The sequence below is a fragment of the Streptomyces sp. NPDC007901 genome (assembly GCF_042959465.1).
Classification (GTDB): domain Bacteria; phylum Actinomycetota; class Actinomycetes; order Streptomycetales; family Streptomycetaceae; genus Streptomyces.
In genome coordinates this window covers 166,651-221,231 of sequence record NZ_JBIBKW010000002.1, presented here as the reverse complement: position 1 = coordinate 221,231, position 54,581 = coordinate 166,651, and the positions used below count along the sequence as shown (strand labels likewise).

Here is a 54,581-nt window from a genome sequence, read left to right as displayed (position 1 = left end):
GCTGGTGCCCGGTGCGCTGCTCGGATGGGTGGTGTACGAGGGGGTCGGCAAGCCCGGTGGGAGTGGTGGGGGCGGGCAGGCGGGCGCCGCGACGCCTCGGTCGGCGGGGGTGACGCCCAGCGACGACGCGAAGGTGCCGAGCCCCAGCGCGGTGCCCTCGCTCAAGGGGAAGGTCGTCGTCATCGATCCGGGGCACAACCCGGGGAACTTCCAGCACACGTCCGAGATCAACCAGAAGGTGAACATCGGGACGAACTGGAAGGAGTGCGATACGACGGGCACGTCCACCAACGCCGGTTACAGCGAGGCCCGGTTCACGCTGGACGTCGCGCACCGGCTGCGGGCGCTGCTGGAGAAGCAGGGCGCCACGGTGAGGCTGACCCATGACGGGGACCGGCCCGCCTGGGGGCCGTGTGTGACCAAGCGCGCGGAGATCGGCAACGACGCGCACGCCGACGCGGCCATCTCCATCCACGCCGACGGAGCGCCCGAGGGCGACCGCGGGTTCCATGTCATCCTGCCCGCGTCCGTGCACTCCGGTGCCGCCGACACCCGCCCGATCGTGGCTTCCTCGCGCACCCTCGGGGAGCGCATCGAGAGCGACTTCGCGAAGGTCACCGGCAGCGCTCCGTCCAACTACGTAGGCAACGGCACCGGTCTCGACGTACGTAAGGATCTCGGCGGTCTCAATCTGTCAACGGTTCCCAAGGTGTTCATCGAGTGCGGCAACATGCGCGATAGCAAGGACGCGGCACTGCTGACGAGCGGGGCCTGGCGGCAGAAGGCGGCACAGGGAATTTCTGAGGGGATCGTGAGTTTCCTGCGGGGGTAGGCATCGGCGGACAGGTCCGGGCGGACACCCTGATCGTCCGGACGATAGTGTCCTTCCTGAGATTCCTACGATTTCCGCAATGCGATTCCTAGGATGTGGGGCACACCCCGCGACGCCTCCTCCGCCGACGAGACGACCTACGAAGGACCTGAAGTGAATATCCGCTCCCTCACTAGAGGCGACGGCGTGGTGATCGGAGCAGCGGTGTTGCTGTTCATCGCGTCGTTCCTCGACACGTTCGACACGTCTGGCAACGGTAACCCGAACGCCTGGGACAACCTCGGCCTGGTGATGAGCATGTACGTCGGCGGCATCGCCGGCGCGGTCCTGATCGTCCTCGCCCGCGCGCTGCCGCAGCCGCTCAAGTTCGTCGGGCTCGATCTGGGCCAGATCGGCGTCGGCCTCACCGTGTTCTCGCTGTGGACCGCGTTCTGGTCGACGATCGACCCGCTGGGCCCGTTCAGCGACAACTTCGCCGGCGTCAGCATCGGCGCCGGCTCCGGTCTGATCCTCGGCCTGATCGCCGCGCTGCTCCTGGCCGCGGCCGCGATCGCGACCCCGCTGGTCCCGGCGCTCCAGGCGGCCCTGATCCCGGCCCCCAAGCCGCAGGCCCCGCAGCCCTACGGCGCCCAGCCGCCCGGCGGCTACGGCTACCCGGGTGCCGCCGCCCCGCAGCCCGGCCAGCCGTACGGCGCCCAGCCGCAGCCCGGCCAGCCCTTCGGCCAGCAGCAGCCCCCGGCCGCCGCACAGCAGCCGCCGGCCCCCGAGTTCTCGCCGTTCTGGTTCGCCGTCCCGGTGGCGCGACCGCTGTTCGCGGAGGACGGCTCGACCGCGCCGATCGCCGAACTGGCGCCCGGCACCTGGTACTTGGCGGTCGAGCAGCGGGGGGTCGCCCTGGTGGCCCAGACGCAGGACGGCCGCCGTGGCGTCCTGCAGGACACCTCCGGAATCCAGCGCGGCTGAGCCGAACGCAGGAAGACCGACTACGGCCCCTTGCCCTTCCGGGTGAGGGGCCGTTGTCGTACAGTCCGTCCGGACTTCGGCCTGATCTACCGTCAGGAGGCTGGCATGCGGCTCGGGTTGGCACTCGGCTACTGGGGGCGCGGGCCCTCCGCGGACCATGTGCCGCTGGCGAAGGAGGCCGAGCGGCTCGGGTACCACTCGGTGTGGACGGCGGAGTCCTGGGGCTCGGACGCCTTCACCCCGCTCACCTGGATCGCCGCGCAGACGTCGACCATCCGGCTGGGTACGGCCGTCGCCCAGATGGCGGCCCGCTCGCCGACCACCACCGCGATGCACGCGCTGACCCTGGACCATCTGTCGGGGGGCCGGGTGATGCTGGGGCTGGGGCTGTCCGGGCCGCAGGTGGTGGAGGGCTGGTACGGCCGCCCGTTCCCGAAGTCGCCGCTGACCGCGACCCGGGAGTACGTGGACGTCGTACGGCAGGTGCTGCGGCGGGAGGGGCCGGTCGAGTCGGACGGGCGCTTCCACTCGCACCCCTACCGGGGGCCGGACGGGACCGGTCTCGGCAAGCCGCTGAAGCCGATCACCCATCCGCTCCGCCCCGACCTGCCGATCCTGCTCGGCGCCGAGGGGCCGAAGAACGTGGCGCAGACGGTCCGGATCGCCGACGGCTGGCTGCCGCTGTACTGGGCTCCGAGCCGGCCCGAGGTGTACGGCCCGGCGGTCGCCGAGCTGCCCGAAGGGTTCCTGGTCGCGCCCATGGCCCAGGTCAAGGTCTGCGACGACGTCGCCGCCGGACTGCTGCCCGTGAAGGCCATGCTCGGCTTCTACATCGGCGGGATGGGGCACGCGGCCCGCAATTTCCACGCCGACCTGATGGCGCGCATGGGGTACGAGGCGGAGGCACGGCGGATCCAGGAGCTGTTCCTGGCGGGGCGGCGGGAGGAGGCCGTGCTGGCGGTGCCCGACGCGTTCGCCGACGAGATCTCGCTGGTCGGGCCGCGCGAACGGATCGCCGAACGGCTGGAGCTGTGGCGCAAGGGCCCGGTGACCGACCTGCTGGCGCTGGCGCCGGATGCGCACACCCTGCGGGTGCTGGCCGAGCTCAACTCCTAGGCGGTCACGGGTCGTTCCGCGGAAGACGGCCAGCGGGTCCAGGGTCGGTTCGCGTGCCTCGCGGTTCCAGCTGCGGACCTTGCCCAGGCAGCGGGCCTGGAACTCGACGCCGTCCGAGTACTGCTCGTCCCGGAACTCCTCGCGGACCTCGGACACCGAGCAGACCATCCTGACGTGTGCGGGCTCGTCCGGGGCGGCCCCGTAGCCGGCCCGCAGCAGCAGGGCGCGGTCGCCGAGTCTGCGGGCGGTGAAGCGGCCGGTGACCCAGACGAACTCCGACATCACGTCGCTCAGCGCCACCCGCTCGCTGCGCCGTTCCCGCAGCCGCTCGCCGAGCGCCCGGTTGGGCACGAGCCGGTCGGTGAGCAGGTCGGCGTCCACGATCACGTCCTCCTTGCGCATGGTGTCCATGAGCAGCCGGATCACCGTGATGGGGGTGTTCTGTCTGACGTAGGTGGTGACGTTGTGACGACGTCCTGGTACGGCCGGGGCGCGCCCACCGGCAGCAGCAGCGACAGCGGGCCCGCGAGGGCCAGCGGGAGCGCCGGCAGCACGCGGCGGGGAAAGCGGCGCCGGGGTCTTCGGGCTATGCCGAGCCGGGGCTCGCCGGCGGTGAGGGGTCTGGAGTCGGACACCTGCACTCCTGCCTCACCGAGGGCAGGATTATCGGGGACCGTCTCGCACACACACCGCCGGAGGCATCAACTCCGGCCGAACACAGGACGAACGACACACCGGCGCCGAATCCGAACGGCCTTTCTCAGTGGGCGAGTTGAGCTAGTGGGTGAGCTGAGCGGTCGAGGGCACCTGGTTGGTGACCGTGGCGCCGGCGCTCTGCCCGGCCTCCTTGACCTGGTTGATGGTGTCGTCGAAGGAGTTCGCCGCGTTCCCGTCGCCCTTGCGGAGCTTGGACGGCAGGTCCTTCAGGGCGTCGATGCCGGCGGACAGCGGTGCGATCGCCTTGGCCAGCAGCGGATCGCCCTCGGCGTTCTTCTTGGCCGCCTTGAGCCGGTTGTAGGCGAAGGCGCCCGCGGTACCGGCCTTGATCAGCGCGAAGGTGCGGCCGTGGGCGCCCTTCTTGAACTTGCCGGCCTTCCACGGCTTCACGATCCACTGGTAGGTCGCGCCGGCCGCGAGGGACGCGTTGGCGACGAACCGCGTCTTGGCGAACTTCTGTTTCTCCGCGGACGTACTCGGGCTGGGCGTGTCGGCCACGGCGGCCGCCGCGGCGGCGTTGTCGATGGACTTGCTCCGGGTGCTGCCGGCGCAGGCGGTGACGCCGGCGACCAGGGCACAGCAGAGGGTCAGTGCGACGACGAGGCGCCGTATCGGTACGGGCACGGGGTCCTCCCGTGTGTCTCGGTGTCCTCCCCGAGCGGGTACTTCCTCCGGCAGCCTCACCCAGATGGCGGCACCGCGCCACTCGGGGGAACACGGTCAAGGTTTCAAGGACCGTTCAGCGGCAAGCCGCAGGGTATGTCCTCCGAACGCGGTGCCAATCAGGCCGGTAGGGTCGTCGCGGTCATAGCCGACGTCATGGCCCTCATCCTGGGCCTCTGGATCCTGATGTACCTGATGGACGCGAACCGGGCGAACAGCCTGGTCCAGTTCGTCCACAACGCGGCCGACTGGCTCGCCGGCTGGTCGCACGACCTCTTCACCTTCCACAAGGCCTGGGCACGCGTAGTCGCCGGCTACGGCCTGGCCGCCGTCGTCTACCTGTTCATCGGCCACGCAATCGCCAACCGAATGCACCGCCACTGAAAATCACCGGACGGTGAAGCGCCCCGCAAGGGGCGCGGAGCTGTGTCGATATGCGGCTGCGCCGCGTGGGCGCGAGCAACCACGACGAACCCGCACCCGCCCTACCACAGAACCCCCCACCCCGCTAGGCGCAGCAATCCACCTCAAGCCCGCCCGGCAGCTCCTCGCCCCCGAACACCGCACACGTCGCGTCATGCCCACCCAGCGCCGCGACGGCGAGCAACAACGACCCCGCCGTCCACGTGGTCAGCTCCCGCGGCCACACCGCGTCGTCCTCGAACACGTACCCCGTCCAGTACAGCCCCGACTCCGCGTCCCGCAGATGCTGGATGGACTGAAGGATCTCCAGCGCCCGGTCGGACTCCCCGACCGCCCACAGCGCCAGCGCCAGCTCCGCCGACTCCCCGCCCGTCACCCACGGATTGGGTACGACACACCGCACCCCGAACCCGGGCACGACGAACCGGTCCCAGTCCTTGGCGATCCGCTCCCCCGCCTCCGCACCCGTCAACGCCCCGCCCAGCACCGGGTAGTACCAGTCCATCGAGTACCGGTCCTTGTCCAGGAACCGCTCCGGGTGCCGCCGGATCGCGTGCCGCAGCGCGCCCACCGCCAACTCCCAGTCCGGCTGGGCCTCTTCGCGCTGCTCGGCGATGGCGAGCGCACAGCGCAACGCGTGGTGGACCGACGAACTCCCGGTCAGCAGCGCGTCGTCGGTGGGCGTGCCGTCGTCCTCGCGGCGCCAGCCGATCTCACCGCCCGGCTGCTGCAGCCTGAGCACCCACTCGACGGCCGCGTAGACGGCGGGCCACATCCGGTCGAGGAAGGTGTCGTCGCCGGTGGAGAGGTAGTGGTGCCAGACGCCGACGGCTATGTAGGCGACGAAGTTGGACTCGCGGGCCCGGTCGGTGACGTCGTCGTGGGCGCCGTCGGCGTAGGCCGCGTACCAGGAGCCGTCCTCGTTCTGGTGCCGGGCCAGCCAGGTGTACGCCCGCTCGGCGGCCTCGTGCTCCCCTGCCGCGTCCAGCGCCATCGCGGCCTCGGTGTGGTCCCAGGGGTCGAGGTGGTGCCCCCGGAACCACGGGATCGCGCCGTCCTCCCGCTGCACGGCGAGGATGCCGCGGACGGTCGCGGCAGCCTGCTCGGCGGTGAGGACCCCGGGCAGGACGAGGTGTTCTGTCCGGGGGGTGGTCACTTGGCGGCCACCTCGGTCTTCTCGGCCTTGTCGGCCTTGTCGGAGACCACGGGCAGGTGCGGCTTGGTCGCGTAGACGACGAAGCTCTTGCCCATCACCGGGTTCAGCGCCTGCTCGGCGACCCGCGTGGCCAGCGGCTTCTTCATGATGTCCCAGACCAGCAGCTTGTGGTACGCGCGGACCGGCAGCGCCTTGTCGTTGTCGACGCCGAACGCGCACTTCAGCCACCAGTACGGCGAGTGCAGCGCGTGCGCGTGGTGGGAGCCGTACGGCCGCAGACCGGCTTCCTTGATCTTCCCGACCAGTTCGTCGGCCTTGTAGATGCGGATGTGGCCGCCCTCGACCTCGTGGTAGGCGTCGGAGAGCGCCCAGCAGACCTTCTCGGGGCCGTAGCGCGGCACGGTGACCGCTATCCGCCCGCCGGGCCTGAGCACCCGCACCATCTCGGCGAGCACGCCCTTGTCGTCGGGGATGTGCTCCATCACCTCGGAGATGATGACGACGTCGAAGGACTCGTCGGGGAACGGCAGGGCGAGGGCGTCGCCCTCCATGGCGGTCGCGGTGGCGCCCGCCGGGGCCTCGCCGGCCTCCTTCATCGCCGCGAACCACTTGGCGACCTCGCGGATCTCGTCGGCGTTCTGGTCGAGGGCCACGACCTGGGCGCCGCGCCGGTAACACTCGAAGGCGTGCCGGCCTGCCCCGCAGCCGAGGTCCAGGACGCGGTCGCCCGGCGCGAGCGGGAACCGGGAGAAGTCGACGGTCAGCACGTGGCCCTGCTTTCGGGAGTGGAAGCGACGTCTGCGAGGGGGGTGGCCGCGGGGCGGCCCGGAGTCGTGGGCGCGGAACGCTCCCCGGTACGGCCGGCGATCGCCTCGCGGTAGCGGGCCACCGTGCCCTCCGCGGCGCGGGCCCAGGTGAAGTGCCGCAGCACCCGCTCACGGCCCGCACGGCCGAGCCGCGCCCGCAGCTCGGGGTCGCCCAGCAGCCGGCCGAGCCCGGCGGCCAGCGCGCCCGCGTCGCCCGGCGGTACGGCCAGGCAGGTCTCGCCGTCGCGCCCGGCGACCTCGGGGATCGCGCCGCCGGTGGTGGCGACCAGCGGGGTGCCGGTCGCCATGGCCTCGGCGGCGGGCAGCGAGAAGCCCTCGTAGAGCGACGGCACGCAGGCGACCTCGGCCGAACGGACCAGGTCGACGAGTTCGGCGTCCGAGATGCCCTTCACGAACTCGACGGCGCCGGCGAGGCCGTAGCGCTCCATGGCCTGGGCGACGGGTCCCTCGGTGGGCCGCTTGCCGACGACGACGAGGTGGGCGGCGGGGTACTCGGTCCGTACCTTGGCGAGCGCCTCGACGAGGAAGACCAGCCCCTTCAGGGGCACGTCCGCGCTGGAGGTGGTGACGATCCGGCCGGGCACCTGGGGCACGGCGGGATTCGGCGCGAAGAGATCGGTGTCGGCGCCGATGTGGACGACGTGGATGCGGTCCTCGCGCACGCCGAGGTGGTCGACGATCTCCTGGCGGGAGGTGCCGGAGACGGTGAGCACGGAGGGCAGCCGGCGGGCGACCCGCTTCTGCATCCGGGTGAAGGCGTACCAGCGCCGCACGGAGTACCGCCGCTGCCAGCCCTCGGCCGCGTCCAGCTCCAACTGCCGGTCGACGGTGATGGGGTGGTGGATGGTGGTGACGAGCGGTGCGCCGACGTCGCCCAACAGGCCGTAGCCGAGCGTCTGGTTGTCGTGGACGACGTCGAACTCCCCGGCGCGGGCGCGCAGATGGCGGCGGGCACGCAGGGAGAAGGTCAGCGGTTCGGGGAAGCCGCCGGTCCACATGGTCGCCACTTCGAGGGCGTCGACCCAGTCCCGGTACTCGCCGCGCCTGGGGGTCCGGAAGGGGTCCGGGGAGCGGTACAGGTCGAGGCTGGGCAGCTCGGTGAGGGTGAGCGAGGGACAGCCCTCGTCGAGGACGGGGTACGGCTGTGAGCCGATGACCTCGACCCGGTGGCCGAGGCGGGCCAGCTCGCGCGACAGGTGCCGTACGTAGACACCCTGGCCGCCGCAGAACGGGTTCCCTTTATAGGTGAGGAGCGCGATGTCGAGCGGTCGCTCGCCGTCGGCGGCGGGTTCCTCCTTGGTACCCGCCCGCCTGGCCTCAGCGGTCACTCCGGGCCCCCTTCTCCCTGCTCTTTCCCGCGAGATTACGCCGGGACGCTAATCTAGAACAAGTTTCAGACTTGATCGTTCAAGAGGCTCTGAATCTACCGGCAGGTAGGAGCGGAGTGAGCAGTGGATCAGGTGATTCGCGCCACGGCGCGAACCCCTGCCATGCTGTCTGATCACTCGCCCCAACGCTGCCCTCACCGACTGTCACGGACGGGACCCATGCCTGCGGAAGCCAAGGTGGACATCGGCGCCAGATCGGCCACCCCGCCGCTCACCGAGCGGCAGGAGGCCCGGCGCCGCCGGATCCTGCACGCGAGCGCCCAGCTGGCCAGCCGGGGCGGTTTCGACGCCGTGCAGATGCGCGAGGTGGCCGAGTCCTCCCAGGTGGCCCTGGGCACGCTCTACCGCTACTTCCCCTCCAAGGTGCACCTGCTGGTGGCGACCATGCAGGACCAGCTGGAGCACATGCACGGCACGCTGCGCAAGAAGCCCCCGGCGGGCGACACGGCCTCCGAGCGGGTCGCCGAGACCCTGATGCGGGCCTTCCGCGCCCTGCAGCGCGAGCCGCACCTGGCCGACGCGATGGTCCGGGCGCTCACCTTCGCCGACCGCAGCGTCTCCCCCGAGGTGGACCAGGTCTCCCGCCAGACGACGGTGATCATCCTGGACGCGATGGGCCTGACCGACCCCACCCCGGCCCAGCTCTCCGCCGTCCGCGTCATCGAGCACACCTGGCACTCGGCGCTGATCACCTGGCTCTCGGGCCGCGCCTCCATCGCCCAGGTGAAGATAGACATCGAGACGGTCTGCCGCCTGATCGACCTGACGGAGCCGGGCGAACGGCCGTAGGCCACCGGGCACGGAAAAACCTACGAGACGGGTTCCCTTCGCCGGCATGGTCCGGATCAGGTAATGGGGGTCGCCGTCAGGCCTTGCTACTGCCTTCCGGCCTCTCAGCCCGACCGTCGACGTCGGCACCGGCGGATGCTTCTGCATCTGCGTCACGCCAGAGTCGGCTACTCCGCTCGGACTCCCTCACTCGCCTCGTAGGCTGCTTTCAGGATAGAACGCGCAGGGCGGAAGACAACACCCCAATGGTGGATTTTCTGGACTTTTTCTGATAAGTGCCGCTTTGCCCTGATCGGCCCCGCTCCGGGCGGCTACCCCACCGCCTCCAGCCCGCTCCAGCTCCGCCCGACGGCCGTCTCCCCCGCCCACCGCTCCAGCAGCCGCCTGGCCTCCGCCTCCGGGGCCGCCAGGGACACCCGCTGAGCCCCGGCGTGGGCCTTGCGCAGCTGTTCGTGGGTGCCCTCGCTGCAGCAGGAGCAGAGCAGCTCCATGCTGCTCGCGGGCTCGGCGCCGAAGTCGTTCTCGACGAAGAGCCCGACCAGCGCCTCCAGGTCGGCGACCTCGCCGGCGCCGACCGTCACCTCCAGCGTCGGCAGCTCGGAGGCGCGCAGGAGCAGCAGCTCGTCGAAGACGGGGAACTCACGGCCGTCGACCACCCGGCGCCCCTTGGGCTCGCCGTCGTGCACGACGATCTCGCCGAACCGCCGCCCGGCCGAGACGGGCACGTTCCGCACCCGCCCGCGCGTCGGGCACAGCCGGTCGATCCAGACGACCTCGCGCTCGCCACCGGTGTCCAGCCGGACACAGGCCTGCCCGAACCGTCCGTCGATCTCGCCCTCCCCCGGCGGGAGTTCGATGCCGAAGCCGCTCCAGGCGTCCCGGGCCGTCGCCCAGTCCCCCTGGACGGTGGCCGCGATACCGAGGTTCCAGAACGCCGGATCGCCCTCCCCGCGCGGCGCCCTGGCGGCGGCCTCCAGGCCCAGGGCGTAGGCCTTGGCCCAGTCGCGCAGGAACTTGTGGGCGAGCGCGGCGTCGTACCACCACACCGCGCTGCGCTCCTCGTCCGGGAAGTGGGCGAGGACCCGCTCGAAGAGTCCGGCGGCGGTCAGCCACTCCTCGGCGTCCCACGCCTCGTAGGCCTCCCTGATCAGCGCCTTGGCCTCGGACTTGCGCACGTTTCCCACCCTGGTCGGCCCGTCGGAACCGCAGGAGCGTACCTCGGAGCGCGCTGACCCGCCGCCCGCGGGAAAGTACCTGGCGGGGCGCCCCCGGCCGCCCGCAGAATCTCCCCATGGCACTCATCCACCACACCACCCTCAAGCCCACCAAGGTCGAACTCCTCGCCGGCTGGCTCCCCACCCGCCCCTGGTACCGCGGCTCCGCCGCACCGGAGTTGACGAAGGCCGGCGGCTTCCGGCTCGACGACCCGGAAGGCGAGGTCGGGATCGAGTTCATGGTGGTCACCGAGGACTCGGGGGCGTATCTCGTCCCGCTCACCTACCGCGGCGCCCCGCTCGCCGGCGCCGAGCACGCGCTCGTCGGCACCATGGAGCACGGTGTGCTCGGCAGGCGCTGGGCCTACGACGGCTGCCACGACCCGGTGCTGACCGCCGGGCTGCTCGCGCTGATCGAGGGACGCGTCCAGGCGCAGGCGCAGAGCCTCACCGACACCCCCGACCGGGAGGTCGTCCGCTCCTACGCCGGCCAGGGCCCCGTCCCCGGTCTCGGCGCCCCCGTCGACACCGACGAGAGCACCGAGTTCGCCGTGCCGGGCGGCGGTCTGGTGCTGCGGCTGCAGCGGGTGCTGATCCCCGGCTCGACGCCGCCCGACGGCGCGGTCGGGCATGTCAGCGGGCCGTGGGAACAGCCGAACGGCAGCCGCGCCCACGCCCTGTTCGCGACCCTGCAGACCCTCTAGTCCTCCGGCGGGAACACCGGCTCCCCGCTGCCCAGCAGGGTGATCGTGATCGCCTCCACCGGGCAGTTCTCGGCCGCGTCGAGGACCTTCCCGTTGGCGTCCGTCTCCGGGTCCACGGGGTGGGACTGCATGGCGGAGTCGAGGCGGAAGGAGCCGGTGGCGCGGTGGACGCACTGGGCCGAGCCGATGCAGATCGACCGGTCGACCTCGACGTGCCAGCGGTCACCCATGGCGGCGCCTCACCCCTCCCAGCCGGCGGGCAGGTGGATCATCTTGTGTTCGAGGAACTCGCCGTACCCCTCCGGCCCGAACTCGCGCCCCAGACCGGAGTTCTTGTAACCGCCGAACGGGCCGAGCATGTCGAGGCTGAAGGTGTTCACGGAGTACGTCCCCGTGCGGACCTGCCGGGCGACCTCGATGCCGTGCGCCACGTCCGCCGTCCACACGCTGCCGCTCAGCCCGTAGTCGGAGTCGTTCGCGATCTTCAGGGCCTCGGACTCGTCGCCGTAGGGGAGGAGGCAGATCACCGGGCCGAAGATCTCCTCCCGGGCGATCCGCATGGAGTTGTCGACGCCGCCGAAGAGGGTGGGCTCGACGTACCAGCCCTTGTCCAGACCTGCGGGACGGCCGCCGCCGGTGAGGATCTTCGCGCCCTCCTCCTGCCCGATCCGGATGTAGTCCAGGTTCCGCTGCTGCTGGCGGCGGGCGACGAGGGGGCCCACCTGGGTCGCCGGGTCGAGCGGGTCGCCGACCTTGAGGGCGCCCGCCGCGGCCGCGAAGGCGTCGGCGAACTCGTCGTAGCGGGAGCGCGGGAGGAGGATCCGGGTCTGCGCCACGCACGCCTGGCCGTTGTTCATCCAGGCCGCCGGCACGATCCCGGCGACGGCGGTGGCCACGTCGGCGTCCGGCAGCACCACGGCCGCCGACTTGCCGCCGAGTTCCAGGGTCACCCGGGTGAGGTTCTTCGCGGCGACCTCCATCACGCGCTTGCCGGCCGCGACGGACCCGGTGAAGGAGATCTTGTCGACACCGGGGTGGGCGACCAGGTACTCGCTCACCTCGCGGTCCGCCGGAAGGATGGACAGCACCCCGTCCGGCAGCCCGGCCTCCTTCGTGATCTCGCCGAGGATGTACGCGTCCAGCGGTGACTCCGGCGACGGCTTCAGCACCACCGTGCAGCCGGTGAGCAGGGCCGGGGCGAGCTTGGCGGCGGCCACGAACTGGGGCACGTTCCAGGGCACCACGGCCGCCACGACCCCGACCGGCTCCCGCCGCACCAGGATCCTCCCGAGCACCCCGTCGCGCGTCTCCTCGTAGGTGAAGTCCCGCGCCACCCTGATCGCCGCGTCCCACACCATCATCGCGCCGAGCGCCTGGGCGAGGACGCTCCAGGAGTACGGGGAGCCGTTCTCCGAGGAGATCACCCGGGCGATCTCCTCGTGCCGCACGGCGATCGCGTCCTTGATCCGGGTGACGACCTCGATCCGCTCGTCGAGCGTCATCCGCGGCCAGGGCCCCTCGTCGAAGGCCCGGCGCGCCACCGCCACCGCCCGGTCCACGTCCTCCCGCGAGGCATGCGGCACCCGCCCGAAGACCTCCTCGCTGTGCGGTGAGATCACCTCGATGACGTCCTTGCCCAGGGGGTCGGTCAACTCCCCGCCGATGAACAGCTGCCCGTACTCCAGGAACTCGGTCATGGCGCCCCGCCACCCTTCCTGACGATGTCTCAGAACTGATACCAGTTCTAGTTCAAGGAAGCCAGGGGTGCGGCCGAATAGTTCCTGACCTGGGGTTCCGCCACCGGCGAGGGGTGCGTCAGACCGGCTCCGGGAGTCGTTCGTCCTCGTTCAGGGTCAGTTCCGGCGGTGCCGATCGCCGGGACCACGACAGAGGAGAGGACTCCGTGAGCAGCCGGATGCCCAGGTCGAAGCCCCCCCCAGCCGAGCGGGATCCGGCGGCTGTCCGCGCTGGAGGCGGTGCGGGCCCGCTGTCGGCGAGATCACCGCCCGGCGGGCCCTGGCCTCCGGCTTGTTCAGCGACTGAAGCAGCCAGGCCTGGGCAGCGGGCAAACGGCTCTGACCAGCGGCTTCGGAGGGGAGGCGGAGGGGCAGGACGATCGGGGCGGCGGCTGCCGGGTTTCCCGCCGGCTCCGGGACGCGCGATCCTGGTGGTACGCCGACCGTGGACCTTCGAACAATTTCGGCCCGGAGCGCATCCCAGGCTTCGTAAGGCCCATCCCATGCTCATACGGCCCTCGGCGCGACGGGTACCGTCGCGCCTTCCGGAAGGAGGCCGGGCGATGATCGTCCCGTCGTACCGTGACCGCAGCAGCGCGACCGCAGCTCCGCGACTCCCCCGCCGGGGCGCGACCGCGCACAGAGTCAGCACCGCCGCCGTCATGGCGGCGATGCTCCTGGCGGGCTGCGGCACGGGCGCCCCCAGAGCCGCCGCCCCGCACTCCAGCGGCCCCGGTGTGTCCCCGGCGCCTTCGTCCGCCGTGCCGTCGTCCCTCAGGGCGGATCCCGCCGCGACGGCCGCCGCCACCCCCGCCGCCCCTGCCACCACCTCCGCCGCGGCCACCACCGCGTGCACCAACAGCACGAAACTGGCCGGGTGGTCGAACCGCCGGCTGGCCATGCTGACCATCGCCGTCCCGGTGCCGGAGACCTCGGTGTCCGACGCCACCACCGAGGTGAGCGCCGGTGCGGGCGGGGTGGTGCTGTTCGGCAGCAAGGCCCCGGCCGACCTCGGCTCCCGGCTGACCACCCTGAAGTCCCACGTACCCGGCCATCTGGGCCTGCTGGTGATGACCGACGAGGAGGGCGGCGGCATCCAGCGGATGGCGAACCTGGTCGGGTCCCTGCCCTGGGCCGCCTACATGGGCGCGCACTGGACCCCGGCGCAGATCCAGCAGAACGTCACCAAGGTCGCCACCAAGATGGCGGCCAACCAGGTCAACATGAACCTCGCGCCGGTGGTCGACGTCGACGGCCGCAACGAGGCCCCCAGCAAGACCAACCCCGACGGATGGCGGTCCTTCAGCGGCGACACCGCGGTGGTCTCCAAGGCCGGGGTCGCGTACATGAACGGGATGCGCGCCGGCGGCGTGATACCCGTCGTCAAGCACTTCCCGGGCCTCGGTGGCTCCACCTACAACTCCGACTTCGGCCCCGCCCGCACCCTGCCCTGGTCCACCCTGCAGAAGGTGGCGATCCCGCCGTTCACCGCGGCCATCAAGGCCGGCGCCCCGGCCATCATGATCGCCAACAACATCGTGCCGGGCCTGGGCACCAACCCGGCGAGCCTGTCGCCCACCGCCATCAGCTCCGAACTGCGCGGAAAGCTGGGCTTCAAGGGGCTGGTGGTCACCGACTCGCTCAGCGCCAAGGCGATCTCCGCGGCCGGGTTCAGCGTCCCCGCCGCCGCGGTGCAGGCCCTGCGCTCCGGTGCCGACATGGTCCTGTTCGACCTGGGGGGCAACGTCGGCTCCCAGACCTCCGCCATCGCCACGGCGATCACCAACGCGGTGACCGGCAAACATCTCGCCCGCAGCCGCCTCATCGACGCGGCGGGGCACGTCCTGGCCGTCCGGCACGTGAACCTCTGCTCCTGAACGCGCCCGCGCTGTTCTCAAGTGAGCTCCGTCTCCCTGTATCTGACGTTCAATCAGGTCTGGTTATAGTGAGCGGAGGCCGTGGGACGGCGCGGGGGCGGAGGGCGGCGGAATGGCGAACAGTCAGGACGGGCAGGGCAAGACGGCCGCGGTGCCGCCGGAGGTGACCGTGCACGACCACGGCGGGGGTGTGCGCTCCGTCGAGGTCCCCATCCCGGACAACCCCCTCGGCCACACTCTCGTGTACGTCGTCGACACCGACCGCGGACCGGTGCTGGTCGACACCGGGTGGGACGATCCCGGGTCCTGGGACGTGCTGGCGGCGGGGCTGGACGCGTGCGGGGTCGGGGTCGGTGAGGTGCACGGCGTCGTCATCACCCACCACCACCCGGACCACCACGGGCTGTCGGGGCGGGTGCGGGAGGCCTCCGGGGCCTGGATCGCGATGCACGCGGCCGACGCGGCGATCGTACGGCGGGCGCGGGAGACCCGGCCCGAACGCTGGTTCACGTACATGGCGGCGAAGCTGACGGCCGCCGGGGCGCCCGAGGAGCACGTGGCACCGCTGCGGGGCGGACCCCGCCGCCGGAGCACCCCGGCGGGGCTGGCGCCCGCCCTGCCCGACCGGGAGATCGTCCCCGGCGAGCTGCTCGACCTCCCCGGCCGCCGGCTGCGCGCGATCTGGACGCCCGGGCACACGCCCGGCCATGTCTGCCTGCACCTGGAGGAGGCCCACCCGGCCGAGCTCCCCGGTCACGGACGCCTGTTCTCCGGTGACCATCTCCTCCCCGAGATCACCCCGCACATCGGCCTCTACGAGGACCCCGACGACGCGACCGTCACCGACCCCCTCGGCGACTACCTGGACTCCCTGGAACGCATCGGCCGTCTCGCCCCCGCCGAGGTCCTCCCGGCCCACCAGCACACCTTCGCCGACGCACCGGGCCGGGTCCGGGAACTCCTCTCCCACCACGAGGAACGCCTCGCCGACCTGCTGTCCCTGCTCCGACAGCCGCTCACGCCCTGGCAGTTGGCGGTGCGGATGGAGTGGAACCGGCCCTGGGACCAGATCCCCTACGGATCGCGGAACATCGCCGTCTCGGAGGCGGAGGCGCATCTGCGCCGCCTGGTGAAGCTGGGGCGGGTGGAACCGGTGGCGGGGAGCGAGCCGGTCACGTACATGGTGGTGTAGAAACACCTCTCATGGACCCTCTGGAGCGACTGGACCCCTTGGAGCGACTGCTCGCCGAGCGCGCCTGCGAGCGTCTCGTCATCGACTTCGTCCACCGCCTGGATCTCGGCGAACCGTCCTCCGTCGCCGAGTTGTTCACGGAGGACGGCCGGTGGGAGTGGCCCCCGCCCGGCGACGGACGGCGGGCGGAGGGGCGGGAGGCGCTCGCCGCGTACTTCGGCTCCCGCCCGGCGGGGCGCCTCTCCCGCCGGATCATGTCCAACATCCTGGTCACGGTCACCGGTCCGGACACGGCGACGGCCACCTCGTACTTCCAGACGTACCGCGTCGACGGGTACGAGGGTGGGATGGTCCCGGCCGCGCCGCCCGTCCAGATCGGCCAGTACGAGGACACGTTCCGCAGGGAGGACGGAAGGTGGCTGCTGACCTCCCGGTCCCTGGTCCTCCCCTTCGGCGGGCCGACTCCGCGGGCGGGCGGGTGAGGCGCCGCCCCGGTTACCTCTCCAACCCCGCCGCCGCCCGCTCCGCGACCGACAGCGGCACCTCCCCCAACGGCACCTTGCGCCCGCCGAAGAAGATGTTCCACAGCATGTCGGGCGCGAACAGCCGCGTCGGCGGTGTCGTCAGGCTCATCACGTCGAGCAGCCCGTGCAGCGCGCGCGGGTTGCCCGAGCCCGCCGCCACCGCCTTGTCGACGTACGCCGTGAGCAGGCGTTCCACGGCCGTCGGCGGCTCCGGTGCCGCCCCCGGGTAGTAGGCGTCCTGCCCCACCGCCAGATTCCACGCGTTGCCCACCGGCCGGGCCACCGCGCGCTGGATACGGCGGGCGGTGCCCAGCGCACCCGCGTCATGCCGGTCGAGCACCTCGCGGACCGCGATCGCGCTCTGCGCGGCGACCGAGAGGCCGTGGCCGTAGACCGGGTTGTAGCCGGCGACCGCGTCACCGACCACCGCGAACCCCTCCGGCCAGGCGGGGGCGTTCTCGTAGTAGCGGCGGCGGTTGGCCGTGCTGCGGGTGGTCACCGGGTCGGTCAGCGGCCGGGCGTTCGCGATCAGCCGGCCGATGATCGGGTCCTTGAGGCCGGTGAGCGCGAAGTGCTCGAACTCGGCAGGTTCGGCGGTCGGTTGGCCACCGCGGGTGCCGCAGACGGTGACCAGCCAGCGGCCGCCCTCGATGGGGAGGAGGACCCCGCCGCGGCCGGGGGCGTTGCGCGGGTCGGCCTGGACGTTGACGACGGGGTAGCGGGGCAGGGCGGCGGTGGCGGGCGGGGCCTCGTAGACGCGGCTGGCGTAGGCCAGCCCGGCGTCCACGACGCGTTCCGTGACCGGCGGCAGGCCCAGTTCCGTCAGCCACTCGGGGGTCCGGGAGCCGCGGCCGCTCGCGTCGATCACGAGATCGGCGAGCAGGACGCCGTCACCGCCGCTATCGGAGTCGGTGCCGGAGACACGTATGCCGGACACCCGGTCCCGGTCGCCCACCAGCCCCGCCACCCGGGTGCCGTCCCGCAGTGTCACCCTCGGCCTGGCCAGCACCTCCGCCCGGACCACCGCGTCCAGCAGGTCCCGGCTGCACACGATCATGCTGTGCCGCGAGTCGGTGAACCGCCGGAACCACTGTCCCGTCGGCGCCTTGCTCACCAGGTCCTTCATCACGTCGACGAGGCCGGCGCCCCGGCCGACCAACTCCTCGGTGACGCCCGGGAGCAGGTCCTCCAGGGCGGCCACGCCACCGGACCACAGGAGGTGCGCGTGCCGGGCCTGCGGCAGGCCCTTGCGGTGCTCGGGGCCCTGCGGCAGCCGGTCGGCCTCGACGACCGTGACCTCGTGGAAGCGGGTGGCGAGGACCGAGGCGGTGAGCAGTCCGGCGGTGCTGCCGCCGATGACGATCGCGGTGCGACGGCCCGCTGCGGTTGCTCGGTCGGGCATGTCAGGCATGGGTGCTGAGACCTTCTGTGGCGGCCGCCTGCCGGCGGAACGTTTCTATGACCGGTGCGTGGACCCGCAACGCGTGCGCCACGGACTCCAGTTCGCTGTCAGGGACATCAGTGGGGGCGTCGTCGTGGCCTTGGGTGGGTTGGACCGTGGTCGGGCCGTCGCCCACGGCCCGCGACGCGTCCACCGCCACCAGGATGTCGACCGCCGCCGCGATCCCGCGCGCGGCGGACCCGTCGTACCCCTCGGCCGTCGCCTGGCGCCGGACCCGCTCGCGCCGCTCCCCGCTGAGCCGGGAGGCGAGCCTGAGCAGGCCGTCGTTGATGGCCGCCCGGCGCAGTTCCAGCCGGAGTTCGGCGCCCGAGACCCGGCCGGTGGCCGGGGCGGGGGCCGCACCGACGGTCAGCATCGCCCGCCACAGCGGCTCCAGTCGCCGGTGGGTGCGGCGCAGCCGCCGTTGTTCCTCGCAGAGCGGGCCGACCTGGCCGGCGAGGAAGCCGACCGAGACCAGGAACGCCTCGGCGATGGCGAACGGCGGGGCGACGTACGTGGAGAGGTAGTCCCAGTCGTGGCCCGTCCAACGGGCGGCGACGGCGGCCGTCTTGGCGACGTCGAAGACGAACCCGAGCGCGTAGGCGACCTGGAGGCAGACCACGGCCCGGCGCAGCCAGGTGTCGGCGATCTCCTGGAACCAGGCCCACAGGATGCTCGCGGCGACCACGGCCGACACCATGTGCGCGAGGAGGTAGAGCATCGTGTGCTCGCGCATCCAGGGGGTGTTGGCGTAGTAGGTGTCGAGGTCGCGGAGCCGTTCCACGTGGTGGTCGCCGAGGGCGAAGGTCACCCAGAGGCCGACGATGATCACGGCGTACGCGGCCCACACCAGGCGGGTCCTGCGGCGCCGGGCGGCGGACGGCGGTTCGCGCCAGGTGATGATCAGCCAGAGGCAGGCGCCGGAGTAGGCGGTCAGCAGCGAATAGACCCAGACACCGGCGAAGTTGGGCACGCCGGTGAGCTCGTTGATGCGGTGCAGGTTGCCCGGCGGGAGCGAGGCGAAGACGATCGCGCCGATGCCGAGCAGCAGGGCGGTGGCCCGCAGGATCGGGTCCTGCCAGGCGCGTCTGAGCAGCGGCAGTTTGATCACGAAGGCCACGGCCATCAGTACGGCCGGGATCGCGTAGGCGGCGAAGGAGCCCGCCATGTCCCAGTGCCGGCCACCGCCCATCACGGGCCGCCGATGTTGCCCAGCGAGGACGACAGCCGGTCGGTCAGGGTGTCCTGGGTGGTGCGGCCGGTCGCCGCGTACGGCCCGACCACCTTGCGGAACTTGGCGGCCAGCCGCAGCCCGCACTCCTCGGCCTCCCACTCGGCCTGCGCGGCGGGGGCGGCGGGCGAGCGGGTGGCCAGCGCGACGACCCGGTCCCAGGGAACGTCCTCGTCCGACCGGGCGAGCAGCCGGCGGGCGGCGGCGGGCGTGCCGTCCGGGTAGTGGACGTCCAGCGTGCCGTAGTGGATATGGCCGATCTCGTGCCCGGCGATCACGAACTTGTGGGCGTCGGCGGCCCGTTCCTCGACCACGACGATGTACTCGTCGTCCGTGGCGAGGGTGATTCCGGAGACGTCGAGTCCCGGCGGGAAGGCGACGAACCTGAGGCGGACCGGGCGGTCCAGTGCCGGGCCGAGGGTGGCGCACAGCGCGTGCAGGAACGCCTCGGGTCCGGTCGGCGGTTCCAGCGTGCGGGCGGTGTCCCGGACGAGCCGGTCGAGGAACCGCTTGGGCGATCGTCTCGGGCTCATGCGTCGTCGTCCTCGCGGGCGGTCGGCGTCGTTCCTAAGGGCATGGGGTGTCCTCGAAGTCGTGAGTCGGCCTGCTCCGGGCTCAGTTGGCGGCACCCTCGGAGGTGATGATCATCTCGGCGAGGTCGGCGAGGGTGGCGAGCTGCCGGGCGTTCATCTGCGGGGCGCGGGCGGCCAGCCGGCCCAGTCCGCTCTCGCGCAGCCGGGACAGCGGGTCGGCCTGCGCCTCGTACCACTGGAGCACCGGCTGGAGCGCCTCGTAGAGCGCCTCGGGTTCGTCGGCGGTGAAGAAGCCGGGCGGCAGGCCGAAGAACCGCCGTAGCCGGTCGGTGTGTTCGAGGCTCGGCAGGCCGCTCTTGCGCCATTCGCTCAGCCACTGTCTGCTGGTGCCGGCGATCGCCGCCAGCTCCCCCAGCGAGTACCGCTTGCCGTCGGGCCGGCGGCGGTTCTCCCGGATGAAGTCCAGCCGCTGCCGCACCCGTTCGGCGAGTCCCGCCTCGGGCGCGGCCCGGCCGGCGAGCAGTTCGGCGACGGCTCCGACGGGGATCCCGGTGCGGTACGACAGTTCGGCGACGTCCAGCACCTCGGACAGCCGCCCGGGCCGTCCGGTCAGCTCACCGAGCCGTTCCAGAACGCCGGTCAGCGGGGCATGGGCGTCACTCACCAAGGTCCCCCTGAACACATGTCAACGACCGTTCGGCGCCGGCGGGTGGCCCGGCCGAGCAGACGCGAGGCTATCGAATCCTGCGTCCCGGCCACCAGACATGACAAGGACCACTGCGGAACAGGGCAGCAATCGTTGACATATGACGGTCCGGCAGGAAAGGATCACGTCACCAGGCCGCGGTCTAACCGACCCGCCCCGGGTGCCGCCGATGGGGGAGCGGCACCCGGGGCGACCAGCCGCCCCGCCTCCTCCCCAGAAGGTGAGGCGAACCGATGTCGCAGCCTGTCCTGCTCCTCGGGGCCGGTCGCCGGCGTGCGTACGACGAGTTCGTCCTGACGCGCATCGCCGCGGCCCGCCCGGTGGTGCTGGTGGACCCCGCGCCGCCCGACTGGGCACGTCCGTGCCTGGCCGGTCATCTCGCGGCGGACCCCGGCAAGGACGGGGCGACGGCATCGGCGGTGGTACGGTTCGCGGCCCGGCACCGGGTCCGCGGTGTGCTGACCCACTCGGGCGAGTACGCGGTCGCCGCCGCCAGGATCGCCGGGCAGTTGGGGCTGCCCGGCCTCTCCCCCACCACGGCCGCCGCCTGTGCCGACCCGGCCGCGCTGCGCGCGCTGCTGGCCGACCGCACGGTCCCGGTCGACGATCCGGCCGCCGGTCCGGGCGCGCCCCGGGTCTCGGCCGAGACGGTCGTCCTGGACGGCGAGATCCGCATCGCCGCCATCACCCGTACGACCCTGGGCCGGGCCCCCGCCCGGCAGCCGCTGCGGCATCTCGTGCACGCCCACGACGGCCTGCTGCACAACCGTTTCCTGCGGCTGGCCGTCGACCGCACGGTGCACGCCCTCGGTCTCACCCGGGGTGTCCTGCACATCGGGCTGACCCTCACCGACCGCGGCCCCCGGGTCACCGGCGTCACCCCGCACCTCCCGGGCGACCTGATCCCGCTCCTGGTCCGGCGGGCCACCGGTGTCGACCTCGCCCAGGCCGCCGCGGCGCTCGCCACCGGCGAGGTTCCGGACACCACGCCCACCCGGCAGCGGGCGGCCGCGATCCAGTTCGCCTACCCGGCCGCCACCGGCCGCCTCGACCACCTGGACCTCTCCCCCGACGCGGCCCAGGAACCCGGCGCCGACCGCATGATCCTCACCCAGGACACCGGCAACCACGTCACCGAGGGCCCGCACGCCACCGCAGCCGACCGGCTGGCCCTCTGGGTGGCGACCGCCGACACCCCCTCCGCCTGCGAGGACGCCCTCCGCCGCATGGCCCGCCACCTCACCGCCCACATCGCCCCGTTCGCCACGGCGGCCTAGCGGACGGCGGAGCCCACCCGCCCCGACCCGCGAACCCGAAGCCAGACCGGCCGACAGCCCCCGAAGCCCGACGGGGCGACGGGGCGACGGGGCGACGGGGCGACGACCCGGAGCTCGGCCGATCGACTCGCACGGCCGCAACGCGACCAGCCGACAAGCCTGGAGCAGAGGTAGCCGACCGGCAGAGCCGAGGCCGAGCCGACCGGCCCGCCGGCCTACAGCCCGGTCAGTCGGCGTATCAACTTCTCTGCCTCGCCCAGGAGTTCGACCTCCCGGTGGCTCATCGTCGGGTTGAGCGCGCGCCGTCGGAGTGCCTCCGTCAGTCCGGCTTCGGTGAGTTCGGAGGGGTCGGTGAGGAGGGCCGCCAGGAGGGGGTGGACGTCCGGCATGTCGCCGACGGCGACCTGGGCGAGGATCACCGCGGACATGGCCCAGTCGAGGCCGGGCGGGCCGTCCTCCGCGTTGGTCCAGTCGATGACCCGGGGACCGTCGGGGGTGAGCATCACGTTGTCCGGATGCAGGTCGAGGTGGAGCACGCGGGCGCCGGGGTCGGCCGGGTCCCGCCCGGGCACGGCGTGCAGCCGCCGCAGCAGCGAGGCGAGCAGCGCGCCGCCCTCCGCCGGGCCCATCTCCCCCGACAGCAGCACCGCCAGCATGGTCGGCCCCGCCAGCCGCTCCATGACCAGCTCGGTACGGGACCCGGAGGGCCGCACCCGGGGCGCCGGGTACCCGTGCTCCCGTACGTACGTCATCACCGCGCCCTCGGCCGCCGCGTCCCCCCAGCCCTCGCGGTCCCGGCGCAGCACCCACGCCTCGTCGATCTCGTACACGTCGGCCGAGCGGCCCGAGCCGAGCAGTCTCCCCGTCATGGCATGACCATAACGAATCGGTACGGCGCACAGCCGCCTCTCAGTTCCTTGTAGACGGCCGGTAAAGTAGCCGGGTCGTCATCACCCGTACGGGGGGAAGCCGGTGCAATTCCGGCGCTGACCCGCAACCGTGAACCGCCGCCGGCGGTGAGCCGGACTGCCCCGCCCGGGACGTTGACCGGCTCAGGTGCGCCGGTGTCCGCCGGCGCACGGCACCGTCGAGGTTCGCGGAGCCGAGCCGCCGGGGTGTCCCGTGCTGCCCGGCTCCCCCGCAGGGAGAGGCACCCGCCGACCATGAACGTCCTCCGCCGCAGCGCCGCGGTGCTGGCCGCCACCGCCGTCATCGGTGCCGCCGCACCCGCCACGGCCGCACTGGCCGCCGGCACCCCGTCCCCGTCCGCCCCTGCCGTGCTCCCGTCGGGCCTGTACGGCAGCGCGGACCCCACGTTCGACGGCGTCTGGCGCCAGTCGCTCGCCCTGCTCGCGCAGCGCACGGTCGGGGTGACCCCGGCCGCGAAGGCGGTGGACTGGCTGGCCGGACAGCAGTGCGCGAGCGGCGCGTTCGCCGCGTTCCGCGCCGAGCCGACGGCGGCCTGCGACGCCAAGGTGACCGTCGACACCAACAGCACGGCCGCCGCCGTACAGGCGCTGAAGGCCGTCGGCGGGCACGACGCCGCCGCGGACAAGGCCGTGACCTGGCTGAAGTCGCAGCAGAACAAGGACGGCGGCTGGGGCTACGCCCCGGGCTCGCCCAGCGACACCAACTCCACCGGCGTGGTCGTCGGCGCGCTCGCGGCGGCCGGCGCGAGCGCGGACAGGTCGCCGTACGGCCTCCTCGCCACGTGGTCCATCCCCTGCGGCCAGGACGGTGGCGGCGGCCTCGCCTACCAGCCGGACAAGCAGGGGAAGCTGACCGCCAACGCGGACGCGACGGCCGCCGGGGTGCTCGGCGCCCTCGGCAAGGGGTTCGCGCCGACGGCCGGGAAGGCCCCGGCGGAGGGCTACGTCTGCGCCAACTCCGACCAGGCCCTCACCCGGCAGGAGGTCGCCCGCAACGGCGCGGAGTACCTCGCGGACGCCGTCGACGAGAAGGGCTACCTGGTCTCCGCGCTCGCCGGTGCCAAGCCCCAGCCGGACTACGGCAACACCGCCGACGCGGTCGTCGCCATGGCCGCGCAGGGCTGGACGCGGACGGCGAAGAAGCCGTACGCCTGGCTGGAGGCCAACTCCGCGCAGTGGGCGAGGCGGAGCGGGCCCGCGGCCTACGCCGAACTGGTCTTCGCCGCCCACGCGATGGGCAAGGACCCGCGGGACTTCGGCGGCACGGACCTGGTGACGGCGCTCAACGCGACCGGGCCCGCCCCGCAGGCGGCTGCCACCGGGCACGCCGAGGAGAAGAACGACGCGAAGAAGTCGTCGGGCACCGACGTGTGGTGGATCGTCGGCACGGGTCTCGTCGCCGGGATCGGCATCGGCTTCCTGCTCAGCGGCCGCCGGAAGCAGCAGCCGTGACCGCCGTCCGCCGTGCGGTGCTGCTGCTCATGGCCGCGGTGGCGCTGTGCGTGGCCGCCGTTCCGGCGCAGGCCGTCGGGTACCGCTACTGGTCCTTCTGGGAGCGGGACGGCTCGCGCTGGACGTACGCCACGCAGGGGCCCTCCACCGCGCGGCCCGGCGACGGCTCCGTCGAGGGTTTCCGGTTCGCGGTGAGCGAGGACTCCGCGGACGCGTCGCAGCCGCGCGGTACGGCGGACTTCGGGAGCATCTGCGGCGGCACGGACGCCGTCGCGGGGAAGAAGCGGGTGGGGCTGGTCGTCGACTTCGGTACGACGGCCGACGCGCCGTCCGGGGAGCGCCCGCCCACGCGGCGGACCGCGTGCGCGGTGGTGGCCGGGGACGCGACGACGGCGGAGGCGCTGGCGGCGGTGGCGAAGCCGTTGCGGTACGACGCGAACGCGTTGTTGTGTGCGATCGCCGGGTATCCCCAGAAGGGGTGCGGGGAGGCGATGACGGCGGACGGTACATCGGGCGGTGGCGGGCCGTCGGTAGGGGTGCTGGCCGGGGCGGGAGTCGTCGTGGTTCTTGCCGCGGGGGCGTTCTGGCAGGCGCGGCGGCGGAAGAATGCGTGAGCGTCACAGTGCGGGTGCGTGGGGGCTGGTCGCGCCCACGCGGCGGAGCCGCACATGTCTCGGCCCCGCGCCCCTGACGGGGCGCTGTGCAGCCGTGTCCCACCCAGCGAAACCCCCTGCCCCCCGGCACCAGCACCGCTCCCCCGTCCACCCCGGCGCCTGGTGGCTCTGGTCGCTCTCGCTCGGGGTTGCCGCGTCCAGGACCGGGAACCCTCTGCTGCTCGCGCTGCTCGTCACCGTGACCGCCTATGTCGTGGCCGTCTGCCGGAGCCGGTCCGCCCCTTGGGCCCGCTCCTACGCCGGCTTCGCCAAGCTGGCTCTCGCCGTGCTGCTCGTGCGGCTCGCGTTCACCGTCGTGCTCGGCTCGCCGATCCCCGGTTCGCACACCCTGGTCACCCTTCCCGAAGTCCCGCTGCCGCAGTGGGCGCAGGGCATTCGGCTCGGGGGCCCGGTCACCGCCGAGGCGGTGGTGTTCTCGCTGTACGACGGGCTTCGGATCGCCACGCTGCTGATCTGCGTCGGGGCGGCGAACGCGCTCGCGAGTCCGGGGCGGTTGCTGAAGTCGCTGCCCGGGGCCCTGTACGAGCTGGGCGTGGCCGTGGTCGTCGCGCTCACGTTCGCGCCGAACCTGATCGCCGACGGGCGGCGGCTGCGGGCGGCGCGCAGGCTGCGGGGCCGTCCCGACTCCGGTGTCCGCGGGCTGCTGCAGGTCGGACTCCCGGTCCTGGAGGGCGCGTTGGAGCGTTCGGTGGCCCTCGCCGCCGCGATGGACGCGCGGGGTTACGGCCGCAGCGCCGATGTCCCCGCCGGGGTACGGCGTACGACGGCCGCGCTCACCCTCGGCGGTCTGCTGGGCGTCTGCGCGGGGACGTACGGGCTGCTCGCGGCCGACGGCGGTGGCTACGGGGTGCCCGTGCTGCTCGCCGGGGTCGTCGCCGCGCTGGCGGGGCTGCGGCTCGGGGGCCGGCGTTCGCTGCGGACGCGGTACCGGCCGGATCCGTGGGACGCGCGGGCCTGGCTGGTGTCGGGTGCGGGGGCGGCCGTCGCCGCGCTGATCACCGTGGCGGCCGTGCGCGATCCGGACGCGCTGCGTCCCGGGGTCGTACCGCTGGTCGCCCCCACGCTTCCGCTGTGGCCGGCGGCCGCCGTGCTGCTGGGTCTGCTGCCCGCGTTCGTCGTGCCGAAGGAGCCGTCGTGATCCGTTTCGAGGATGTCTCGGTGACGTACGAGGGCGCGGCCGGGCCGGCCGTCCGGGGCGTCGACCTCGAGGTGCCGGAAGGCGAACTCGTGCTGCTGGTGGGGTCGTCGGGCACCGGGAAGTCGACGGTGCTCAACGCCGTGAGCGGGCTGGTGCCGCACTTCACCGGGGGCACCCTGCGCGGCCGGGTGACGGTCGCGGGGCGCGACACCCGTACCCACAAGCCGCGCGAACTCGCGGATGTGGTCGGCACGGTGGGGCAGGATCCGCTCGCGCACTTCGTGACCGACACGGTGGAGGAGGAACTCGCCTACGGGATGGAGTCGTTGGGGATCGCCCCGGCCGTGATGCGGCGGCGGGTGGAGGAGACCCTCGATCTGCTCGGGCTCGCCGAGCTGCGGGGCCGGTCGATCGCCACGCTCTCGGGCGGGCAGCGGCAGCGGGTCGCGATCGGGTCGGTGCTCACCCCGCACCCCCAGGTCCTGGTCCTCGACGAACCGACCTCCGCGCTCGACCCGGCCGCCGCCGAGGAGGTGCTGGCCGTCCTGCAGCGGCTGGTGCACGACCTGGGGACCACGGTCTTCATGGCCGAGCACCGGCTGGAGCGGGTGGTGCAGTACGCCGACCGGGTCGTGCTGCTCCCGGAGCCCGGAGCGGCGCCGGTGTGCGGGACGCCCGCCGAGGTGATGGCCGTCTCGCCGGTGTGTCCGCCGGTGGTGGAACTGGGGCGGCTGGCGGGGTGGTCGCCGCTGCCGATGACCGTGCGGGACGCCCGGCGGCAGGCGGGCGGGCTGCGTGAGCGCCTCGCCGGGCGGACACCGGCACCGGCACCGCGGCACCGGGCGGCCGGCGCCGCCGCCCTCGCCGAGGTCCGCTCGCTCGCCGTCCGCCGGGACCGGGTGGACGCGCTGCGGCACGTCGATCTCACCGTCGCGCCCGGCGAGACCGTGGCCCTGATGGGCCGTAACGGCGCCGGGAAGTCCACGCTGCTGAGCGCCCTGGTCGGGCTGGTGGCGCCGGGCTCCGGCACGGTCCGGGTCGGCGGCGCGGTGCCGCATCGGACGCGTCCGCGTGACCTCGTACGCCTGGTCGGTCTGGTCCCGCAGGAGCCCCGGGACCTGCTGTACGCCGACACGGTGGGCGCCGAGTGCGCGGCCGCCGACCGGGACGCGGGGGCGGCGCCCGGGACCTGCCGTGGTCTGGTGTCCGGCCTGCTCCCCGGGGTCGCGGACGACACCCACCCCCGTGATCTGTCCGAGGGGCAGCGGCTGGCGCTCGCGCTGGCCGTCGTCCTGACCGCCCGGCCGCCGCTGCTCCTGCTCGACGAGCCGACCCGGGGTCTGGACTACGCGGCGAAGGCCCGCCTGGTGGATGTGGTGCGCGCGCTCGCGGCGGACGGGCACGCGGTCGTGCTGGCCACGCACGACGTGGAGCTGGCCGCCGAGCTCGCGCACCGGGTGGTGCTGCTCGCGGAGGGGGAGGTGATCGCGGACGGGCCGACGGACGACATCGTCGTCTCCTCGCCGTCCTTCGCCCCGCAGGTGACGAAGATCCTGGCGCCGCGGCGGTGGCTCACGGCGGCCCAGGTGAGGGAGGCACTGGCATGACGGACCCGGTGCGGCTCGGTCCCCGCTCGCTCGCCGCCCTGCTCCTGGTCAGCGCGGTCGGGGTGGTCGCGATCGGCTGGCCCTTCCTCGCCCCGCCCTCCTCCCGGATCGCTTCGCACGCCCAGGACGCGCCCTGGCTCTTCGCGGGTCTGCTGGTGCTGCTGGTCGCCGTGCTCGGGGCGACGATCTCCGAGTCGGGGCTCGGCCCGAAGGCGGTGGCCATGCTCGGCGTGCTGGCCGCGACCGGGGCGGCGCTGCGGCCGATCGGCGCGGGCACCGCCGGGATCGAGCCGATGTTCTTCCTGATGGTGCTGAGCGGGCGGGTGCTCGGGCCGGGCTTCGGGTTCACCCTCGGCTCGATCACGATGTTCGCGTCCGCGCTGCTCACGGGCGGGGTGGGGCCGTGGCTGCCGTTCCAGATGCTGGCGATGGGCTGGTTCACGATGGGGGCCGGGCTACTGCCGGGCGCCGGACGGCTGCGCGGGCGGGCGGAGCTGGCGCTGCTGGCGGTCTACGGCTTCGTGGCCGCCTTCGCCTACGGCATGACCGTGGACCTGGCGGGCTGGCCGTTGCTGAGCGGCACCGCCTCGAACATCGCCTTCGACCCGGACGCCGGGCCCGCCGCCAACCTGGCCCGGTTCCTCGCCTACAGCCTGGCCACCGCCATGGGCTGGAACCTGGGCCGGGCCCTGTGCACGGTCGTCCTCACCCTGGTGCTCGGCCCGGCGCTGCTGCGGGCGCTGCGGCGGGCGACCCGCAGGGCCGCTTTCGAGACCGCGGTCACGTTCGACGGCCCCGGGGCGTGAGGCGTCGTACGCACGCGGTGACGCGACCGGTGAAGCACCCCACATGACGCAGGTCACCTACGATCCGGGACAGTAGTCAGACTTATCCGATATGCCCGATTCGCCAGGCCTGCTGACCTGCGCATTGAGAGCCACGCCACACAACGGACCATCGACGCCTATGCGACCACAACTAGTAAAAGGGGTGATTGCGGGCAGGGTTCCGGGCTGCTTATCTGGACGACGTCGCCAGGCGCCACGAGCCCACAGCGGGCCGCGGCGCCGACGCATACGGACACCGCCTCCCGCGGATTCCGGAGCACGGCGACTTCCTGTCCCCGACGAACGAGGTTCTCCGTGTCCGTGTCCATCATCCGCCGCATCGCTTCCCCGAAGAAGGTCCTCACCGCCGCCGCCGTGGCCGCCGCCACCGCCGGTATGGCACTGAGCGCGGCGCCCGCCCAGGCCGCCACCTCCTCGGCCTCCTCCGCCCAGGCGATCGCGCACAAGATGATTCCGGACGCCGCGCAGTTCAACGCGTTCAGCAAGATCGTCTCGCACGAGAGCGGCTGGAACCCCTCCGCCACCAACTCGTCCTCCGGCGCCTACGGCCTGGTCCAGGCCCTGCCCGGCTCGAAGATGGCGTCCGCCGGCACCGACTGGAAGACCAACCCGGCCACCCAGATCAAGTGGGGTCTGGACTACATGAACTCCCGCTACGGCAGCCCCACGGCCGCCTGGAGCTTCTGGCAGGCCAACGGCTGGTACTGAGCCGCCTGACCAGCTCCCCCTGCACTTCCGGCACCCTCGCCCCTTTCTCCTGGGCGAGGGTGCCGACGCATGCCCGGACGGGCCGGCGGCGCCGGGAGCCGTCGGCCCGGGTTCGGAGGGGACTACGGCCGTTCCGTGGTGACCCGGAGGTGCTTCACGCCGTTGATCCACGCCGAGCGGAGCCGGTCCGGGTCGCCGACCAGCCGCAGGTCCGGCATCGCGTCGGCGATGGCGTTGAAGATCAGGTCGATCTCGAGGACGGCCAGGGACTTGCCGAGGCAGTAGTGCGGGCCGCCGCCGCCGAAGCCGAGGTGGGGGTTGGGGTCGCGGGTGATGTCGAAGGTGTCGGGGTCGGTGAAGACCTCGGGGTCGTGGTTGGCCGAGGCGTAGAAGACGCCGACCCGGTCGCCCTTGCGGATCAGCTTGCCGCCCAGCTCGGTGTCCTGGGTGGCGGTGCGCTGGAAGGAGTTGACCGGGGTGGCCCAGCGGACGATCTCCTCGGCGGCGGTCGCCGGGCGCTCGCGCTTGTAGAGGTCCCAGGCCTCGGGGTGGGTCAGGAACGCGTGCATGCCGTGGGTGATGGCGTTGCGGGTGGTCTCGTTGCCGGCCACCGCGAGCATCAGCACGAAGAAGCCGAACTCGTCGGAGTTCAGGTTGCCCTCGTCCTCCGCCGCCACCAGCGTGGAGACGATGTCCTTGGCCGGGCACTGCTTGCGGTCGGCGGCCATGTTCATCGCGTAAGCGATCAGCTCGGTGGCCGACTCGGCGCCCACCTCCTCGGTGATCGCGTACTCCGGGTCGTCGTACGAGATCATCTTGTTGGACCAGTCGAAGATCTTGGCCCGGTCGTCCTGCGGGATGCCGATCAGCTCGGCGATCGCCTGGAGGGGGAGCTCGCAGGCGACCTCGGTGACGAAGTCGAAGGGTCCGGAGTGCGCGCGGGCCGCCTCGACGATCGCGCCGGCCCTGCTGCGCAGCCGCTCCTCCAGGGCGCGGATGGAGCGCGGGGTGAAGCCGCGCTGGATGATCTGGCGGACCCGGGTGTGCTCCGGCGGGTCCATGTTGAGCAGGATCAGCCGCTGGGCGTCGATCGCGTCCCGCTGCATGTGCTCGCCGAAGCGGATGATCGCCGTGTTGAGCCAGGACGAGAAGATCTCGGGGTGCGTGGAGACGTACTTGACGTCCGCGTGCCGGGTGACGGCCCAGTAGCCGTCGTCCGCGAACCCGGCGAGGCCGTGCGGCTGTTCGATCCAGCGGACCGGCTCCACCTGGCGCAGCTCGGCGAACTCCGGGAGCGGCACCCGGTGGTGGAGCAGATCGGGGTCGGTGAGGTCGAACCCGTCGGGCAGCGCGGGACAGGGCATTGGCGACTCACTCCCACCGTGTACGAGCCTGGACAAGTGTTCTGACGGTCCATCAGAAATGGACGGCTGCCGCGACGGTAATAACGGGTTCTACAAGTCGCAAGGGGCACGGGGGCTCCAATTACATGCAACCCCCTTGCGGTTGTGGACAGGCTGTCAGCAGACTGCACACAGAACTAGTACGCGTTCTAGTTCTGCGTGGCGGGCCGGGCCGGGACGCCCCTGCGCCGCGCGGGTGACCGAGGAGAGGACCGAGCCCCCATGGCCGCGGAACCCGTGATCGTCGAAGCCGTACGCACTCCCATCGGCAAGCGCGGTGGCGCGCTCGCCAACCTCCATCCCGCCTATCTCCTGGGCGAGACCTACCGAGAACTCCTCGGCCGCACCGGCATCCCCGCCGACTGCGTCGAGCAGATCGTCGGCGGCACGGTGACCCACGCCGGCGAGCAGTCCATGAACCCCGCGCGCACGGCCTGGCTGACCATGGGACTGCCGTACGAGACGGCGGCGACGACCGTCGACTGCCAGTGCGGCTCCTCGCAGCAGGCCTCGCACATGACCGCCAACATGATCGCCGCCGGGGTCATCGACGTCGGGATCAGCTGCGGGGTCGAGGCGATGTCCCGCGTGCCGCTGGGCTCCGGCTCCAAGCACGGGCCGGGCAAGCCGTTCCCCGACGAGTGGAACGTCGACCTGCCCAACCAGTTCGAGGCCGCGGAGCGCATCGCCCGCAACCGGGGCCTGACCCGCGCGGACGTCGACGCGCTCGGACTGCTCTCGCAGGAGCGGGCGGCGCACGCCTGGGCCGAGGAGCGCTTCAAGCGGGAGTCCTTCGCCGTCCAGGTGCCGACGACGGAGGAGGAGCAGCACGCGGGGCAGGGCATGTGGCGCCTGGTCGACCGGGACGAGGGGCTGCGGGACACGTCGGCGGAGGCGCTGGCGGGCCTCAAGCCGGTCATGCCCACCGCCGTCCACACGGCCGGCAACTCGTCCCAGATCTCCGACGGCGCCGCCGCGATCATGTGGGCGTCGAAGCGGATGGCCCGCGCCCTGAAACTCCGCCCCCGGGCCCGGATCGTCGCCCAGGCCCTGGTCGGCGCCGACCCGCACTTCCACCTGGACGGCCCGATCGACGCGACCCGCGCCGTGCTCGGCAAGGCCGGCATGTCCCTCAAGGACATCGACCTGGTCGAGATCAACGAGGCGTTCGCGTCCGTGGTCCTGAGCTGGGCCCAGGTCTTCGAGCAGAACCTCGACAAGGTCAACGTCAACGGCGGCGCGATCGCCCTCGGCCACCCGGTGGGCTCCACCGGCGCCCGCCTCATCACCACCGCCCTGCACGAACTGGAGCGCACGGACAAGGAGTTCGCCCTGGTCACCATGTGCGCGGGCGGCGGCCTGGCGACCGGCACGATCATCCAGCGGCTGTAGGGGAGTTGCGCTCCGCTTGAGCGATGTGCCCGCCTCGCGGACCGGAAGCCCACAGCAAGAGATTTCACCCCATCCGTACGACAACAGGAAGGACGCGAAAGAGACGCGTACCGGGACCGTCGCCCCTGCGCGCGGGAGTCGGGACGGTGGCGATGACCCTCGTCGGAACCTCGCTCCTGAGCGCGGGCGCGACCGTCTCGGCCTCGCCCCAGGACACGGCACCCTGGAACTCCGCCGTGCTCGCCTTCGCCCGCGTGGCCGAGCGGCTCCCGGGCCGGCTCGTCGCGGCCGGCCCGGCCGCCGCGGCACTGCTCCAGGCAGCCGCCGCGCCCCATGCGGTGATGAGCCTGGTCCGGGACGCGGCCGGCGGTCTGCCGCTGTACCTGACCGCCGAATGCGCCGCGCCCGCCGGGGCGGGGTACGTCCTCGCCGTCACCGGCCGGGAGGCGATGCGGCGGCTGTGACGGCCGGGTGAGCGGCACCGGCCCCGCCTCCCACGACCGGGAGGCGGGGCCGGCGTCAGTTCGGTGCCGGCACCGGCTCCCGGCCCTCCTCGGTGACCGCCGCCGCCTTCACCAGGCGGGCCCGCGGCCCCTGGAGCAGGTAGCCGACGCCGAAGCCCGCGCCGACGACCGCCGCGCCGCCCACCGCGTCCAGCACCCAGTGGTTGCCGGTGGCGATGATCGCCGAGACCGTGAAGAGCGGATGGAGCAGGCCGAGCGCCTTCATCCACCACTTCGGGGCGACCACGGCGATCACGATCCCGCACCACAGCGACCAGCCGAAGTGCAGGGAGGGCATCGCCGCGTACTGGTTGGTCAGCTGGGTGAGGGTGCCGTAGTCCGGCTTGGCGAAGTTCTGCGGGCCGTGGACCGTGTCGATGATGCCGAGGCCCGGCATCAGCCGGGGCGGGGCCAGCGGGTAGAGCCAGAAGCCGATCAGGGCGAAGCCGGTGGCGAAGCCGAGGGCGGTGCGGGCCCAGCGGTAGTCGACCGGGCGGCGGACGCAGAGGACCGCGAGCACGCTCAGCGGGACCACGAAGTGGAAGGACTCGTAGTAGAAGTCGAAGAAGCTCCGCAGCCAGCCGACGCCGAACACGGCGTGGTTGGCCCAGTGCTCGATGTCGAGGTGCAGGAACCGCTCGATGTCGTGGATCTGGTGCCCGTGGCGCTCGGCCCGGAGCCGGCCGCTGGTGCCGTCCCCTCCCCCGGCGGCGGCGAGCCGGACCTGCTGGTAGGCGAAGTAGACGAGCCGCATCGCCAGCAGTTCGAGGAAGAGGTTGGGGCGGGTCAGGACCCGGCGCAGCGAGGACGTCAGCGGTATCCGGCGGAAGCGGGACGGGACCGGCTGCGCGTAGTCCGTGGGGACCGGCCGGGCGAACTCCGGGGCGGTCCGGGACAGGAAGGGCACGAGCGTGGCCGCGGCCAGCGCCGCGAGCAGCACGGCGTTGTCGCGGACGGGCACGAACAGCGCCAGGTTCGGCAGCAGCGCCTTTGCGGGCAGGGTCATCACCAGGACGACCACGACCGGCCACACCGGGCGGTCGGCGGCCCGCCGCCCGGCCCGGCCGACCACCGCGAGCAGCACCCACAGCAACTGGTGCTGCCAGGCGGCCGGCGACACCGCCACCACCGCGCAGCCGGTGATCGCCACCGCGAGCAGCAGCTGCCCGTCCCGGGCGTAGCGCACCGCGCGGCGCAGCGCGAGGACGGCCACGGTCGCGGCGAGCGCCAGGAACAGGACGATCTCCAGCGGCCCGCTCAGCCCGAACCGCAGCAGCGCGCCGTGCAGCGACTGGTTGGCGAGCGCGTCCGCCTTGCCGCCGAGGCCGGTGCCGGCGATGTGGTGGATCCAGTAGGTGTACGAGTCGTGCGGCATCGCCGCCCAGGCCAGCGCCGTGCCCGCGGCGAAGGTCGCGCCGGTGGCGAGGGCGGCCCGGCGGCGGCCGGTGAACCACAGCAGCGGCGCGAACAGCAGCACGGCCGGCTGGAGCGCGGCGGCCAGGCCGATGCACAGCCCGCTGCTCCGCTCCCCGCGCACGGTGAAGCAGCCGAGCAGCACGAGAAGCACCGGGATGATGCTGGTCTGGCCGAGCCAGAGCGTGTTGCGGACCGGCAGCGAGAGCATCAGCAGGCTGATCGCGACCGGGGCGGCCAGCAGTGCGGTACGGCGGCTCACCGGCTGGGGCAGCGCCCGGGCGGCGACCAGGCCGAGGGCGACCACCAGCAGCAGGGTGCCGAAGGTCCAGCCCCAGCCGAGGGCCTGCTCGGCGGACCGGGTGAGCGGCTTGAGCACCAGCCCGCCGAAGGGGGTGCCGGTGAACCGCGTCGAGTCGTACAGCGACCCGTTGACGTGCAGCACGCCCTCGGGTCCGACCCAGGTCTCCAGGTCCGTCAGCCGTTCCGCGCTCGGCGTGCGGAGCACGACGGCCAGCTGCCGTACGACGAGGACCGCGGCCACCGCCCACAGGCCGAGCCGGACCCTCCTGAGCCGCGCACCGGCCTCCGCCCCGCCGAAGGCGTCCCCCGCCCGCCCTCTGTGCTCCACGTTCGCCACGCCCCGTCGGCCTCCCGCCCCGTCCCGCACATCGCTCGTTCGCTCCGAGAACCCTATGAGGCTCCCACCACCTCTGGACAGAGACGCAGGCAACCCCCTCTTCACCTGACGTCCGCCCGCGTTTGGTCCGGAAGACGATAGTGGGCAGGGGGTGCGGTTGCCTCCACGGAGCGCGACAAGGATCACAGTGCGCCCCCCGCGCACGCCCTCAGGAGCAGGCCTGCGCCCCTGCATACACCCCGTTTAGCTGCACTATGCATCGAAGCACGTACGCGACGTAACGCCCCCAAGTCCCCCTATGGTCACTTTTCGACCCGTCCGCCGCCGCACGGGCCGCGCCCCTTGTCCCCCACGAAAGGCAGGCGAGCCCCGTTTTGGCGACCGCCACAGCTGTCACCCCGTCCGTCCAGGTCCCCGGCCCCCGCGCCGCCTCCCCCGCGCCCACGGTCACCGACCCCGCGCTGGTGAAGCGTGCCGTGAAGGCGGCCGCGCTCGGCAACGCCATGGAGTGGTTCGACTTCGGCGTCTACAGCTACATCGCCGTGACGCTGGGCAAGGTCTTCTTCCCGTCCGGCAACCCGACCGCCCAGCTGCTCTCCACGTTCGGCGCGTTCGCCGCGGCCTTCCTGGTCCGCCCGCTCGGCGGCCTGGTCTTCGGCCCGCTCGGCGACCGGGTGGGCCGCCAGAAGGTCCTCGCCGTGACCATGATCATGATGGCGGCGGGCACCTTCGCGATCGGCCTGATCCCCTCCTACGCGACGATCGGCGTCGGCGCCCCGATCCTGCTCCTCGCCGCCCGCCTGGTGCAGGGCTTCTCCACCGGCGGCGAGTACGCGGGCGCGTCCACCTTCATCGCCGAGTACGCCCCGGACAAGAAGCGCGGCTTCTTCGGCAGCTGGCTGGAGTTCGGCACGCTGGCCGGCTACATCGGCGGCGCCGGTCTGGTGACCCTGATGACGGCCCTGCTCTCCTCCGACGACCTGACCGCCTGGGGCTGGCGGATCCCGTTCCTGATCGCGGGCCCGATGGGCATCATCGGCCTCTACCTGCGGATGCGGCTTGAGGAGACCCCGGCGTTCGCCGCGGAGGTGGCGAAGTCCGAGCGGTCCCGCCCCAAGGTCCCCCTGCGCGAGATGATCACCGGCCAGTGGCGGGCCCTGCTCCTCTGCATGGCCCTGGTCCTGGTCTTCAACGTCACGGACTACATGCTGCTGTCGTACATGCCCAGCTACCTGACGAGCGAGCTGAAGTACGACGAGACGCACGGCCTCCTCGTCGTCCTCGGCGTGATGGCGCTGATGATGATCGTCCAGCCGTTCGCGGGCGCCCTGACCGACCGCGTCGGCCGCCGCCCGGTGATCGCCGCGGGCTGCGCGGGCTTCCTCTTCCTCTCCGTCCCCGCGCTCCTCCTCATCCGAGACGGCAGCCTCCTCGCGGTCGCCCTCGGCATGGGCGCCCTCGGCCTCCTCCTGGTCTGCTTCACCGCAGCCATGCCCGCCGCCCTCCCCGCCCTCTTCCCCACCCGCGTCCGCTACGGCTCCCTCTCCATCGGCTTCAACATCTCCGTCTCCCTCTTCGGCGGCACGACCCCCCTCGTCGTCACAGCCCTCATCGGAGCAACCGGAAACATGATGATGCCCGCCTACTACATGATGGCCGCCGCAGTGATCGGCGGCTTCGCGGCCTGGCGCATGACGGAGACGGCGGGCAAGCCCCTTCCGGGCTCGGCGCCTTCCGTGGAAGCGGCTTGACAGGAGCGCCCCAAAGGGGCGCGGGGCTGTACCGACGTGCGGCTCCGCCGCGCGGGCGCGACCAGCCACCCGCACCCGACCACCGACCACAAGCCCCCGGCACATACCCACCTGCGCCTTCGAACCAACCGACCGCCCCGTCCGTACCGTCGGTAGACAGACGGTGGCTGTCCGGAACGGCGACTGGTACCACGCCCTCCGCTATACCGTCTGAAGTCCTGATCGACGGTAGGGCGGAGGGCATCGGTTCATGAGCGGCCAGCGGCGACGCAGACACTTACTCGCGGTCCTCCTCATCCTCGCCGCCCTCCAGCTCGGCAGCCTCGCCGCCCCGGCGTACGCCTGCGCCTGCGGCGCCCTCGTCCCCGACGCCGACCGGCAGGTCGCCGTCGGCCGCGAGGAGTCGCTCCTGCGCTGGGACGGCACCCGCGAACAGATCGTGATGCGGCTGACGGTGACCGGCGACGCCGACCGCGCCGCCTGGATCATGCCCGTCCCGCACCGCGCCACCGTCGCCCTCGCCGACCCCGCCCTCTTCGACCAGCTGCACACCCTCACCGCCCCGGCGCACCGCACCCGCCACCACTTCTGGCCCCAGGACGGCGACTGGCCTTTGACCACCGGCAGCGGCTCACCCCCCGGCCCGCCCCGCGCCACCCAGCCCCCCGGCGTCGGCGTGGTCGACCGCCGGCGGCTCGGCCCGTTCGACGTGGCCCAGCTGACCGCCACCGATTCCACCGCCCTGGACGGCTGGCTGCGCAGCAACGGCTTCCCCGTCCCGCCCCGCCTGAGCGCCGCCCTCAAGCCGTACGTCCAGCACCGCTGGGAGTACGTGGCGGTCAAGCTCGCCCCTCAGACCGCGGACACCGCGCTGAACGGCGCCCTCGACCCGCTCCACCTCTCCTTCGCCAGCGACCGGCCGGTCTACCCGATGCGGCTGTCCCGGCTCGCGGCCACCCCGCAGTCGCTCGGCCTGTACGTCCTCGCCGCCCACCGCATGGAGCCGACCGCGGCGATCGGCGGCGAGCGTCCGAGGGTCGTCTTCGCCGGCCGCCTCAGCCACCCGTCCGGCGACCTGCGCGAGCTCGCCGCCGGCACCCCGTACCTGACGGCGATCGGCCAGGAGTTCCCGCAGCCGTCCCGGATCTCCGCCGACCACGTGCTGCGGCGGGCGTCCTCGGACACCCCCTTCCGGCAGGTCGTCTACGCGGACCGGCTGCGCGAGGTGGCCGGGATCCCGGCCTGGCTGCTGACGGTCGGCGGTGCGCTGCTGCTCGTCGGCACGGCCGTCTCGCTGGCCGCCGTACGCCGCTCCCGCCGCCCGGCCGGACCGCCCCCACCGCCGACAGCGCCCCCGCCCCCCACACAACCGCCGACCCCGCCCATGCCACCCGCGCCGCCCGCGCCGCCCGAGCCGCCTGCGCCGATCGGCTGAGTTCCGTCCGGCACCGGGGCGATGGATCACCGGTGCGTCCGCCGCCTCAGTAGTGCTATCCAGGTAGCTGTGACCGGACAGCTACCCGGACAGGCGAAAGGCAGCGGACGCATGAGCGGCTCTCAGCTCTGGGACGACGTCGACTTCTACTTCACCAGCCACCTCTCACCGGACGACGAGGCGCTCCAGGCGGCCCTGCGCGAGAGCGAGGCCAACGAACTCCCGCACGCCAACGTCACCGCCAACCAGGGCAAGCTGCTCCAGCTCCTCGCGCAGATCCAGGACGCGCGGAACATCCTGGAGATCGGCACCCTGGGCGGCTACAGCACCATCTGGCTGGCCCGTGCCCTGCCCGCCGACGGCAGGCTGATCTCGCTGGAGTACAGCGCCCGGCACGCCGAGGTCGCGGTCCGCAACCTCGCCCGCGCGGGCCTGGAGCGGGTGGTCGAGGTGCGGGTCGGGCCCGCCCTGGAGTCGCTGCCCAAGCTCGCCGACGAGAACCCGGCCCCCTTCGACCTGGTCTTCATCGACGCCGACAAGGCCAACAACCCGCACTACGTGGAGTGGGCGCTGCGGCTCACCCGCACCGGCAGCCTGATCGTCGTCGACAACGTGGTGCGCGGCGGCCGGGTCGTCGACGCCGAGAGCGCCGAGCCGGACGTGGTCGGCACCCGCGCCGCGATCGAGCTGATCGCCGCCCACCCGAGGCTGACCGGGACGGCGATCCAGACGGTCGGCAGCAAGGGCTACGACGGTTTCGCGCTGGCCCGGGTGCTCGACTGAGCGGCGTCTCGCGGGGTGCGGCTCAACCCTCGTGGTAGAAGCCCACGTTGACGCTGCGCGGGGCGGTGCGGTCCCGGACGACGATCTCGCCGGAGCCGCCCCGGGGCAGCGCCACCGTGCCGCCGTAGGTGAGGGTCTGGGCGTACTCGCCGACCTTCAGCAGCACCTCGGAGGAGGGTTCGGTCTGGGAGCCGCGCAGCCAGGTGACCTGCCAGCCGCCCTCGGGCCCGCACAGGAACTCCAGGTGCACCCGGGAGACGAACAGCCAGTCGTCCGGCGTGGTGAGCCGGCAGACCGAGGCGTCGCGGCCCACCCGCAGCACGGCGCCCGGGTCGCTGGGCGCGTCGGCCATGAGCATTCCGGCCGTCTCGCCCGTCTCCCCGGATACGGAGGCCATGGTGAGTTCGAGCACGTGCGTTCCCCCTGCGCGGTTCCTGGGTCTTTCCTGAGATCCGTCCTGGATCTCGGCCGCATGATAAAACGCCCGGCGGGATCACGTCCGGCACAATGGAGTCATGACCGAGCGAAAGCCACCCGGGGTGCCGTTCGAGTCCTGGGTCGACAAGCAGATCCACGACGCGCAGCGGCGCGGTGAGTTCGATCAACTACCGGGCGCGGGCGAGCCGTTGCCGGCCGTCCTGGACGCGCCGTACGACGAGATGTGGTGGGTCAAGCGGAAGCTGGCCCGGGAGGGCCTCGCGCTGCTGCCGCCGACGCTCGCGCTGCGCAAGGAGGCCGAGGACGCTCTGGCGGCCGCCTACACGGCTCCCTCGGAGCGGATCGTCCGCACGATCATCACCGAGGTCAACGTCAAGATCCGCGACATGATGTTGAAGCCGCCGCCCGGCCCCCCGCTGGGCAAGAAGCCGTACGACGTCGAGGAGGTCGTACGGGAGTGGCGGGAGCGCCGGACGGCGGCGGGTGCGGGTGCGGTGGACGCAGGGGACCCGCAGTCCCCGCGGTCCCCTGAGTCACAGGCTTAGCAGCCGGTCCGCCAGTTCGCGGTAGTCGCGCAGGGCCAGCCGGAGCTGTTCGGTGTCGGCCGCCGCGCCGGAGCCGTCCGCCCCGCCGGACCGCCAGCTGCCGCGCAGGGTGCGGCGGCGGCGCTCGACGGCCTCGGTGACGCGGGCGCCGAGTTCCTCGACGGCCCGGTCGGCCTCCTCGACGGCGGCGCGCGGCTCGTCGACGAACCCGCTGACCGCGTGCCGCAGGCGCCGCTCCAGCCGTCCGCACTCCTCGTGCGGCAGCAGCCGTCCCCCGCGCCCCGCGTCCGCCCCCTCGTGGCCGGGGCCGTCCCCGGCCACGAGCACCGCCGTCCCGGGCGCCTCCCGGCCGCCCCCGCGCGACGACTCCTCCGGCCCCGCCGGGACGTCGCCCCGGCCGGTCGCCGACCCCCCACGTCCCGCCAGCACGCCACCGCCGGAGCCCGAGGCATCGTCACCCCGGCCGGTCGCCGACCCCCCACGTCCCGCCAGCACGCCACCGCCGGAGCCCGAGGCATCGTCACCCCGGCCGGTCGCCGACCCCCCACGTCCCGCCAGCACGCCACCGCCGGAGCCCGAGGCATCGTCACCCCGGCCGGTCGCCGACCCCCCACGTCCCGGCAGCGCGGCGCCGTCGGGGTCCGTGGCGTCGTCGGCCGGGCGGCGGGCGGGTCCTGTCCTCGCATCGGTCATGTCGGTCAACTCTCCTTCGGACGGCCCCGGTCGGCGGACCGGGGTGCTGGGCCACCGGTGTCGGCGCCGACGGCGGCGCGGTGGCGGGCGTGTTCGCGGGACGACGAGGTCGACGGGGTGACCAGGTCGTCGAAGAGGAGGCGGGCCTCGATCAGGGCGGTCCGCATCTCCTCGGTGCCGGCCCGGCTCTGCGGGCTGCCGCCCACGGGCGCCGCCGCGGCGCGGTGGACGCGGCGGTAGCCGTCGACGTGGTCGGCGTGGTGCACCGAGAGCGCGGCCACCTGGTCCTCGTACTCGGCACCGGCCGGGAAGCCGCGGGCGGCCGCCAGTTCGGCGAGCAGCCGGTCGATCTCGGTCACCGACTCGCGGGGCGAGTCGACGAAGTGTTCCTGCGCGGCCGTCCAGCGGGCGGCGAAGCGTTCGCGCTCCGCCGGTTCCAGGGGCCTCTCGTGCAGGCCGCCGTGGCGGTCCAGCCGCCCGGCGAGCTCCCGCTCGGCCGCCTGGGTGTCACCGCCGTGCTGGGCGACGGCACGCTCGTACTCGGGCCCGAAGCGCCGCTTCAGACCGCCCGGGCCGCGGCCCCTGGCGCGCGCGGACAGTACGGCCGCGACGACGACCACGGCGGCCACGATCACGATCGCGATGATCAAGCCTGGGGACATGGGTGCCCTCCGGTGTCTCGGCCCGACGGGCCGGCTCGCCCTCCGGGTGACCCGCGCGGCCGCCCGCAAACCGCCGACGGGCGATCCCGGCAACCGCCAACGGGCCTTCCCTGCCCGCATATCCGGTTGCGCGGGCACCCCGGACCGGCCTGGAATCAGGGCCCATGACCTCCTGGACCGTCACCCCCGAACGCCCCGACTCGCCCGTCGCGCTCGCCCTGTGGCGGGCGTACTACACCGAGGTCAGCGACCGCTGGTACCTGCTCCACGAGGGCCGCCGCACCGACCCGGCCGAGCTGGAGCGCGAGGTCGCCGCCCGGACCGGTGCCGAACTCGCCCCGCCCACCGGGCGGTTGCTGATCGCGCGGTACGACGGCGAGCCGGCCGGCAGCGCGGGCGTACGGCTCCTGGACCCGGCCACCGCCGAACTCACCCGGGTCTTCGTGCGCGAGGAGCGGCGCGGCAGGGGCGGTGCCCCGCTCCTGGTCGCGGCGGCGGAGGACGCGGCCCGTGCGCTGGGCGCCCGGCGGATCGTCCTGGACACCCGCTCCGACCTGGTGGAGGCGCGCGCCCTGTACGCGCGGCTCGGCTACACGGAGACGGGCCCGCACAACGACGACGTCTACGCCGAGCACTGGTTCCGCAAGGAGCTGACGCTCACCTGACCGTGCCCGCCGAGGGGTGCTGCGGCTGCTCACGTTCGGTGCCGCACAGCTCGTCGGTCAGTTCCCGCACCAGGCGGTCCAGGTCGGTGGAGCGGTCCGGGCCCCACCAGTCGCCCAGCAGATCGGCCAGGGACTCCTCGCGGGCCTTCGCGAGCCGTTCGGCGACCCCGCGGCCCTGCTCGGTCAACGTCAGGTCGAGGCCCAGGCGTTCGGCGAGGTGCCGCTCCTCCAGCTGGCGGGCGCCCTCCAGGACGACGGTCATCGGGACGGGGCCGCGCTCGGCGAGCTGCCCGGGCTCCACCGAGCCGTACTTGCGGATCCGCAGCAGCAGCCAGCCGGCGGCGGGCAGCAGGTCCACCCCGGCCCGCTCGTTGATCTTCCGGTAGACCTCCCGGCGCCCCTCGCGGGTGCCGAGCAAGGACAGCGCCCGGCAGCACTCGTCGTAGGAGGACCGCTGGACCGGGTTGGGCGGGATGGTCTCCGAGGCGTCGGGCGCGGTGACCGAGCCGCGCAGCCGGTCCTCCTTGAGGAACCAGGCGAGGACGAAGCCGAGGGCGGCGACCGGGGCGGCGTACAGGAAGACGTCGGTGATCGAGGACGCGTACGCCTGCAGGGCCGCCGGGCGCAGCGCGGGCGGCAGGGCGGCGATGCCGCGCGGGTCGGCCTGGAGGGCGCCCGGGGTGGCGCCGGGCGGGAGGCGGACGCCCCGGAAGGCGTCGGCCAGCTTGTCGGCGAGCCGGCTCGCGAAGACGGAACCGAAGACGGCCACGCCGAAGGAGGCCCCGATGGAGCGGAAGAAGGTCGCGCCCGAGGTGGCGACGCCGAGATCCTCGTACGAGACGGAGTTCTGCACGATCAGCACCAGCACCTGCATGACCAGCCCGAGCCCGAGCCCGAAGACGAAGAAGTAGCCGCTCATCTCGGCGGTGGAGCTGTGTTCGTCGAGCTGGTGCAGGAGCAGCAGGCCGAGGGCGGTCACGGCGGTGCCGGTGACGGGGAACGCCTTCCAGCGGCCGGTGCGGCTGACGATCTGGCCGGAGAGGGTGGAGGACAGCAGCAGGCCGATCACCATCGGCAGCATGTGCACGCCCGACAGGGTCGGCGAGATGCCGTGCACGACCTGGAGGAAGGTCGGGAGATAGGTCATCGCGCCGAACATCGCGAAGCCGACGATGAAGCTGATCACGGCGGCGAGGGTGAAGGTGCGGATGCCGAAGAGCTTCAGCGGGAGGACCGGTTCGGCGGCCCGGCGCTCGACGGCCACGAAGGCGACGGCGAGCAGCACCCCGAGCACCGCGAGCCCGATGATCTGCGGCGAGCCCCAGCGCCAGGTCGTGCCGCCCAGCGAGGCCACCAGCACCAGGCAGGTGGCGACGGCGGCGATCAGGAAGGTGCCGAGGTAGTCGATGACGTGGTGGGCCCGGCGGCGCGGGATGTGCAGCGCGGCGGCGATCACGGCGAGCGCGACGACGCCCACGGGCAGGTTGATGTAGAACACCCAGCGCCAGCTCAGCTGCTCGGTGACGACCCCGCCGAGCAGCGGCCCGAGCACACTGGTGGCGCCGAACACGGCACCGAACAGCCCCTGGTAGCGGCCTCGTTCGCGGGGTGGCACGAGGTCGCCGACGATCGCCATCGACAGCACGATCAGCCCGCCGCCGCCCAGCCCCTGCACCGCGCGGAAGGCGATCAGCTGGCCCATGTCCTGGGCCGTCCCGCACAGCGCGGACCCGATGAGGAAGATCACGACCGCGATCTGGAAGAGCCGCTTGCGTCCGTACTGGTCGCCGAGCTTGCCCCACAGCGGGGTGGCGGCGGTGGAGGCCAGCAGATAGGCGGTGACCACCCACGACAGATGTTCAAGCCCGCCCAGGTCGCTGACGATCGTCGGCAGCGCCGTCGCCACGATCGTCTGGTCGAGCGCGGCCAGCAGCAGGCCGAGCAGCAGCGCGCCGATCGGGACGAGCACGTTGCCGGGGACGCGCTCCGCGTCCTTCGCCGTCGGGTGCGTCGTGTCCAGGGCCATGGAGACCTCCCGGGGGTACGGCCGACCACCTTCCATCGTGGACGGTGTCACCCGTTATGGCCCGTCGAGTCCCCTTCACGGCCCCTGAAACATGGGGTTCCTGCGAACGTACGTGTGGGTGCTCCGCATAGTCTGTGGAGTTCGTGAGATGCGTGACAGGGGTGGGACGAACACCGTGACGGATACGACCGGGGGCCATCAGTGCCCGGAGTGCGGGGCGCCGAAGGAACCGGACGGCTCGCCCTCCTGCGACTGCAACCAGCGGGCGTCCGACGCGCTGCGGGACGCGCGGACGGCCGAGCAGGCCGCCGCGGAGGACTTCGATCCGCTGCGGATACGGCCGTACATCGACATCGAGACCGGCGCGGGAGCGGGCGCCGACGGCGGGGAGACCGAGCCGCTGCCGGTGGTGGCACAGCCGACGGTGCCGTTGCGGGCGGTGCCGGAGCCGGCTCCGGGACCGGCGACGGACGCCCCCGACGGCTCCCCGTCCGCGGCCGAGGAGCCGCGGCGACGGCCCCGGCGGGCCCTGCTCCTGGCGGCGGCAGCGGCGGCGGTCGTGGCCGTCGTGGCGGCAGCGGGCCTGGTGAGCGGCGCCTTCTCGCACGCCACGCCGACGCGGGACACGGCGGGACCCGAGGACGTACGGCAGAGCATCCCGGACGTGACCCCGAGTACGGCGTCCCCCTCGGCCGCGACGCCGAGCACCTCGTCCTCGCCCTCGTCCTCGCCGTCCCCCTCCACCAGTGCGAGCGAGTCGCCGAGCACGTCCTCCTCGCCGTCGAGCGCGGCCCCCTCCCGGACGGCGTCCCGCTCGGCGACCCCGTCCGCCTCGGCGTCGGCGATGGGCACGGGCGAGTCCGCGCAGCCCACCTCGGGCGGGGTCCTGCGCCCCGGCGACACCGGCGCGGAGGTCACCGAGCTCCAGCTCCGGCTGGCCCAGCTGAACCTCTACTCGGGGAAGGCCACCGGCCACTACGACCAGAAGACCGAGGACGCGGTGCGGACGTACCAACTGGCGCGGGGGATCGTGACCGACGAGTCGGGGGTGTACGGGGCGGCCACGCGGGCGTCGCTGGAGTCGGAGACGACAGAGCCGTAGGGGGCGGGCCGACAGGGGGTGGTCCGGTGCGTGGTCGGGCTGCGGGTGGGTGGGGGCTGGTCGCGCCCACGCGGCGGAGCCGCACATCGATACAGCACCGCGCCCCTTACGGGGCACGTCGTAGCTGCGGGCATGCGTGCCTCCCCCAGCGCCTCAAGGGCCTGGGAGGTGCCCCCATGGGGCGGCACGGGGGGGGCGATGGGGGTCCCCCCGCCCGAGCGAAGCCGAGAGTGGGAGAGGCACCCTGCCGGCGCCGGTGAGCGTGACCCCGGCACCCCGGCCTCAGCCGACGTGCACCTGGATCAGCCCGGCGCCGACACCTTCCACCCGTACCCCCGTCAGGTCCCGCACCACCGCGTCCGGCCCGTGCACGGCGGCCCGGGCCCCGACCCCCACCACGCGCATCCCCGCCGCCCGTCCCGCCGCGATGCCCGCGCCGGAGTCCTCGAAGACCACGCAGTCCGCCGGGGCGACGCCCAGCTCGGCCGCGCCCTTGAGGAAGCCCTCGGGGTCCGGCTTGCTCGCGCCGACCGACTCCGCCGTGATCCGTACGGTGGGCAGCGGGAGGCCGGCCGCGGCCATCCGGGCCGTGGACAGCGGCACGTCCGCCGAGGTGACCAGCGCGTGCGGCAGGCCGCTCAGCGAGGCGAGGAAGGCCGCCGCGCCCGGCACCTCCACCACGCCCTCCATGTCGGCGGTCTCCTCGGCCAGCATCCGTGCGTTGTCCGCGAGGTTCTGCTGCACCGGCCGGTCCGGCAGCAGTACGGCCATCGAGGCGTGCCCCTGGCGCCCGTGGACGACCTTCATGACCTCGTCGCCGTCCAGCCCGTGCCGCTCGGACCAGCGCCGCCAGATGCGTTCGACGACGGCGTCGGAGTTGACGAGGGTGCCGTCCATGTCGAGCAGGAGGACGCGGGCGGTGAGAACGACGGTGGCCGGCATCGGCAGCTCCTAAACGGGCCGGGCGGAGAACAAGGCGGCCCCGCCCGCCGGTCAGGGAAAACGGGCGGGAGCCACTTTGTTTCTCTACGGTACAAAACAGAGGGGTGATCCCGCCAGCGCCTTCGCCGACCGTTCACCCACTCTTCAGCCCGCGATCGCCTCCCACAGGCTCCACACGCCCAGCGCCAGCATCAGCACGGCGGCGATCTGCGTGATCAACCGCAGCGGCACCTTCTTCATCAGCGCCTTGCCGCCGACGATGCCGAGACCGGCCACCGCCCACAGGCCCAGCACGGCACCCAGGCCCACCGAGAGCGGGTCGTCGTAGCGGGCCGCGAGGTTCGCCGTCATGATCTGCGTGAGGTCGCCGAACTCGGCGACCAGGATGAGCATGAACCCGGTGCCGGCGACCTTCCAGAAGGACTGGTCGGCCGGCTTGCGGATCTCCTCGTCCTCCTCGCCCTTCTTCAGCAGCAGCACGGCCGCGCCGCCGAGGAAGAGCACGCCGGTGAGCGCGTGCACGGTCTGCCGCGGGAGCAGGGTCAGCACGCTGCCCGCCGCGACGGCGAGCACGACATGCAGGAGGAAGGCCGCGGCGACACCGGCGAAGACGTACGACGCCCGGTAGCGCGTACCCAGGACGAGGCCGGCGAGGGCGGTCTTGTCGGGGAGTTCGGCGAGGAAGATGACGCCGAAGACGAGCGCCGTCACGGTGATGCTGATCAAGGGTCCTCAATCGGTAGGGGCCGCCCCACCGAGAGTGCTGCACTTCGCATGTGACACACGACACTTCGGCACGGCAGCACACACGGTCCACCCGTGCCGCGTACGGCACAGGCGTGCACTGCTTGCCGAAGGTCTCGCTGGCGACCCCTGATCGAGGTCCGCCTCCGGGCGCCGGCTCAGACGGGCTGAGCAGTATGTCGACGGTCCGGCGAAGAGCTACTCCCCTTCAACGCCGTCCACGATACGTGACCCGGCCATCGATCCCAAGGCCGGAGCTCCCACCTGTGAGTCACGTCGCACACCTTGTCGTGTCATGGACACGTCATTAGTTTCTTACCGAACGCTCACCCATCGGCAACACGGCGGCGCGAGCATTCCCTCACTCGCGCTCCAACACCCCACCCCCACCAGGGAGTTCGCATGCCGAAGTTCTACGCGCGTCGACGAGTCAGCATACTCGCCGCTCTTACCGGACTCATAGCTTCTGCCGCACTCTTCAACTCCCCGAGCGCCTCCGCCGCCCTCCCCACGCCGGTCAGCGCGTCCACCGCCCGCACCTACCTCGCCTCGCTCACCGTGGCGACCGAGGACCGCACCGGCTACGACCGCGACCTGTTCCCGACCTGGATCACCATCAGCGGCACCTGCAACACCCGTGAGTACATCCTCAAGCGGGACGGTACGAACGTCGTCACCAACTCCGCCTGCACCGCCACCAGCGGCAGCTGGTACTCCCCCTACGACGGCGCCACCTGGACCGCCGCCTCCGACCTCGACATCGACCACCTGGTCCCGCTCGCCGAGGCCTGGGACTCCGGCGCCAGCGACTGGACCACCGCCCAGCGCCAGGCGTTCGCGAACGACATCACCCGCCCGCAGCTCCTCGCCGTCACGGACAACGTGAACCAGTCCAAGAGCGACCAGGACCCGGCCGAGTGGATGCCCTCGCTCACGTCCTACCGCTGCACGTACGTCCGCGCCTGGGTCCAGGTGAAGTACTACTACGACCTGTCCGTGGACTCCGCCGAGAAGAGCGCGCTCACCAGCTACCTCGCCAGCTGCTGAGACCCGGAACCTCCCCGCCGGCCTCCGTCGTTCCGTACCGTACGGGGCGACGACCGAGGTGAGCCGAAGGGGCGCGCCCCGCAGGCGAGCCGACCGAGGAAAAGGGGCGGGGACTGTGGCAGGACTGCGCCTGGGACCGCTGCTGAGGTACACCGACGGCTCGTCGGCGACCGTCTGGGTCGAGGCGAGCCGTCCGTGCACCGCCGAGGTGCGCTGCCCGGACGGCGCCGGCGGCACCGCGCGCACCTTCCAGGTGGCGGGCCACCACTACGCCCTCGTCCCGGTCACCGGGCTGACCCCGGGCACCTCACCGCCGTACGAGGTGATCCTGGACGGCACCCCGGTGTGGCCGCTGCCCGACTCCCGGTTCCCGCCCTCGGTGATCCGCGTCCCGGCGGAGGGCGACCGCCTCGACGTGGTCTTCGGCTCCTGCCGCTGGGCCGCGCCCCCGGCCGACGGCCACGACCCGGTCGGCCCCGACGCCCTCGACAGCCTCGCCGCGCGCCTCGCCGCCGGCGGTGAACGGCCCGACGTGCTGCTGCTGTTGGGCGACCAGGTGTACGCCGACGAGACCTCGGAGGCGACCCGCCGCTGGCTGGCCGCCCGCCGCGGCCTCGCGGACCCGCCCGGCGCCGAGGTCGCGGACTACGAGGAGTACACCCGCCTCTACTACGAGTCCTGGCTCGACCCCGAGGTGCGCTGGCTGCTCTCCACGGTGCCCAGCTGCATGATCTTCGACGACCACGACGTGATCGACGACTGGAACACCTCCGCCGCCTGGCTCGCCGACATGCGGACCACCCCCTGGTGGCAGGAGCGGCTGCTGAGCGGGCTGATGTCGTACTGGGTGCACCAGCACCTCGGCAACCTCTCCCCGGCCGAACTGGCCGCCGACCCGCTGTACGCCGCCGTGCTCGACTCCCCGGACGGCACCGACGCGTTGCGCGCCTTCGCCGCCAAGGCGGACGCCGACCCTGCCTCGGTGCGCTGGAGCTACCGGCGGGACTTCGGGCGGGTGCGGCTGCTGATGGTGGACACCCGGGCGGCCCGGGTGCTGGACGAGCGGAACCGTTCCATGCTCGACCCCGGCGAGGCCGAGTGGCTGCGCGCCCAGGCGCTGGCCGACCGGGAGTCGTACGACCATCTCCTGGTCGGCACCTCGCTGCCCTGGCTGCTGCCGCACCTCGTCCACGACGTCGAGACCTGGGACGCGGCGCTGTGCCGGGGTGAACGGGGCGCCCGCTGGGCGGAGTTCGGGGAGCGGCTGCGCCGGGCGGCGGACCTGGAGCACTGGGCGGCCTTCCCGGCGTCCTTCGCCGAACTGGCCGACCTGTTCGGCCGCACCGGTTCGGGTCCCGAGGCGCCCGCGACCATCTGCGTGCTCTCCGGGGACGTCCATCACGCGTACATCGCCGAACCCTCGTGGCCCGCCGGAACCCCGCTCGACTCCCGTGTGCTGCAACTCACGTGCTCCCCCGTGCACAACTCCGTGCCGGCGACCATAAGGGCCGGCTTCCGGTTCGGCTGGAGCGCCCTGGCCCGGCTCCTCGGGCGCCGGTTCGCCCGGCACGGGCGCTGTCCGCGACCGCCGGTGACATGGCGGAAGAGGGGCGGGCCGTGGTTCGGCAACCAGCTCATGACGCTGACGCTGCACGGCCGTTCGGCCCGGCTGCGGCTGGAGCGGGCCCGCCGCGACGGCGGTCTGGAGACCGTGGAGGAGTCCACCCTCACCACCTCATGAGGGACAACTGCGGCGTGTGGGACGCGCGTTGGCTTCTGTTAACCGCAACGGCATGATGAGGCGGACCGTCCGCTTCCGATGTCGGCGGATTCCTCGTGGGCGCGGGATGTCCCGTGTCCGCGGATGTCCCGCGGCCATCGGTGCGGGGACGGTCTTCCTGCCCTGCGCACACCACAGTCCGGGAGTCACGTCCTTGTCCTCCTCGCCCCAGGAATCCGTGCCGGTCTCCGTCGCCCTGGTCGGCGCCGGCCCGCGCGGCACCAGCGTCCTGGAACGCCTCTGCGCCTCCGCCCCCGAGCTGCTGCCTCCGGGGCGGCACCTCACGGTCCATGTGATCGACCCCGCGCCGCCCGGCCCGGGCCGGGTCTGGCGCACGGCGCAGTCGGCGGAGCTGCTGATGAACACCGTGGCGAGCCAGGTCACCCTGTTCACCGACGACAGCGTGGACTGCTCGGGCCCGATCCGGCCCGGCCCCAGCCTGCACGCGTGGGCGGGCGGCGAGCTGGGCCCCGACGACTACCCGACCCGCGCCCACTACGGCCGCTACCTGGAGTGGGTGTTCACGAGCACGGCGGCGCGCGCACCGGAGACGGTCCGGGTGCGGACGCATCGCGGCCGGGCCGTACGCCTCCGCGACGACCCCGACGGCCGCCAGACGCTCACCCTCGACGACGGCCGCGCCCTGCCCGGCCTGGCGGCGGTGGTCCTTGCCCAGGGCCACCTCCCGGCGACCGCGTCCCCCGAGGAACGCCTCGTGTCCGCCCACGCCGCCCGGCACGGCCTGCGCCACATCCCGCCCGCCAACCCGGCCGACGTCGACCTCACCCCGATCGCGCCCGGCGAACCGGTACTGCTGCGCGGCCTCGGCCTCAACTTCTTCGACCACCTGGCCCTGTTGACCACCGGCCGGGGCGGCCGTTTCGCCCGCACCCCCGACGGCGGTCTGCGCTACACCCCCTCCGGCCGCGAGCCCCGGCTGTACGCGGGCTCCCGGCGGGGCGTCCCGTACCAGGCGCGCGGCGACAACGCCAAGGGCCCGTACGGCCGTCACACCCCGCTCCTGCTCACCCCCGAGGCGATCGCGGGCTTCCGCAAACGCGCGGACTCCGGCGAGGCACCCGACTTCCTCGCGGAGGTCTGGCCGCTGGTGGCGAAGGAGGTGGAGACGGTCTACTACACCGCCCTGACCGGCGACCCGGAGTTCACCGAGCGCTTCCTCGGCGCCGACGGCCGGCGCGCGGAGGCGGCCGTGCTCGACGCGGCCGGCGTTCCGGAGGCCGTCCGCTGGTCCTGGGAGCGCCTCCAGCACCCTTACGGGGAGCGAGGGTTCGCGGATCCCGCGCAGTGGCGCGGCTGGCTCCTCGGCCATCTGCGCGAGGACGCGGCACAGGCCGCCCTCGGCAATGTGCGCGGCCCGCTGAAGGCCGCCCTGGACGTGCTGCGGGACCTGCGCAACGAGATACGGCTGATCGTCGACCACGGCGGCCTGACCGGCACCTCCCGCCGCGCCCACCTGGACGGCTGGTACACCCCGCTCAACGCGTTCCTGTCCATCGGCCCGCCCCGCCGCCGTATCGAGGAGCTGACCGCGCTGCTGGAGGCGGGCGTGGTGGACGTGCTGGGCCCGGGCCTGGAGGTCGGCCACGAGGACGGCGCCTGGGTCGCGCGCTCGGCGGAGGTGCCCGGCTCGGCGGTACGGGTGACCACGCTCATAGAGGCCCGCCTCCCGGAGCCGGACCTGCGCCGCACGGCGGACGAACTGCTGGCCGCGCTGGTGCGCGAGGGCGCCTGCCGCCCGCACACGGTCGACGGCCACGAGACCGGCGGCCTGGACGTGACGGCACGCCCCTACCACCTGATCGACCGCCAGGGCCTGCCGCACCCCCGGCGGCTGGCCTTCGGCGTCCCCACCGAGGGGGTGCACTGGGTGACCGCGGCCGGGGCCCGTCCGGGCGTGGACTCGGTGACGCTGTCGGACGCCGACGCGATCGCCCGGGCGGTACTGCGCACGGCCGCGGCGGAAGCGGGGACACGGGCGGGGAGGGGCGGGCGCAACACGCCGGTTTCCGTATAACCCTTTGCCGAACTCAAGTGCCCCCCGTGACACTCCTGTCACACCCCCGGCGTACGCTGTATGGCTGTCGTCGGGGGGCGCAACAGGACAATCACGGGGGAACCGTCGTGTGGGAAAGCATGGGGTCGCTGGAGGCCGGGCCCTGGATGTACGCCATGGTGGCGCTCTCCGTGCTGCTTGATGTGTTCCTGCCGATCCTGCCCAGCGGCGTGCTGGTCATCACCGCGGCCACGGCAGCGGCGGCGGGCACCGGCGCCTCGGCCGGACAGGTCCCGCACGTCGTACCCGACATCCTGGCGCTGACCTTCTGCGCGGCCGCCGCGTCGGTCCTCGGCGACCTGGTCGCCTACCGGCTGGCCTGGCGCGGCGGGGCCCGCCTGGACCGCGCGATCGCCCGCTCCCGGCGGCTGAGCAAGGCACAGGAACGTCTCGGCGATGCCCTGGCCCGGGGCGGCGGCGCCCTGGTCGTGCTGGCCCGCTTCGCCCCGGCGGGCCGCTCGCTCGTCTCCCTCGGCGCCGGCGCCACCCACCGCAGCGTCCGCGACTTCCTCCCCTGGTCCGCCCTGGCGGGCCTGACCTGGGCGGTCTACAGCGTCGCCCTCGGCTACCTGGGCGCGCAGTGGCTGGGCGCGACCTGGGTGGCGACCGCGGTGTCGGTGGCGGCGCTGTTCGCGGCGGGCGCGGGCGCCGGGTACCTGATGCGAAGACGCCGGCCGGCCTAGGCCGCGCCCTCGTCCGCGGCTCCCCGCACCGCCTGCCCCCGCACCTCCAGCCCGTCCAGCAACGCGGCGGTGGCCTCGGCGATCGCCTCCACCGCCCGCTCGAACACCTCCCGGTTGTGGGCGGCCGGTGCCCGGAACCCGGACACCTTCCGTACGTACTGCAACGCGGCGGCACGGATCTCCTCCTCCGTGGCCTCCTCGGGCAGCTGGGGCGGACGCAGGGTCTTGATACTCCGGCACATGTCCCCAGTCTCCCGCAGCCCCCCTTCCTCCTGCGAGGATCTTCCCGAGGCGGCCACCGCTCCCGGGGCCGACCGACGAGAGGACAACTCCATGACGCACGAGTCGAACTCACCGCACCCGCCGCGCACACCGAGCCCCCGGCTCACCGTCGCCGTCCTGGGCCCCGGCGGCGTCGGCGGCCTGCTCGCCGCCCTGCTCTCCCGCGCCGGCCACCGCGTCCTCTGCCTGGCCGGCGAGGAGACGGCGCACACCCTGCGCACCGGCGGAATCCAGGTCCGCAGCACCCCGTACGGCGACTTCACGGCCCCCGTCGAGGCCGACACGACCCTCCGTGAACCGGTCGACGCCTGCCTGATCACCGTCAAGGCCACCGCCCTGGACGCGGCGCTCACCCGGATCCCGCCCGCGGCCCTCGGCGACGCCCTGCTCGTGCCGTTCCTGAACGGTGTCGAACACCCCGCGCTGCTGCGCGCCCGCTACGCCGAGGACCGGGTGGCGCCGTCCGTGATCCGCGTCGAGTCGACCCGCGTGGCCCCGGGCCTGATCGAACACACCAGCCCCTTCGCGGAGATCGACCTGACCGGCGCCAAGGTCCCCCGCCCCCGTCTGGACGCCCTCGCCGAGGCCCTCACCGCCGCCGGCCCGACCGTCCGCGTCCTGGAGGACGAGACCACGGCCCTCTGGGCGAAGATGTCCTTCCTGGCCCCCCTCGCCCTCCTCACCACCCGTTACGCCCTCCCCCTCGGCGAGGCCCGCACCCGGCACCGCGAGGAACTGGCCTCGCTCGTCGCGGAGACCGCCGCGGTCAGCCGCGCCTGCGGCGCCCCCGTCGACCCGGCCCAGGCCCTGGCCCGCTACGACGCCTTCCCGCCCACCATGAAGTCCTCGATGCAGCGCGACGCGGAGGCCGACCGCCCCCTCGAACTCGACGCCATCGGCGGCGCCTTGCTCCGCGCGGCGGACCGGCACGGCGTCCCCGTACCGGTGACGGCCCGGATCGTACGGGAATTGCGCGAAGCCGGGCGTTAGGCGGTGTGCCGCCCGGGGGTCCGGGCAGCCGCGACGAAGGCGGCCATCTTCTCGCGGCTCTTGACCCCCGGTGCGGTCTCGACGCTGCTGGAGACGTCCACGCCGTAGGGGCCGAACTCCTCGATCACCCAAGCCACGTTGTGCTCGTCGAGGCCGCCGGCGATCACGACCCGTCCGGGCAGCTCCCCGACCCAGGCGGGGATGTCCGCGAACACGCCGCTGCCCGCGCTGGCGTCGTAGAAGAAGTACTGCAGGGCCTCCGGCTTCTCGGGCGGGCTGCCGGAGGCGAGGGCGAGGTTCGGGATGTCGGCCGTCTCGTAGATCTGGACGGTGTCGACGTGCTCGGCGACCCCGGCCGTCTCGGCGTGGGTCAAGGCCACGGCGAAGACCGGGATCCGCCCCCGGGCGTATCCGGCGAGTTGCACGGCGCGCTCGGGCGGGCAGTACCGCTTGCTCTTCGGGGTCACGACGATCCCGATCGCGTCGTACCCCAGCTCCACGGCCCAGTCGATCTGCTGCTCCTGGGTGAGCCCGCACACCTTCACGAACGTCGGCTGCTGCCCGGTCATCCTTCTCCCTGCTCCGTTCTCCCGCGTCGCGGGCTCAAGGCGCGTACCCACGCAGCAGGAACGCGACCGTGTCGTCCAGGCTCTGTTCGATCTGCTCCGGGGGCAGCGCGCCGGTGGTGGCGAGGGTGCCGAGGCCCTGCAGCGCGGCCGTCAGCGGCAGGGCGACGCGCTCCACGGGCCCCTCGCGGACCTCGCCCCGGCGCTGCCCGTGCTCGATCAGCCCCGAGGCCACGGCCGACAGCCGCCGGGTGGCCGCGATCAGTTCACCGGAGGCGTCGGCGTCGTACTTCGTCGTGTACATCAGGTCCAGCAGGGCCGCGTTGTCGGCGGTGAAGGCGAGGTAGCCACGGGCGAGCGCGGCGAGCCGGTCCGCGAACGCCTCGCCGGCCCGCTCCACCGCCCCCGCCAGCACGGCCGTGAGCCGGTCGAACCCCTCCAGCGCCAGCGCGTCCAGCAGCGCCTGCCTGTTCCGGAAGTGCCGGCTCGGCGCCCCCGGGCTGACCCCGGCCTCACGGGCCAGCTCCCGGAGCGACAGTGCCCCCAGCCCCTTCTCGCGCAGCCCCTGCTCGGCGTGGTTCAGCAGCGCGGCACGGAGGTCTCCGTGGTGGTAGGGGCGGGTCCTCATGCGGATCACCCTACCTCTATGTGATCGATACCTACATTGTATTCATTGACTACATTGTATTCACTGAATACATTGACGCCACGACCAAGCCTCCGAACACCACCGCCCTCCCGGATCTCCCCGACCTGACCGGCCGCACCGCCGTGGGCACCGCCGCCGGCTCCCCGGTCCGCGCCCTGGCCGCACACCCCGGCCACGCCACCACCGGCCTCCAGCGCCACGACCGCAGCCCCGGCCGCCGCATCCTCATGCGGGCGATGAACCGGATCGTCGGCCAGGACGGCACGGCGGGCGCCGCCAAGACCCTGTACGCCGCGACCCAGGACCTCCCCGGCGCCTCCTACGTCGGCCCCGACGGCCTCGGCGAGCAACGCGGCGCCCCCACCCTCGTCGGCCGCTCCGCGGCGGCCGGCGACCCCGACACCGCCCGCCGCCTCTGGACGGTCTCCGAGGAACTGACCGGCGTGCCCTTCCCCGAACGGCTCCGCACGCCCAGGACCCACGCCTGACCGCACGCCGCGACCGCCACCGCCGCCCTCACGACCGCCGCGCCACCCCGGCGACGGGGCGTATTCGGGGGATCAGCGCCGGGACGCGGGCGCGGTAGGCGTCGTACGAGGCCCCGAACAGCCCGGCCATCAGCCCGTCCTCGGTCCGGACCCGGCACAGCAGCCACGGCACGGCGACCAGCAGGACGGCCGTCCAGACGCCGAAGCCGCAGGCCAGCAT

General features: G+C 73.1%; 55 protein-coding genes, 1 pseudogene and 1 riboswitch (2 of these 57 only partly in view). Of the genes and pseudogenes, 31 read left to right on the top strand and 25 right to left on the bottom strand.

What is annotated here, in order from left to right; genetic code table 11:
- The 4 genes from ACFZDK_RS06725 to ACFZDK_RS06710 all read left to right on the top strand — a co-directional run.
- Window positions 1-832: the 3' portion of an N-acetylmuramoyl-L-alanine amidase gene (locus ACFZDK_RS06725; RefSeq protein ID WP_390970440.1), read on the top strand. The gene continues 80 nt to the left of window position 1, outside the view; the window shows 832 of its 912 coding nt (coding positions 81-912); its start codon lies off the left edge, out of view; it ends in the stop codon at window positions 830-832.
- A 153-nt stretch (window positions 833-985) separates the two neighbouring features.
- Window positions 986-1,795 (top strand): hypothetical protein, encoded by an 810-nt coding sequence (locus ACFZDK_RS06720; protein WP_390971579.1) that lies wholly within the window; start codon window positions 986-988, stop codon window positions 1,793-1,795.
- 105 nt (window positions 1,796-1,900) lie between these two features.
- Window positions 1,901-2,911 (top strand): LLM class F420-dependent oxidoreductase, encoded by a 1,011-nt coding sequence (locus tag ACFZDK_RS06715; protein WP_390970439.1) that lies wholly within the window; start codon window positions 1,901-1,903, stop codon window positions 2,909-2,911.
- Between the two features lie 259 nt (window positions 2,912-3,170).
- Window positions 3,171-3,365: a hypothetical protein gene (locus ACFZDK_RS06710; protein WP_390970438.1), complete on the top strand. Its 195-nt coding sequence runs from the start codon at window positions 3,171-3,173 to the stop codon at window positions 3,363-3,365.
- Window positions 3,366-3,688: 323 nt separating this feature from the next.
- On the opposite strand, the gene ACFZDK_RS06705 is transcribed toward ACFZDK_RS06710, so the two are convergent.
- Complete coding sequence (locus ACFZDK_RS06705; RefSeq protein ID WP_390970436.1) at window positions 3,689-4,252, bottom strand: hypothetical protein; 564 nt, start codon at window positions 4,250-4,252, stop codon at window positions 3,689-3,691.
- 135 nt (window positions 4,253-4,387) lie between these two features.
- Here ACFZDK_RS06705 and ACFZDK_RS06700 point away from each other — a divergent pair, with 135 nt between their 5' ends.
- The gene (locus ACFZDK_RS06700) at window positions 4,388-4,675 is read left to right on the top strand and encodes a hypothetical protein (protein ID WP_390970434.1); all 288 of its coding nucleotides are present in this window, start codon (window positions 4,388-4,390) and stop codon (window positions 4,673-4,675) included.
- A 124-nt stretch (window positions 4,676-4,799) separates the two neighbouring features.
- Here ACFZDK_RS06700 and ACFZDK_RS06695 read toward each other — a convergent pair whose 3' ends face one another.
- Genes ACFZDK_RS06695 through ACFZDK_RS06685 form a run of 3 tightly spaced genes read right to left on the bottom strand, consistent with a single transcriptional unit; the run spans window position 4,800 to window position 8,025 of the window.
- Entirely contained in the window at window positions 4,800-5,870 is a 1,071-nt protein-coding gene (locus tag ACFZDK_RS06695; RefSeq protein ID WP_390970432.1) for a prenyltransferase/squalene oxidase repeat-containing protein, read from the bottom strand.
- Window positions 5,867-6,637 (bottom strand): methyltransferase domain-containing protein, encoded by a 771-nt coding sequence (locus tag ACFZDK_RS06690; protein ID WP_390970430.1) that lies wholly within the window; start codon window positions 6,635-6,637, stop codon window positions 5,867-5,869. Before ACFZDK_RS06690 ends, ACFZDK_RS06695 begins: the two co-directional genes overlap by 4 nt.
- Window positions 6,631-8,025 carry a glycosyltransferase gene (locus ACFZDK_RS06685; RefSeq protein WP_390970428.1) on the bottom strand — a complete coding sequence of 465 codons (1,395 nt, stop codon included), beginning with the start codon at window positions 8,023-8,025 and terminating at the stop codon, window positions 6,631-6,633. The genes ACFZDK_RS06690 and ACFZDK_RS06685 overlap by 7 nt, the downstream gene beginning before the upstream one ends.
- 219 nt (window positions 8,026-8,244) lie before the next feature.
- Between ACFZDK_RS06685 and ACFZDK_RS06680 the strand changes: the two genes are divergently transcribed.
- Window positions 8,245-8,874: a TetR family transcriptional regulator gene (locus tag ACFZDK_RS06680; RefSeq protein ID WP_355712947.1), complete on the top strand. Its 630-nt coding sequence runs from the start codon at window positions 8,245-8,247 to the stop codon at window positions 8,872-8,874.
- A 311-nt stretch (window positions 8,875-9,185) separates the two neighbouring features.
- On the opposite strand, the gene ACFZDK_RS06675 is transcribed toward ACFZDK_RS06680, so the two are convergent.
- Window positions 9,186-10,049, bottom strand: a complete 864-nt coding sequence (locus ACFZDK_RS06675) for a tetratricopeptide repeat protein (RefSeq protein ID WP_390970425.1) — start codon at window positions 10,047-10,049, stop codon at window positions 9,186-9,188.
- A gap of 116 nt (window positions 10,050-10,165) precedes the next feature.
- Here ACFZDK_RS06675 and ACFZDK_RS06670 point away from each other — a divergent pair, with 116 nt between their 5' ends.
- Window positions 10,166-10,792 carry a 1,4-alpha-glucan branching protein gene (locus ACFZDK_RS06670; RefSeq protein ID WP_390970423.1) on the top strand — a complete coding sequence of 209 codons (627 nt, stop codon included), beginning with the start codon at window positions 10,166-10,168 and terminating at the stop codon, window positions 10,790-10,792.
- Here the strand turns inward: ACFZDK_RS06670 and ACFZDK_RS06665 are convergent.
- Both ACFZDK_RS06665 and ACFZDK_RS06660 read right to left on the bottom strand, forming a co-directional pair.
- Complete coding sequence (locus ACFZDK_RS06665; RefSeq protein ID WP_089101390.1) at window positions 10,789-11,022, bottom strand: ferredoxin; 234 nt, start codon at window positions 11,020-11,022, stop codon at window positions 10,789-10,791. The genes ACFZDK_RS06670 and ACFZDK_RS06665 overlap by 4 nt on opposite strands.
- Before the next feature lie 9 nt (window positions 11,023-11,031).
- Complete coding sequence (locus ACFZDK_RS06660) at window positions 11,032-12,489, bottom strand: aldehyde dehydrogenase family protein (RefSeq protein WP_390970420.1); 1,458 nt, start codon at window positions 12,487-12,489, stop codon at window positions 11,032-11,034.
- Between the two features lie 602 nt (window positions 12,490-13,091).
- Between ACFZDK_RS06660 and ACFZDK_RS06655 the strand changes: the two genes are divergently transcribed.
- The 3 genes from ACFZDK_RS06655 to ACFZDK_RS06645 all read left to right on the top strand — a co-directional run bounded on the left by ACFZDK_RS06655 (window position 13,092) and on the right by ACFZDK_RS06645 (window position 16,079).
- Complete coding sequence (locus ACFZDK_RS06655) at window positions 13,092-14,405, top strand: glycoside hydrolase family 3 N-terminal domain-containing protein (RefSeq protein ID WP_390970418.1); 1,314 nt, start codon at window positions 13,092-13,094, stop codon at window positions 14,403-14,405.
- Between the two features lie 112 nt (window positions 14,406-14,517).
- The gene (locus tag ACFZDK_RS06650) at window positions 14,518-15,597 is read left to right on the top strand and encodes an MBL fold metallo-hydrolase (protein WP_390970417.1); all 1,080 of its coding nucleotides are present in this window, start codon (window positions 14,518-14,520) and stop codon (window positions 15,595-15,597) included.
- An 11-nt stretch (window positions 15,598-15,608) separates the two neighbouring features.
- Entirely contained in the window at window positions 15,609-16,079 is a 471-nt protein-coding gene (locus ACFZDK_RS06645; protein WP_390970415.1) for a nuclear transport factor 2 family protein, read from the top strand.
- Between the two features lie 13 nt (window positions 16,080-16,092).
- Here the strand turns inward: ACFZDK_RS06645 and ACFZDK_RS06640 are convergent, their stop codons facing one another.
- The 4 genes from ACFZDK_RS06640 to ACFZDK_RS06625 all read right to left on the bottom strand — a co-directional run bounded on the left by ACFZDK_RS06640 (window position 16,093) and on the right by ACFZDK_RS06625 (window position 19,990).
- Complete coding sequence (locus ACFZDK_RS06640) at window positions 16,093-17,532, bottom strand: FAD-dependent monooxygenase (protein ID WP_390970414.1); 1,440 nt, start codon at window positions 17,530-17,532, stop codon at window positions 16,093-16,095.
- Window positions 17,525-18,730, bottom strand: a complete 1,206-nt coding sequence (locus ACFZDK_RS06635; protein WP_390970412.1) for an MAB_1171c family putative transporter — start codon at window positions 18,728-18,730, stop codon at window positions 17,525-17,527. The genes ACFZDK_RS06640 and ACFZDK_RS06635 overlap by 8 nt, the downstream gene beginning before the upstream one ends.
- Before the next feature lie 23 nt (window positions 18,731-18,753).
- Window positions 18,754-19,326 (bottom strand): hypothetical protein, encoded by a 573-nt coding sequence (locus ACFZDK_RS06630; protein ID WP_390970411.1) that lies wholly within the window; start codon window positions 19,324-19,326, stop codon window positions 18,754-18,756.
- 82 nt (window positions 19,327-19,408) lie between these two features.
- Complete coding sequence (locus ACFZDK_RS06625) at window positions 19,409-19,990, bottom strand: XRE family transcriptional regulator (protein WP_390970409.1); 582 nt, start codon at window positions 19,988-19,990, stop codon at window positions 19,409-19,411.
- Window positions 19,991-20,265: 275 nt separating this feature from the next.
- Here ACFZDK_RS06625 and ACFZDK_RS06620 point away from each other — a divergent pair, with 275 nt between their 5' ends.
- Window positions 20,266-21,309 carry a hypothetical protein gene (locus ACFZDK_RS06620; RefSeq protein ID WP_390970408.1) on the top strand — a complete coding sequence of 348 codons (1,044 nt, stop codon included), beginning with the start codon at window positions 20,266-20,268 and terminating at the stop codon, window positions 21,307-21,309.
- Window positions 21,310-21,524: 215 nt separating this feature from the next.
- Here ACFZDK_RS06620 and ACFZDK_RS06615 read toward each other — a convergent pair whose 3' ends face one another.
- Window positions 21,525-22,178 carry a phosphotransferase gene (locus ACFZDK_RS06615; protein WP_390970406.1) on the bottom strand — a complete coding sequence of 218 codons (654 nt, stop codon included), beginning with the start codon at window positions 22,176-22,178 and terminating at the stop codon, window positions 21,525-21,527.
- Window positions 22,179-22,233: 55 nt separating this feature from the next.
- Window positions 22,234-22,363: riboswitch (cobalamin riboswitch) on the top strand.
- A gap of 109 nt (window positions 22,364-22,472) precedes the next feature.
- Here ACFZDK_RS06615 and ACFZDK_RS06610 point away from each other — a divergent pair.
- The 6 genes from ACFZDK_RS06610 (at window position 22,473) to ACFZDK_RS06585 (ending at window position 28,665) form a co-directional block, all read left to right on the top strand.
- Window positions 22,473-23,690, top strand: a complete 1,218-nt coding sequence (locus tag ACFZDK_RS06610; protein ID WP_390970404.1) for a prenyltransferase/squalene oxidase repeat-containing protein — start codon at window positions 22,473-22,475, stop codon at window positions 23,688-23,690.
- A complete protein-coding gene (locus tag ACFZDK_RS06605) occupies window positions 23,687-24,304 on the top strand; it encodes an SCO2322 family protein (RefSeq protein WP_390970402.1) in 618 nt (205 codons plus the stop codon). The genes ACFZDK_RS06610 and ACFZDK_RS06605 overlap by 4 nt, the downstream gene beginning before the upstream one ends.
- Before the next feature lie 94 nt (window positions 24,305-24,398).
- Window positions 24,399-25,502, top strand: coding sequence for a CbiQ family ECF transporter T component (locus ACFZDK_RS06600; RefSeq protein ID WP_390970400.1), 1,104 nt, complete (start codon window positions 24,399-24,401; stop codon window positions 25,500-25,502).
- Window positions 25,499-27,109, top strand: a complete 1,611-nt coding sequence (locus tag ACFZDK_RS06595; RefSeq protein ID WP_390970398.1) for an ATP-binding cassette domain-containing protein — start codon at window positions 25,499-25,501, stop codon at window positions 27,107-27,109. Before ACFZDK_RS06600 ends, ACFZDK_RS06595 begins: the two co-directional genes overlap by 4 nt.
- Window positions 27,106-27,915, top strand: a complete 810-nt coding sequence (locus ACFZDK_RS06590; protein ID WP_390970396.1) for an ECF transporter S component — start codon at window positions 27,106-27,108, stop codon at window positions 27,913-27,915. The genes ACFZDK_RS06595 and ACFZDK_RS06590 overlap by 4 nt, the downstream gene beginning before the upstream one ends.
- A 336-nt stretch (window positions 27,916-28,251) precedes the next feature.
- Window positions 28,252-28,665, top strand: a complete 414-nt coding sequence (locus ACFZDK_RS06585) for a transglycosylase SLT domain-containing protein (protein WP_390970394.1) — start codon at window positions 28,252-28,254, stop codon at window positions 28,663-28,665.
- A 122-nt stretch (window positions 28,666-28,787) separates the two neighbouring features.
- Here ACFZDK_RS06585 and ACFZDK_RS06580 read toward each other — a convergent pair whose 3' ends face one another.
- Window positions 28,788-30,029 carry a cytochrome P450 gene (locus ACFZDK_RS06580; RefSeq protein ID WP_390970392.1) on the bottom strand — a complete coding sequence of 414 codons (1,242 nt, stop codon included), beginning with the start codon at window positions 30,027-30,029 and terminating at the stop codon, window positions 28,788-28,790.
- A gap of 261 nt (window positions 30,030-30,290) precedes the next feature.
- On the opposite strand from ACFZDK_RS06580, the gene ACFZDK_RS06575 reads away from it, so the two are divergent.
- Both ACFZDK_RS06575 and ACFZDK_RS06570 read left to right on the top strand, forming a co-directional pair.
- On the top strand, window positions 30,291-31,460 hold the full coding sequence (locus ACFZDK_RS06575; RefSeq protein ID WP_390970390.1) for a steroid 3-ketoacyl-CoA thiolase: 1,170 nt from the start codon (window positions 30,291-30,293) through the stop codon (window positions 31,458-31,460).
- A gap of 152 nt (window positions 31,461-31,612) precedes the next feature.
- A complete protein-coding gene (locus ACFZDK_RS06570) occupies window positions 31,613-31,924 on the top strand; it encodes a hypothetical protein (RefSeq protein ID WP_390970388.1) in 312 nt (103 codons plus the stop codon).
- 55 nt (window positions 31,925-31,979) lie between these two features.
- Here ACFZDK_RS06570 and ACFZDK_RS06565 read toward each other — a convergent pair whose 3' ends face one another.
- Window positions 31,980-34,016, bottom strand: a complete 2,037-nt coding sequence (locus ACFZDK_RS06565) for a phosphatase PAP2 family protein (protein WP_390970387.1) — start codon at window positions 34,014-34,016, stop codon at window positions 31,980-31,982.
- 374 nt (window positions 34,017-34,390) lie between these two features.
- On the opposite strand from ACFZDK_RS06565, the gene proP reads away from it, so the two are divergent.
- The 3 genes from proP (at window position 34,391) to ACFZDK_RS06550 (ending at window position 37,985) form a co-directional block, all read left to right on the top strand.
- Window positions 34,391-35,767, top strand: coding sequence for a glycine betaine/L-proline transporter ProP (gene proP, locus ACFZDK_RS06560; RefSeq protein WP_390970385.1), 1,377 nt, complete (start codon window positions 34,391-34,393; stop codon window positions 35,765-35,767).
- A 250-nt stretch (window positions 35,768-36,017) separates the two neighbouring features.
- Window positions 36,018-37,202, top strand: a complete 1,185-nt coding sequence (locus ACFZDK_RS06555; RefSeq protein ID WP_390970383.1) for a DUF2330 domain-containing protein — start codon at window positions 36,018-36,020, stop codon at window positions 37,200-37,202.
- A gap of 111 nt (window positions 37,203-37,313) precedes the next feature.
- Window positions 37,314-37,985: a class I SAM-dependent methyltransferase gene (locus ACFZDK_RS06550; RefSeq protein ID WP_390970382.1), complete on the top strand. Its 672-nt coding sequence runs from the start codon at window positions 37,314-37,316 to the stop codon at window positions 37,983-37,985.
- A gap of 22 nt (window positions 37,986-38,007) precedes the next feature.
- Here the strand turns inward: ACFZDK_RS06550 and ACFZDK_RS06545 are convergent, their stop codons facing one another.
- Window positions 38,008-38,397, bottom strand: a complete 390-nt coding sequence (locus ACFZDK_RS06545; protein WP_390970380.1) for a hypothetical protein — start codon at window positions 38,395-38,397, stop codon at window positions 38,008-38,010.
- 103 nt (window positions 38,398-38,500) lie between these two features.
- Here ACFZDK_RS06545 and ACFZDK_RS06540 point away from each other — a divergent pair, with 103 nt between their 5' ends.
- Window positions 38,501-38,968 (top strand): DnaJ family domain-containing protein, encoded by a 468-nt coding sequence (locus ACFZDK_RS06540; protein ID WP_390970378.1) that lies wholly within the window; start codon window positions 38,501-38,503, stop codon window positions 38,966-38,968.
- Here ACFZDK_RS06540 and ACFZDK_RS06535 read toward each other — a convergent pair.
- A complete protein-coding gene (locus tag ACFZDK_RS06535; protein WP_390970376.1) occupies window positions 38,957-39,661 on the bottom strand; it encodes a hypothetical protein in 705 nt (234 codons plus the stop codon). The genes ACFZDK_RS06540 and ACFZDK_RS06535 overlap by 12 nt on opposite strands.
- Window positions 39,662-39,666: 5 nt before the next feature.
- Entirely contained in the window at window positions 39,667-40,323 is a 657-nt protein-coding gene (locus tag ACFZDK_RS06530; RefSeq protein WP_390970374.1) for a hypothetical protein, read from the bottom strand.
- 164 nt (window positions 40,324-40,487) lie between these two features.
- On the opposite strand from ACFZDK_RS06530, the gene ACFZDK_RS06525 reads away from it, so the two are divergent.
- The gene (locus tag ACFZDK_RS06525) at window positions 40,488-40,988 is read left to right on the top strand and encodes a GNAT family N-acetyltransferase (RefSeq protein ID WP_390970372.1); all 501 of its coding nucleotides are present in this window, start codon (window positions 40,488-40,490) and stop codon (window positions 40,986-40,988) included.
- On the opposite strand, the gene ACFZDK_RS06520 is transcribed toward ACFZDK_RS06525, so the two are convergent.
- Both ACFZDK_RS06520 and ACFZDK_RS06515 read right to left on the bottom strand, forming a co-directional pair.
- Window positions 40,981-43,014 (bottom strand): DHA2 family efflux MFS transporter permease subunit, encoded by a 2,034-nt coding sequence (locus ACFZDK_RS06520; protein WP_390970370.1) that lies wholly within the window; start codon window positions 43,012-43,014, stop codon window positions 40,981-40,983. The two genes, ACFZDK_RS06525 and ACFZDK_RS06520, sit on opposite strands and share 8 nt — an antisense overlap.
- 198 nt (window positions 43,015-43,212) lie before the next feature.
- Window positions 43,213-43,866, bottom strand: a complete 654-nt coding sequence (locus tag ACFZDK_RS06515; protein ID WP_390970368.1) for a hypothetical protein — start codon at window positions 43,864-43,866, stop codon at window positions 43,213-43,215.
- Between ACFZDK_RS06515 and ACFZDK_RS06510 the strand changes: the two genes are divergently transcribed.
- On the top strand, window positions 43,859-44,116 hold the full coding sequence (locus ACFZDK_RS06510; RefSeq protein WP_390970366.1) for a peptidoglycan-binding protein: 258 nt from the start codon (window positions 43,859-43,861) through the stop codon (window positions 44,114-44,116). The two genes, ACFZDK_RS06515 and ACFZDK_RS06510, sit on opposite strands and share 8 nt — an antisense overlap.
- A 282-nt stretch (window positions 44,117-44,398) precedes the next feature.
- Here the strand turns inward: ACFZDK_RS06510 and ACFZDK_RS06505 are convergent, their stop codons facing one another.
- Entirely contained in the window at window positions 44,399-45,058 is a 660-nt protein-coding gene (locus tag ACFZDK_RS06505; RefSeq protein WP_390970364.1) for an HAD-IA family hydrolase, read from the bottom strand.
- 144 nt (window positions 45,059-45,202) lie between these two features.
- Window positions 45,203-45,784, bottom strand: a complete 582-nt coding sequence (locus ACFZDK_RS06500; RefSeq protein WP_390970362.1) for a TMEM165/GDT1 family protein — start codon at window positions 45,782-45,784, stop codon at window positions 45,203-45,205.
- Between the two features lie 420 nt (window positions 45,785-46,204).
- Between ACFZDK_RS06500 and ACFZDK_RS06495 the strand changes: the two genes are divergently transcribed.
- From ACFZDK_RS06495 to ACFZDK_RS06480, 4 genes are all read left to right on the top strand, one after another.
- A complete protein-coding gene (locus ACFZDK_RS06495) occupies window positions 46,205-46,849 on the top strand; it encodes a DUF1524 domain-containing protein (RefSeq protein WP_390970360.1) in 645 nt (214 codons plus the stop codon).
- 115 nt (window positions 46,850-46,964) lie between these two features.
- Window positions 46,965-48,590, top strand: coding sequence for an alkaline phosphatase D family protein (locus ACFZDK_RS06490; protein WP_390970358.1), 1,626 nt, complete (start codon window positions 46,965-46,967; stop codon window positions 48,588-48,590).
- A gap of 193 nt (window positions 48,591-48,783) precedes the next feature.
- Window positions 48,784-50,664 carry an FAD/NAD(P)-binding protein gene (locus ACFZDK_RS06485; RefSeq protein WP_390970356.1) on the top strand — a complete coding sequence of 627 codons (1,881 nt, stop codon included), beginning with the start codon at window positions 48,784-48,786 and terminating at the stop codon, window positions 50,662-50,664.
- A gap of 107 nt (window positions 50,665-50,771) precedes the next feature.
- Window positions 50,772-51,386, top strand: a complete 615-nt coding sequence (locus ACFZDK_RS06480; protein ID WP_390970355.1) for a VTT domain-containing protein — start codon at window positions 50,772-50,774, stop codon at window positions 51,384-51,386.
- Here ACFZDK_RS06480 and ACFZDK_RS06475 read toward each other — a convergent pair.
- A complete protein-coding gene (locus ACFZDK_RS06475) occupies window positions 51,383-51,628 on the bottom strand; it encodes a DUF2277 family protein (RefSeq protein ID WP_390970353.1) in 246 nt (81 codons plus the stop codon). The two genes, ACFZDK_RS06480 and ACFZDK_RS06475, sit on opposite strands and share 4 nt — an antisense overlap.
- Before the next feature lie 91 nt (window positions 51,629-51,719).
- On the opposite strand from ACFZDK_RS06475, the gene ACFZDK_RS06470 reads away from it, so the two are divergent.
- Complete coding sequence (locus ACFZDK_RS06470) at window positions 51,720-52,658, top strand: 2-dehydropantoate 2-reductase (RefSeq protein WP_390970351.1); 939 nt, start codon at window positions 51,720-51,722, stop codon at window positions 52,656-52,658.
- Here the strand turns inward: ACFZDK_RS06470 and ACFZDK_RS06465 are convergent.
- On the bottom strand, window positions 52,655-53,227 hold the full coding sequence (locus ACFZDK_RS06465) for a hypothetical protein (RefSeq protein ID WP_390970349.1): 573 nt from the start codon (window positions 53,225-53,227) through the stop codon (window positions 52,655-52,657). The genes ACFZDK_RS06470 and ACFZDK_RS06465 overlap by 4 nt on opposite strands.
- Window positions 53,228-53,261: 34 nt before the next feature.
- Entirely contained in the window at window positions 53,262-53,852 is a 591-nt protein-coding gene (locus tag ACFZDK_RS06460) for a TetR family transcriptional regulator (protein WP_390970347.1), read from the bottom strand.
- Window positions 53,853-54,001: 149 nt separating this feature from the next.
- On the opposite strand from ACFZDK_RS06460, the pseudogene ACFZDK_RS06455 reads away from it, so the two are divergent.
- A pseudogene (locus ACFZDK_RS06455) lies at window positions 54,002-54,361 on the top strand (oxidoreductase); the annotation flags it as partial.
- A gap of 28 nt (window positions 54,362-54,389) precedes the next feature.
- On the opposite strand, the gene ACFZDK_RS06450 reads toward ACFZDK_RS06455, so the two are convergent.
- Window positions 54,390-54,581 carry the final stretch of an isoprenylcysteine carboxylmethyltransferase family protein gene (locus ACFZDK_RS06450; RefSeq protein ID WP_390970345.1) on the bottom strand. Its footprint extends 435 nt past the window's final position, so 192 of the gene's 627 nt are visible here — the last part of the coding sequence; its start codon lies beyond the right edge, outside the window — the gene reads right to left on this strand; its stop codon occupies window positions 54,390-54,392.

Coding starts and splice junctions, on each gene's coding strand:
- ACFZDK_RS06715 (WP_390970439.1), top strand. CDS start 1,901: ATGCGGCTCGGGTTGGCACTCGGCTACTGGGGGCGCGGGCCCTCCGCG.
- ACFZDK_RS06700 (WP_390970434.1), top strand. CDS start 4,388: ATGTCCTCCGAACGCGGTGCCAATCAGGCCGGTAGGGTCGTCGCGGTC.
- ACFZDK_RS06680 (WP_355712947.1), top strand. CDS start 8,245: ATGCCTGCGGAAGCCAAGGTGGACATCGGCGCCAGATCGGCCACCCCG.
- ACFZDK_RS06670 (WP_390970423.1), top strand. CDS start 10,166: ATGGCACTCATCCACCACACCACCCTCAAGCCCACCAAGGTCGAACTC.
- ACFZDK_RS06665 (WP_089101390.1), bottom strand. CDS start 11,022: ATGGGTGACCGCTGGCACGTCGAGGTCGACCGGTCGATCTGCATCGGC.
- ACFZDK_RS06660 (WP_390970420.1), bottom strand. CDS start 12,489: ATGACCGAGTTCCTGGAGTACGGGCAGCTGTTCATCGGCGGGGAGTTG.
- ACFZDK_RS06655 (WP_390970418.1), top strand. CDS start 13,092: ATGATCGTCCCGTCGTACCGTGACCGCAGCAGCGCGACCGCAGCTCCG.
- ACFZDK_RS06650 (WP_390970417.1), top strand. CDS start 14,518: ATGGCGAACAGTCAGGACGGGCAGGGCAAGACGGCCGCGGTGCCGCCG.
- ACFZDK_RS06645 (WP_390970415.1), top strand. CDS start 15,609: ATGGACCCTCTGGAGCGACTGGACCCCTTGGAGCGACTGCTCGCCGAG.
- ACFZDK_RS06640 (WP_390970414.1), bottom strand. CDS start 17,532: ATGCCTGACATGCCCGACCGAGCAACCGCAGCGGGCCGTCGCACCGCG.
- ACFZDK_RS06635 (WP_390970412.1), bottom strand. CDS start 18,730: ATGGCGGGCTCCTTCGCCGCCTACGCGATCCCGGCCGTACTGATGGCC.
- ACFZDK_RS06630 (WP_390970411.1), bottom strand. CDS start 19,326: ATGAGCCCGAGACGATCGCCCAAGCGGTTCCTCGACCGGCTCGTCCGG.
- ACFZDK_RS06620 (WP_390970408.1), top strand. CDS start 20,266: ATGTCGCAGCCTGTCCTGCTCCTCGGGGCCGGTCGCCGGCGTGCGTAC.
- ACFZDK_RS06615 (WP_390970406.1), bottom strand. CDS start 22,178: ATGACGGGGAGACTGCTCGGCTCGGGCCGCTCGGCCGACGTGTACGAG.
- ACFZDK_RS06610 (WP_390970404.1), top strand. CDS start 22,473: ATGAACGTCCTCCGCCGCAGCGCCGCGGTGCTGGCCGCCACCGCCGTC.
- ACFZDK_RS06590 (WP_390970396.1), top strand. CDS start 27,106: ATGACGGACCCGGTGCGGCTCGGTCCCCGCTCGCTCGCCGCCCTGCTC.
- ACFZDK_RS06580 (WP_390970392.1), bottom strand. CDS start 30,029: ATGCCCTGTCCCGCGCTGCCCGACGGGTTCGACCTCACCGACCCCGAT.
- ACFZDK_RS06575 (WP_390970390.1), top strand. CDS start 30,291: ATGGCCGCGGAACCCGTGATCGTCGAAGCCGTACGCACTCCCATCGGC.
- ACFZDK_RS06570 (WP_390970388.1), top strand. CDS start 31,613: ATGACCCTCGTCGGAACCTCGCTCCTGAGCGCGGGCGCGACCGTCTCG.
- ACFZDK_RS06555 (WP_390970383.1), top strand. CDS start 36,018: ATGAGCGGCCAGCGGCGACGCAGACACTTACTCGCGGTCCTCCTCATC.
- ACFZDK_RS06550 (WP_390970382.1), top strand. CDS start 37,314: ATGAGCGGCTCTCAGCTCTGGGACGACGTCGACTTCTACTTCACCAGC.
- ACFZDK_RS06540 (WP_390970378.1), top strand. CDS start 38,501: ATGACCGAGCGAAAGCCACCCGGGGTGCCGTTCGAGTCCTGGGTCGAC.
- ACFZDK_RS06535 (WP_390970376.1), bottom strand. CDS start 39,661: ATGACCGATGCGAGGACAGGACCCGCCCGCCGCCCGGCCGACGACGCC.
- ACFZDK_RS06530 (WP_390970374.1), bottom strand. CDS start 40,323: ATGTCCCCAGGCTTGATCATCGCGATCGTGATCGTGGCCGCCGTGGTC.
- ACFZDK_RS06525 (WP_390970372.1), top strand. CDS start 40,488: ATGACCTCCTGGACCGTCACCCCCGAACGCCCCGACTCGCCCGTCGCG.
- ACFZDK_RS06520 (WP_390970370.1), bottom strand. CDS start 43,014: ATGGCCCTGGACACGACGCACCCGACGGCGAAGGACGCGGAGCGCGTC.
- ACFZDK_RS06510 (WP_390970366.1), top strand. CDS start 43,859: ATGGGCACGGGCGAGTCCGCGCAGCCCACCTCGGGCGGGGTCCTGCGC.
- ACFZDK_RS06505 (WP_390970364.1), bottom strand. CDS start 45,058: ATGCCGGCCACCGTCGTTCTCACCGCCCGCGTCCTCCTGCTCGACATG.
- ACFZDK_RS06495 (WP_390970360.1), top strand. CDS start 46,205: ATGCCGAAGTTCTACGCGCGTCGACGAGTCAGCATACTCGCCGCTCTT.
- ACFZDK_RS06475 (WP_390970353.1), bottom strand. CDS start 51,628: ATGTGCCGGAGTATCAAGACCCTGCGTCCGCCCCAGCTGCCCGAGGAG.
- ACFZDK_RS06470 (WP_390970351.1), top strand. CDS start 51,720: ATGACGCACGAGTCGAACTCACCGCACCCGCCGCGCACACCGAGCCCC.
- ACFZDK_RS06465 (WP_390970349.1), bottom strand. CDS start 53,227: ATGACCGGGCAGCAGCCGACGTTCGTGAAGGTGTGCGGGCTCACCCAG.
- ACFZDK_RS06460 (WP_390970347.1), bottom strand. CDS start 53,852: ATGAGGACCCGCCCCTACCACCACGGAGACCTCCGTGCCGCGCTGCTG.